General features: G+C 62.4%; 53 protein-coding genes and 5 pseudogenes (2 of these 58 only partly in view). 41 read left to right on the forward strand and 17 right to left on the reverse strand.

Features of this window, described 5'->3' with window-relative positions; translation table 11 throughout:
• The 9 genes from ubiB to ACQ4MM_RS17905 all read left to right on the forward strand — a co-directional run.
• Positions 1 to 427, forward strand: the 3' portion of a protein-coding gene (ubiB, locus tag ACQ4MM_RS17865) for a ubiquinone biosynthesis regulatory protein kinase UbiB (protein WP_431478597.1). It extends 1133 nt beyond the left edge of the window; only the last 427 of its 1560 coding nucleotides appear in the window; its start codon lies off the left edge, out of view; its stop codon occupies positions 425 to 427.
• Positions 411 to 1064 carry a methyltransferase gene (locus ACQ4MM_RS17870; protein WP_431478598.1) on the forward strand — a complete coding sequence of 218 codons (654 nt, stop codon included), beginning with the start codon at positions 411 to 413 and terminating at the stop codon, positions 1062 to 1064. Before ubiB ends, ACQ4MM_RS17870 begins: the two co-directional genes overlap by 17 nt.
• 33 nt (positions 1065 to 1097) lie before the next feature.
• Entirely contained in the window at positions 1098 to 1379 is a 282-nt protein-coding gene (locus ACQ4MM_RS17875; RefSeq protein WP_431478599.1) for an FmdB family zinc ribbon protein, read from the forward strand.
• Positions 1380 to 1401: 22 nt separating this feature from the next.
• Positions 1402 to 1989, forward strand: coding sequence for a DUF502 domain-containing protein (locus ACQ4MM_RS17880; protein ID WP_431478600.1), 588 nt, complete (start codon positions 1402 to 1404; stop codon positions 1987 to 1989).
• A gap of 26 nt (positions 1990 to 2015) precedes the next feature.
• A complete protein-coding gene (gene aspS, locus ACQ4MM_RS17885; RefSeq protein WP_431478601.1) occupies positions 2016 to 3821 on the forward strand; it encodes an aspartate--tRNA ligase in 1806 nt (601 codons plus the stop codon).
• Between the two features lie 40 nt (positions 3822 to 3861).
• Positions 3862 to 4308, forward strand: coding sequence for a dihydroneopterin triphosphate diphosphatase (nudB, locus tag ACQ4MM_RS17890; RefSeq protein ID WP_431478602.1), 447 nt, complete (start codon positions 3862 to 3864; stop codon positions 4306 to 4308).
• A 78-nt stretch (positions 4309 to 4386) separates the two neighbouring features.
• Positions 4387 to 5667: an HD-GYP domain-containing protein gene (locus ACQ4MM_RS17895; protein ID WP_431478603.1), complete on the forward strand. Its 1281-nt coding sequence runs from the start codon at positions 4387 to 4389 to the stop codon at positions 5665 to 5667.
• Positions 5664 to 7352 (forward strand): ATP-binding protein, encoded by a 1689-nt coding sequence (locus ACQ4MM_RS17900; protein ID WP_431478604.1) that lies wholly within the window; start codon positions 5664 to 5666, stop codon positions 7350 to 7352. Before ACQ4MM_RS17895 ends, ACQ4MM_RS17900 begins: the two co-directional genes overlap by 4 nt.
• 33 nt (positions 7353 to 7385) lie before the next feature.
• Entirely contained in the window at positions 7386 to 8288 is a 903-nt protein-coding gene (locus ACQ4MM_RS17905) for a DUF3667 domain-containing protein (RefSeq protein WP_431478605.1), read from the forward strand.
• Here ACQ4MM_RS17905 and ACQ4MM_RS17910 read toward each other — a convergent pair.
• Both ACQ4MM_RS17910 and ACQ4MM_RS17915 read right to left on the reverse strand, forming a co-directional pair.
• Positions 8285 to 8962 (reverse strand): penicillin-insensitive murein endopeptidase, encoded by a 678-nt coding sequence (locus ACQ4MM_RS17910; RefSeq protein WP_431478606.1) that lies wholly within the window; start codon positions 8960 to 8962, stop codon positions 8285 to 8287. The genes ACQ4MM_RS17905 and ACQ4MM_RS17910 overlap by 4 nt on opposite strands.
• On the reverse strand, positions 8959 to 9744 hold the full coding sequence (locus tag ACQ4MM_RS17915; RefSeq protein ID WP_431478607.1) for a CPBP family intramembrane glutamic endopeptidase: 786 nt from the start codon (positions 9742 to 9744) through the stop codon (positions 8959 to 8961). The genes ACQ4MM_RS17910 and ACQ4MM_RS17915 overlap by 4 nt, the downstream gene beginning before the upstream one ends.
• A gap of 74 nt (positions 9745 to 9818) precedes the next feature.
• Here ACQ4MM_RS17915 and ACQ4MM_RS17920 point away from each other — a divergent pair, with 74 nt between their 5' ends.
• From ACQ4MM_RS17920 to ACQ4MM_RS17965, 10 genes and pseudogenes are all read left to right on the forward strand, one after another.
• Positions 9819 to 10631 carry an endonuclease/exonuclease/phosphatase family protein gene (locus ACQ4MM_RS17920; RefSeq protein ID WP_431478608.1) on the forward strand — a complete coding sequence of 271 codons (813 nt, stop codon included), beginning with the start codon at positions 9819 to 9821 and terminating at the stop codon, positions 10629 to 10631.
• A 3-nt stretch (positions 10632 to 10634) separates the two neighbouring features.
• Positions 10635 to 11799, forward strand: a pseudogene (gene clsB / locus ACQ4MM_RS17925) (cardiolipin synthase ClsB).
• Positions 11796 to 12176: an RNA-binding S4 domain-containing protein gene (locus ACQ4MM_RS17930; protein WP_431478609.1), complete on the forward strand. Its 381-nt coding sequence runs from the start codon at positions 11796 to 11798 to the stop codon at positions 12174 to 12176. The pseudogene clsB and the gene ACQ4MM_RS17930 overlap by 4 nt, the downstream one beginning before the upstream one ends.
• A 276-nt stretch (positions 12177 to 12452) precedes the next feature.
• Positions 12453 to 13044: pseudogene (locus tag ACQ4MM_RS17935) on the forward strand (TetR/AcrR family transcriptional regulator).
• A 56-nt stretch (positions 13045 to 13100) separates the two neighbouring features.
• Positions 13101 to 14895 (forward strand): annotated as a pseudogene (locus ACQ4MM_RS17940) (acyl-CoA dehydrogenase C-terminal domain-containing protein).
• Between the two features lie 13 nt (positions 14896 to 14908).
• Positions 14909 to 17305, forward strand: a complete 2397-nt coding sequence (locus ACQ4MM_RS17945; protein ID WP_431478610.1) for a 3-hydroxyacyl-CoA dehydrogenase/enoyl-CoA hydratase family protein — start codon at positions 14909 to 14911, stop codon at positions 17303 to 17305.
• A 57-nt stretch (positions 17306 to 17362) separates the two neighbouring features.
• A complete protein-coding gene (locus ACQ4MM_RS17950; protein WP_431478611.1) occupies positions 17363 to 17809 on the forward strand; it encodes a YiiD C-terminal domain-containing protein in 447 nt (148 codons plus the stop codon).
• A gap of 27 nt (positions 17810 to 17836) precedes the next feature.
• Positions 17837 to 19035, forward strand: a pseudogene (locus ACQ4MM_RS17955) (acetyl-CoA C-acyltransferase).
• 132 nt (positions 19036 to 19167) lie between these two features.
• Positions 19168 to 19944 carry an enoyl-CoA hydratase gene (locus ACQ4MM_RS17960; RefSeq protein WP_431478612.1) on the forward strand — a complete coding sequence of 259 codons (777 nt, stop codon included), beginning with the start codon at positions 19168 to 19170 and terminating at the stop codon, positions 19942 to 19944.
• Between the two features lie 140 nt (positions 19945 to 20084).
• Positions 20085 to 20525, forward strand: a complete 441-nt coding sequence (locus ACQ4MM_RS17965; RefSeq protein ID WP_431478613.1) for a jacalin-like lectin — start codon at positions 20085 to 20087, stop codon at positions 20523 to 20525.
• 1096 nt (positions 20526 to 21621) lie between these two features.
• On the opposite strand, the gene ACQ4MM_RS17970 is transcribed toward ACQ4MM_RS17965, so the two are convergent.
• Together ACQ4MM_RS17970 and ACQ4MM_RS17975 are read right to left on the reverse strand one after the other, a co-directional pair.
• Positions 21622 to 22092, reverse strand: a complete 471-nt coding sequence (locus ACQ4MM_RS17970) for a metallophosphoesterase family protein (RefSeq protein WP_431478614.1) — start codon at positions 22090 to 22092, stop codon at positions 21622 to 21624.
• A gap of 147 nt (positions 22093 to 22239) precedes the next feature.
• Complete coding sequence (locus ACQ4MM_RS17975) at positions 22240 to 22380, reverse strand: hypothetical protein (RefSeq protein WP_431478615.1); 141 nt, start codon at positions 22378 to 22380, stop codon at positions 22240 to 22242.
• Between the two features lie 7 nt (positions 22381 to 22387).
• Between ACQ4MM_RS17975 and ACQ4MM_RS17980 the strand changes: the two genes are divergently transcribed.
• The 16 genes from ACQ4MM_RS17980 (at position 22388) to ACQ4MM_RS18055 (ending at position 34654) form a co-directional block, all read left to right on the forward strand.
• Positions 22388 to 22696, forward strand: a complete 309-nt coding sequence (locus tag ACQ4MM_RS17980) for a hypothetical protein (protein ID WP_431478616.1) — start codon at positions 22388 to 22390, stop codon at positions 22694 to 22696.
• Entirely contained in the window at positions 22696 to 23061 is a 366-nt protein-coding gene (locus ACQ4MM_RS17985; protein ID WP_431478703.1) for a CPBP family intramembrane glutamic endopeptidase, read from the forward strand. The genes ACQ4MM_RS17980 and ACQ4MM_RS17985 overlap by 1 nt, the downstream gene beginning before the upstream one ends.
• A gap of 64 nt (positions 23062 to 23125) precedes the next feature.
• Positions 23126 to 23551, forward strand: coding sequence for a hypothetical protein (locus ACQ4MM_RS17990; protein ID WP_431478617.1), 426 nt, complete (start codon positions 23126 to 23128; stop codon positions 23549 to 23551).
• A gap of 179 nt (positions 23552 to 23730) precedes the next feature.
• The gene (locus tag ACQ4MM_RS17995; protein ID WP_431478618.1) at positions 23731 to 24180 is read left to right on the forward strand and encodes a hypothetical protein; all 450 of its coding nucleotides are present in this window, start codon (positions 23731 to 23733) and stop codon (positions 24178 to 24180) included.
• A complete protein-coding gene (locus ACQ4MM_RS18000) occupies positions 24147 to 25058 on the forward strand; it encodes a DUF2145 domain-containing protein (protein ID WP_431478619.1) in 912 nt (303 codons plus the stop codon). Before ACQ4MM_RS17995 ends, ACQ4MM_RS18000 begins: the two co-directional genes overlap by 34 nt.
• Before the next feature lie 9 nt (positions 25059 to 25067).
• Positions 25068 to 27149, forward strand: a complete 2082-nt coding sequence (locus tag ACQ4MM_RS18005; protein ID WP_431478620.1) for a putative bifunctional diguanylate cyclase/phosphodiesterase — start codon at positions 25068 to 25070, stop codon at positions 27147 to 27149.
• Between the two features lie 176 nt (positions 27150 to 27325).
• Positions 27326 to 28423 carry a sigma-54 interaction domain-containing protein gene (locus ACQ4MM_RS18010; RefSeq protein ID WP_431478621.1) on the forward strand — a complete coding sequence of 366 codons (1098 nt, stop codon included), beginning with the start codon at positions 27326 to 27328 and terminating at the stop codon, positions 28421 to 28423.
• Positions 28420 to 29070 (forward strand): cytochrome c biogenesis heme-transporting ATPase CcmA, encoded by a 651-nt coding sequence (gene ccmA / locus ACQ4MM_RS18015; RefSeq protein ID WP_431478622.1) that lies wholly within the window; start codon positions 28420 to 28422, stop codon positions 29068 to 29070. Before ACQ4MM_RS18010 ends, ccmA begins: the two co-directional genes overlap by 4 nt.
• Complete coding sequence (gene ccmB / locus ACQ4MM_RS18020) at positions 29067 to 29735, forward strand: heme exporter protein CcmB (protein ID WP_431478623.1); 669 nt, start codon at positions 29067 to 29069, stop codon at positions 29733 to 29735. The genes ccmA and ccmB overlap by 4 nt, the downstream gene beginning before the upstream one ends.
• Positions 29736 to 29816: 81 nt before the next feature.
• Complete coding sequence (gene ccmC / locus ACQ4MM_RS18025) at positions 29817 to 30545, forward strand: heme ABC transporter permease CcmC (protein ID WP_431478624.1); 729 nt, start codon at positions 29817 to 29819, stop codon at positions 30543 to 30545.
• Complete coding sequence (gene ccmD / locus ACQ4MM_RS18030) at positions 30542 to 30715, forward strand: heme exporter protein CcmD (RefSeq protein ID WP_431478625.1); 174 nt, start codon at positions 30542 to 30544, stop codon at positions 30713 to 30715. The genes ccmC and ccmD overlap by 4 nt, the downstream gene beginning before the upstream one ends.
• On the forward strand, positions 30712 to 31143 hold the full coding sequence (ccmE, locus tag ACQ4MM_RS18035) for a cytochrome c maturation protein CcmE (RefSeq protein ID WP_431478626.1): 432 nt from the start codon (positions 30712 to 30714) through the stop codon (positions 31141 to 31143). The genes ccmD and ccmE overlap by 4 nt, the downstream gene beginning before the upstream one ends.
• Positions 31140 to 33116: a heme lyase CcmF/NrfE family subunit gene (locus ACQ4MM_RS18040; protein ID WP_431478627.1), complete on the forward strand. Its 1977-nt coding sequence runs from the start codon at positions 31140 to 31142 to the stop codon at positions 33114 to 33116. The genes ccmE and ACQ4MM_RS18040 overlap by 4 nt, the downstream gene beginning before the upstream one ends.
• On the forward strand, positions 33113 to 33637 hold the full coding sequence (locus tag ACQ4MM_RS18045) for a DsbE family thiol:disulfide interchange protein (protein WP_431478628.1): 525 nt from the start codon (positions 33113 to 33115) through the stop codon (positions 33635 to 33637). The genes ACQ4MM_RS18040 and ACQ4MM_RS18045 overlap by 4 nt, the downstream gene beginning before the upstream one ends.
• Positions 33638 to 33641: 4 nt before the next feature.
• Complete coding sequence (locus ACQ4MM_RS18050; RefSeq protein WP_431478629.1) at positions 33642 to 34016, forward strand: cytochrome c-type biogenesis protein; 375 nt, start codon at positions 33642 to 33644, stop codon at positions 34014 to 34016.
• Positions 34013 to 34654, forward strand: coding sequence for a tetratricopeptide repeat protein (locus tag ACQ4MM_RS18055; RefSeq protein ID WP_431478630.1), 642 nt, complete (start codon positions 34013 to 34015; stop codon positions 34652 to 34654). The genes ACQ4MM_RS18050 and ACQ4MM_RS18055 overlap by 4 nt, the downstream gene beginning before the upstream one ends.
• 52 nt (positions 34655 to 34706) lie before the next feature.
• Here the strand turns inward: ACQ4MM_RS18055 and ACQ4MM_RS18060 are convergent, their stop codons facing one another.
• From ACQ4MM_RS18060 to ACQ4MM_RS18115, 12 genes and pseudogenes are all read right to left on the reverse strand, one after another.
• Positions 34707 to 35390 (reverse strand): lectin, encoded by a 684-nt coding sequence (locus ACQ4MM_RS18060; RefSeq protein ID WP_431478631.1) that lies wholly within the window; start codon positions 35388 to 35390, stop codon positions 34707 to 34709.
• A gap of 6 nt (positions 35391 to 35396) precedes the next feature.
• Positions 35397 to 35876, reverse strand: coding sequence for a c-type cytochrome (locus ACQ4MM_RS18065; RefSeq protein ID WP_431478632.1), 480 nt, complete (start codon positions 35874 to 35876; stop codon positions 35397 to 35399).
• A 28-nt stretch (positions 35877 to 35904) separates the two neighbouring features.
• The gene (locus ACQ4MM_RS18070; RefSeq protein ID WP_431478633.1) at positions 35905 to 36882 is read right to left on the reverse strand and encodes an SMP-30/gluconolactonase/LRE family protein; all 978 of its coding nucleotides are present in this window, start codon (positions 36880 to 36882) and stop codon (positions 35905 to 35907) included.
• Positions 36883 to 36899: 17 nt separating this feature from the next.
• The gene (locus ACQ4MM_RS18075) at positions 36900 to 37484 is read right to left on the reverse strand and encodes a peroxiredoxin (protein WP_431478634.1); all 585 of its coding nucleotides are present in this window, start codon (positions 37482 to 37484) and stop codon (positions 36900 to 36902) included.
• A 19-nt stretch (positions 37485 to 37503) separates the two neighbouring features.
• Positions 37504 to 38121 (reverse strand): c-type cytochrome, encoded by a 618-nt coding sequence (locus tag ACQ4MM_RS18080; protein WP_431478635.1) that lies wholly within the window; start codon positions 38119 to 38121, stop codon positions 37504 to 37506.
• 3 nt (positions 38122 to 38124) lie between these two features.
• Positions 38125 to 38508 carry a hypothetical protein gene (locus ACQ4MM_RS18085; RefSeq protein WP_431478636.1) on the reverse strand — a complete coding sequence of 128 codons (384 nt, stop codon included), beginning with the start codon at positions 38506 to 38508 and terminating at the stop codon, positions 38125 to 38127.
• Positions 38509 to 38520: 12 nt separating this feature from the next.
• Positions 38521 to 38898: a DUF1501 domain-containing protein gene (locus tag ACQ4MM_RS18090; RefSeq protein WP_431478637.1), complete on the reverse strand. Its 378-nt coding sequence runs from the start codon at positions 38896 to 38898 to the stop codon at positions 38521 to 38523.
• Positions 38899 to 39034: 136 nt separating this feature from the next.
• Positions 39035 to 39967 (reverse strand): annotated as a pseudogene (locus ACQ4MM_RS18095) (DUF1501 domain-containing protein); the annotation flags it as partial.
• A 28-nt stretch (positions 39968 to 39995) separates the two neighbouring features.
• A complete protein-coding gene (locus ACQ4MM_RS18100; protein ID WP_431478638.1) occupies positions 39996 to 42299 on the reverse strand; it encodes a DUF1549 and DUF1553 domain-containing protein in 2304 nt (767 codons plus the stop codon).
• Positions 42300 to 42478: 179 nt separating this feature from the next.
• The gene (locus tag ACQ4MM_RS18105) at positions 42479 to 45202 is read right to left on the reverse strand and encodes a TonB-dependent receptor (RefSeq protein WP_431478639.1); all 2724 of its coding nucleotides are present in this window, start codon (positions 45200 to 45202) and stop codon (positions 42479 to 42481) included.
• Positions 45203 to 45379: 177 nt separating this feature from the next.
• The gene (locus ACQ4MM_RS18110) at positions 45380 to 48181 is read right to left on the reverse strand and encodes a TonB-dependent receptor domain-containing protein (protein WP_431478640.1); all 2802 of its coding nucleotides are present in this window, start codon (positions 48179 to 48181) and stop codon (positions 45380 to 45382) included.
• A gap of 102 nt (positions 48182 to 48283) precedes the next feature.
• Positions 48284 to 48556, reverse strand: a complete 273-nt coding sequence (locus ACQ4MM_RS18115) for a hypothetical protein (RefSeq protein ID WP_431478641.1) — start codon at positions 48554 to 48556, stop codon at positions 48284 to 48286.
• Between ACQ4MM_RS18115 and ACQ4MM_RS18120 the strand changes: the two genes are divergently transcribed.
• From ACQ4MM_RS18120 to ACQ4MM_RS18145, 6 genes are all read left to right on the forward strand, one after another.
• Positions 48555 to 49001, forward strand: a complete 447-nt coding sequence (locus tag ACQ4MM_RS18120; RefSeq protein ID WP_431478642.1) for a rhodanese-like domain-containing protein — start codon at positions 48555 to 48557, stop codon at positions 48999 to 49001. The genes ACQ4MM_RS18115 and ACQ4MM_RS18120 overlap by 2 nt on opposite strands.
• Positions 49002 to 49014: 13 nt before the next feature.
• On the forward strand, positions 49015 to 49674 hold the full coding sequence (locus ACQ4MM_RS18125; protein WP_431478643.1) for a cytochrome b/b6 domain-containing protein: 660 nt from the start codon (positions 49015 to 49017) through the stop codon (positions 49672 to 49674).
• 12 nt (positions 49675 to 49686) lie between these two features.
• Complete coding sequence (locus ACQ4MM_RS18130) at positions 49687 to 50472, forward strand: energy transducer TonB (RefSeq protein WP_431478644.1); 786 nt, start codon at positions 49687 to 49689, stop codon at positions 50470 to 50472.
• Between the two features lie 21 nt (positions 50473 to 50493).
• Positions 50494 to 51231 carry a MotA/TolQ/ExbB proton channel family protein gene (locus ACQ4MM_RS18135; RefSeq protein WP_431478645.1) on the forward strand — a complete coding sequence of 246 codons (738 nt, stop codon included), beginning with the start codon at positions 50494 to 50496 and terminating at the stop codon, positions 51229 to 51231.
• Positions 51231 to 51641, forward strand: coding sequence for an ExbD/TolR family protein (locus ACQ4MM_RS18140; protein WP_431478646.1), 411 nt, complete (start codon positions 51231 to 51233; stop codon positions 51639 to 51641). Before ACQ4MM_RS18135 ends, ACQ4MM_RS18140 begins: the two co-directional genes overlap by 1 nt.
• Positions 51642 to 51995: 354 nt before the next feature.
• The gene (locus ACQ4MM_RS18145) at positions 51996 to 53954 is read left to right on the forward strand and encodes a putative bifunctional diguanylate cyclase/phosphodiesterase (protein ID WP_431478647.1); all 1959 of its coding nucleotides are present in this window, start codon (positions 51996 to 51998) and stop codon (positions 53952 to 53954) included.
• Between the two features lie 28 nt (positions 53955 to 53982).
• On the opposite strand, the gene ACQ4MM_RS18150 is transcribed toward ACQ4MM_RS18145, so the two are convergent.
• Positions 53983 to 55720, reverse strand: the 3' portion of a protein-coding gene (locus tag ACQ4MM_RS18150) for a ricin-type beta-trefoil lectin domain protein (protein WP_431478648.1). It continues 392 nt past the right edge of the window; only the last 1738 of its 2130 coding nucleotides appear in the window; its start codon lies off the right edge, out of view; it ends in the stop codon at positions 53983 to 53985.

The following is a 55720-nucleotide window of genomic DNA, read 5'->3' on the forward strand; positions in this document are numbered from 1 at the left end:
GCTGCTGCGCCTGTTCCAGACTTCGCGCCGCTTCAACGTCGAAGTGCAGCCGCAGCTGGTGCTGCTGCAGAAAACGCTGCTGAATATCGAAGGCCTGGGACGCCAGCTCGATCCCGAGCTGGATTTGTGGAAGACGGCCAAGCCTTACCTGGAGCGCTGGATGGCGGAGCAGGTGGGCTGGCGCGGACTGGTGGAGCGTTTGAAGGCGGAAGCGCCGCGCTATTCGCATATCTTCCCGCAGCTGCCACGACTGGCGCACCAGGCACTCACGGTCGCCGCGGAGCGCGACGTGGAGACCAAACAGTTGCTGGCCTACCTGGTGAAGGAGCAGCGGCATACCAATCGCCTGCTGTCGTTCTTCGCGTTCTTTGTCGGGTCGTTTGTGATGGGCACCGTGGCGTACCTGGCTTATGCCCGACTTTACTAACCGCGATCCGCGCACGCCGGAATTCTGGGACCAGCGCTTCGACGGCGAATTTACCCCGTGGGATCGGGGTGGGGTGCCGGCACAGCTGGCTGCATGGCTACAAACCGGTAAACCAGTGTCTGACCCATTGGGTCTGACGGGTACGGCCCCCCGGCCGCCTTGCCGGTTTTCGGCGCTGATCCCCGGCTGCGGCAGCGGCTATGAACTGCAAGCGTTTTGCGAAGCCGGCTGGAACGCCACCGCGATCGACTTCTCCCCGTCCGCCGTTGTTGCGGCGCAACAAGCGGTCGGCCCGTGGCGCGAGCGCGTGGTCGAGGCCGACTTCTTCGCCTACACGCCATCCCAGCCGCTGGACCTGATCTATGAACGCGCCTTCCTGTGCGCCATGCCGCGCGAGATGTGGCCGCGCGTGGTGCAGCGCTGGGCGCAATTGCTGCCGCATGGCGCCCTCCTGCTAGGCTATTTTTTCTTCGACAATCAGCCGAAAGGTCCGCCGTTCGGCGCCGACAGGAAGCAGCTGGTGCAGTTAATGAGCGCTCACTTCGATCTCGAGCTCGAGGCACCGGTCGACGACTCCATCGCGGTATTCCAGGGCAAGGAGCGCTGGATGGCCTGGCGCCGGAAAAAAGCTTTATAATTCAGGGTTTTGATGTTTTTTGCGGAGTAATCGATGCCTATCTACGCTTACCGCTGCGAGGAATGTGGCTTTGCCAAGGACGTGCTGCAAAAGATCTCCGATCCGCAGCTCACCGATTGCCCTTCCTGCGGCAAATCCACCTTTAAGAAGCAGCTGACCGCAGCCGGATTCCAACTGAAGGGCACTGGCTGGTATGTGACCGATTTCCGTGGCGGCAGCGCCCCGGCAACCGGCGTTGCCGGCTCGGCCAAGACCGAAGCCCCGGCAGCCGCCACCCCGGCGCCTGCGCCGGCAAAGTCCACCAGCGAGGCTTGATTTCGCCCGCACAAGGAACCCGATGCGCAAATATTTCATTACCGGCTTGCTGATTTTGGTGCCCCTGGCGATTACCGCCTGGGTGCTCAACATCATCATCAGCACCATGGACCAGTCGCTCCTGATCGTGCCGGAGCGTTGGCAGCCGCGTACCCTGATCGGTTTCGATATCCCGGGCCTGGGCACTATCCTGACCGTGCTGATCGTGTTCATTACCGGCCTGCTGACCAATAACCTGGTCGGCAATTTCGTCGTCAGGCAGTGGGAAAAGCTGTTGCACCGCATTCCGGTGGTCAGCTCGCTGTACGGCAGCGTGAAGCAGGTATCGGATACGCTGTTTTCCGATTCCGGCAATGCCTTCCGCAAGGCCGTGCTGGTGCCTTATCCGCATGCGGGTTCACGCACCATCGCCTTCCTGACCGGCGCGCCGGCCACGGAAGTGCAGAAGCACCTGGACGACGAATACGTCAGCGTCTACGTGCCAACCACGCCGAATCCGACTTCCGGCTTCTTCCTGATGATGCCGAAAAAAGATGTAGTCGAGCTCGATATGAGCGTCGATGCCGCACTGAAGTACATCGTTTCGATGGGCGTTGTCGTCCCTGAATAAAACTTAACCTGAAACTGAGAATCAATATGTCCATGCGTACTGAATACTGCGGCCTCGTAACCGAAGCCCTCGTAGGCCAAACCGTCAGCCTGTGCGGCTGGGTGCACCGTCGCCGCGACCACGGCAAACTGATCTTCATCGACCTGCGCGACCGCGAAGGCCTGGTGCAAGTGGTCTGCGACCCGGACTTTGCCGACATGTTCAAAGTCGCCGAATCCGTGCGTAACGAGTACTGCCTGCAAATCACCGGCACCGTGAAAGAGCGTTCGGCCGAAACCATCAACGCCAAGCACAAGTCGGGCAAGATCGAAGTGATCGCCACCCAGGTGGTGGTGCTGAACGCTTCCGTGCCGGTGCCGTTCCAGCTGGACGACGACAACCTGTCCGAAACCACCCGCCTGACCCACCGCGTGCTGGACCTGCGCCGCGCCCAGATGCAGAACAACCTGCGCCTGCGCTACAAGGTGTCGATGGAAGTGCGCAAGTACCTGGACGACCTGGGCTTCATCGATATCGAGACCCCGGTGCTGACCAAGTCGACCCCGGAAGGCGCGCGCGACTACTTGGTGCCATCGCGCGTGAACGCGCACGAGTTCTTCGCACTGCCGCAATCGCCGCAACTGTTCAAGCAGCTGCTGATGGTCGCCAACTTCGACCGTTACTACCAGATCACCAAGTGCTTCCGCGACGAAGACCTGCGCGCTGACCGCCAGCCGGAATTCACCCAGATCGACTGCGAAACCTCGTTCCTGAGCGAGCAGGAGATCCGCGACCTGTTCGAAACCATGATCCGCAAAGTGTTCAAGAACACCATGGACGTGGAACTGCCAAACCCATTCCCGGTAATGGACTTCGCAGAAGCCATGGCCAAGTACGGTTCGGACAAGCCTGACATGCGCGTGAACATGGAGTTCACCGAACTGACCGACATCATGAAGAACGTCGAGTCCAAGATCTTCTCCAGCGCCGCCAACATGGCCAACGGCCGCGTGGTCGGCATGCGCGTACCGAAAGGCGGCTCCATGTCGCGTTCGGAAATCGACGCCTACACCCAGTTCGTCGCCATCTACGGCGCCAAGGGCCTGGCCTACATCAAGGTCAACGAGAAGGCCAAGGGCCGCGAAGGCCTGCAGTCGCCGCTGCTCAAGTCCCTGGACGACGCGGTACTGAACACCATCATGGAGCGCACCGGCGCACAAGACGGCGACCTGATCTTCTTCGGCGCCGACAAGGCGAAGGTGGTGAACGATGCGATCGGCGCGCTGCGCGTGAAGATCGGCCACTCCGAGTTCGGCAAGGCCAATGGCTTGTTCACCGACGTGTGGGCACCGCTGTGGGTGATCGACTTCCCGATGTTCGAGTACGACGAAGAAGAAGACCGTTGGACCGCAACCCACCACCCATTCACTTCGCCAAAAGACGGCCACGAAGACATGCTGGAAACCAATCCAGGTGCATGTATCGCCAAGGCCTACGACATGGTGCTGAACGGTTGGGAACTGGGCGGCGGCTCGATCCGTATCCACCGCGAAGAAGTGCAGTCGAAAGTGTTCCGCGCACTGAAGATCGGCGCTGAAGAAGCACGCGAGAAGTTCGGCTTCCTGCTGGACGCGCTGCAGTACGGCGCGCCACCGCACGGCGGCCTGGCCTTCGGCCTGGATCGCATCGTGACGCTGATGACCAAGTCCGATTCGATCCGCGACGTGATCGCCTTCCCGAAAACCCAGCGCGCCCAGTGCTTGCTGACCCAGGCGCCATCGCCGGTCGACGAGAAGCAGCTGCGCGAACTGCATATCCGCCTGCGTTCGGCCGAGCCGAAAGTAGCCGGTTAATACGGTGTAAAAGGCGGGCCGCTGGCCCGCCTTTTTTTTCATGGCCTACAAAATCCCCGAATCCGTCCTGGTGGTGATACACACCGCCGACCTGGACGTATTGCTGATTGAACGCGCCGGCAATCCCGGCTACTGGCAATCCGTCACCGGTTCCAAAGACGCCGTCGACGAACCGCTGCTCGTCACCGCCACCCGCGAACTGTTCGAGGAAACCGGCATCGTTGCCAACGGCAGGGACATCGTGCTGCGCGACTGGGGCCTGCAGAACATTTACGAAATCTATCCGGTCTGGCGCCATCGCTACGAGCCCGGCGTCACGCACAACCTGGAACATATCTTCAGCGTACAGGTGCCGCGCAACGTGCCAGTCATGCTGAGCCCGCGCGAGCATACCGCCCACGTCTGGCTGCCTTACCTGGAAGCTGCCGACCGCTGCTTTTCCCCCTCGAATGCCGAAGCAATCCTGCAACTTCCGCAGCACCTGTAACTAGCATTTTGCTCGTTAATTGCTTGTCGCGCGTTTGGCTATAATCGGACATCGACTGTCACGCTGGGGGCGCACGCCATGCCGGAGACTCAGGATATTCTTCTGGAGCAGTTGCAAGTCGGCTTATACGTCCACCTCGACCTGAAGTGGTTCGAGCATCCGTTTGCCTTCAGCCATTTCAAGATCAAGTCGCAAGAGCAGATACACCAGCTGCGCAGCCTCGGCTTGCACAAGATCCGTATCGACCCGGCCCTGAGCGACGTGCAGCCCACCGTGCTGTCGGTCGAAGCGCACGAAATTGCTGCCGCGGCAGCGCCGCCGGCGGCGGCCCCCGAATCCCCCGAGCTTGCCGCCAAGCGCGCCATGATGGAACGCATGCGCCAGCAGCGGGAGAACGCGGCCCGCATCGAGCACGCTTTCGTCGACACGGCGCGCGCAATGAAGGACATGGAGAAGAACATCTTCGCCCGCCCGGCCGAAAACCTGCAAAAGGCCAGCGAGATGATCGGCAAGATCGCCGACTCCATCCTCAGTGCGCCGGAGCTGGCGATCCACGTGATGGGCGACCGCACCGGCGGCGAGGAAATCTACCTGCACTCGCTGAACGTCACCATGCTGTCGATGATGATTGCACGCGACATCAAGTTGCCGCGCGAAGTGGCGGGAGCGATGGGCGTCGGTTCCATGTTCCATGACCTTGGCGTGCGCAATATCCCCGACAAGGTGCTGACCAAGCCCGAAGCGTGGACGCACTCCGAACAGAACATGTACGAGACGCATTGCGCGGTCGGCACGGAAATGGGCCAACAGCTCAAGTTTCCCGCCGCCGCCGTGGCCATCGTGCGCGACCACCACGAAATGTATGACGGCAGCGGATACCCGCGTCACCTGAAAGGCGAGGAGATCGGCGTGCTGGCGCGCATCGTGGCGATCGCCAACTACTACGACCGCCTGTGCAACCCGGTCAACGGCACGCCTGGCCTGACCCCGCACGAAGCGCTGTCGCTGATGTTTGCGAAGAACCGCGGCAAGTTCGATCCCAAGCTGCTGCAGGTGTTCATCCGCTGCCTGGGTGTGTACCCGCCGGGCACCATCGTGCAGCTTTCGAACGGCGCTACGGGGATGGTTGCCACCATCAATACCGAGAAGCCGAACAAGCCGGAACTGGTGGTGTACGAACCCGGCATGTCGCGCGAGGATGCCATCATGGTCGACATGGATCGCGAGACCGACCTGAATATCGTGCGCGCCATCAAGCCCTCGCAGGTGCCGAAGGAAATCTACGCCTACCTCAGCCCGCGCAAGCGTGTCAGCTATTACTTCGATGCCACCAAGCCGGGACAGGGAGCGGCCGGGTGATTTCCGAACTGCGCCAGCTGATGCTCGACCACAGCCCGCACATGATGCTGCTGGTCGATCCCGCCGACTTGCGCATCATCGTTGCCAACAAGGTGGCCGAGCAGGTGCTTGGCTACTCCGGTGCGCAGCTGGTGGAAATGCTGATCACCGACATCGAAAGCTCGCTGCAGGACGTGTTTTACTGGGAGGACGTGCGCGGCGGCCATTTCCAGGACATCGACGCGCAGGAAGGCGAATACCAGCGCGCCGACGGCACCCAGATCATGGTCATGAAATCGCTGCGCGTGATGCGCCATGAAGAGCGCTGGCTGATCCTGATCCTGGCCCGCGATGCGCGCCAGGAGCGCAAGGTGGAGGATGTACTCGAGCAGACCCTGTCGCAGCTGCGCACCACGCTGGAAGCGACCGGCAACGGCATCCTGGTGATCGACTGGCACAACAAGATCGCCAGCATGAATCGCCAGTTCAGCGAGATGTGGCATATCCCCGATGCTTTCCTCAAGAACGGCAACGATGACGCCATCCTTGAATTCCTGACCGCGAACGTGATCGAACAGGACTTGTGCCGCGAACGCTTGCAGCAAGTCAGCGACCCGCACGAGGCGCTCGACCAGTTGAACCTGCATGATGGCCGAGTATTCGAATGCCGCTCGCGTCCCCAATTCCTCGGCGAACGCATCATCGGCCGCGTGTATGGTTTCATCGACACCACCGAGCGGGTGCATGCCGAACAGGCGCTGCGCGAATCGCGCGACCAGCTGGAGGACCGCGTGCACGAACGCACGCTGGCACTGCAGATGGCGAATCTCACGCTGGAGAGCGAAAAAACGCGCCAGGCCGACCTGATCCGCAAGCTGGGGGAGGCGCAGAACCAGCTCCTGCAATCGGAGAAGATGGCGTCGATCGGCGTACTGGCCGCCGGCGTGGCGCACGAGATCAACAACCCCGTTGGCTTCGTCAATTCCAACCTGAGCAGCCTGCAGCGCTATATGCAATCGTTAATGCGCCTGCTCGATGCGTATGAGGCGCGCGAGGAGCACCTGCCGGAGAATGACCGCGGCGAGCTGAATGCCCTGCGCAAGGAGATCGACGCCGATTACCTGCGCGAAGACCTGGGCAGCCTGCTGTCCGAATCGATGGATGGGCTGGACCGCATCAAGCGCATCGTACAGGACATGAAAGACTTCTCCCATGCGGGCGGCGGCGACATACTGGTGGCCAACCTCGAGACGGGCCTGGACAGCACGCTGAACGTGGTCTGGAACGAATTGAAGTACAAGGCGGAAGTGGTGAAGGAATACGGCGGCGTACCGGAAATCGAATGCATCCCGTCGCAACTGAACCAGGTGTTCATGAACCTGCTGGTCAACGCCGCCCACGCCATCGAGAACCGCGGCCGCATCACGGTGCGCACCAGTTACGAAAACGAGATGGTGACTGTGTCGGTGAGCGATACCGGCAACGGCATCGCAGCGGAAAACCTGGGCCGCATTTTCGAGCCGTTCTTCACCACCAAGCCGGTTGGCAAAGGTACCGGGCTGGGCTTATCGCTGTCCTACAGCATCGTGCAAAAACACGGCGGCCGCATCGAAGTCGACAGCGAGATCGGGTGCGGCACGACCTTCCGTGTGATCCTGCCGCGACAAATGGCGCCCGCCGCGGAGGAAAATGATGTTGTAAATTGACTAAGCTGCCGTGCGGTGATTACTATCTTCCGCATGAAAAATCTGTTCTTCCATTTCGGCCTTAAAGCCGAATTGCAGCGCCCGGCGGCGGCCGGATCCTGCCATAACTGCCATGCTGAAGTCAGTACCACTTACTGCGGCGAATGCGGCCAGAAGGCCAAGGTGCATATCGCCAGTGCACATGAATTCCTGCATCACTTTGTGGGCCATTACATCGCCGCCGAAGGCAAATTGTGGCGTACATTGGGCTGGCTGATCGCCAAGCCGGGGCAGTTGACGGTTGAATTCATCCGCGGCCGGCGCGGGCAGTTCATCGACCCCTTGCGGCTGCTCCTGACGGTATCGCTGCTGGCGTTCCTGGTGATGAAGTGGGAGGTCTATCGCCTGCCGGCCGCACCGGTAGCGCCGGTATCGGCGCAAGCTGCAGTCGTTGCGACTGCAGCGACTGCAGCGACGGCGCGCAAGGTGCATCAAGCCGACGGTTGGCTGTTCGATATTTTTGCGCGGGCGAGCGATAAGTTTGCCGGCAATTACGGCAATTACGTGGCGCAGCCGGAACCGGTCCAGGCCGCCCAATTCTGGGAGGCCTGGCTACGCTTCGGTCCGACCGTCGTGCTGTGCCTGATCCCCCTGATGGCGGCCGTGCTGAAACTGCTGCACCTTGGCAGCGGCTGGCGCTATGGCGAACACTTGGTGTTTGCCATGCATTTTCAGACGGTCACCTTCCTGGCCTTGCTGCTTACCGTAGGCGGCATGCCGGGGGCCATCAAGCCGCTGCTGGGGAGCGCGTTGGGGCTGTACATCCTGCTGGCCATGCGCAAGGTGTATGGCGGCGGTTGGATCGTGCTGTTGCTGAGGACCGTGACGTTCGGTTATTGCCTCGTCATGAGCTTTGAGGTGCTGGTGCGCATTGCGTTCTTGCTGCGCATGGCTTAGCGGGTGCAGGGTACGGCGAAGTCGACGTGGTAATGCTCGTCATGCCGCACCCATGGCTTGCCCTTCATGAAGTTAAGCTTCTTCAGCGCCGCGCCGCGCGGCGCCGCGAACAGGCGCGGCAGGTAGGCGGTGTCGAAGATCACCAGCGCGATGCCATGCCCGCGCGCACGGGCTGCCTGGTCCAGCTGGTACAGGTGTTCTGCCATCGCGGTGAAGTCGATGCTGTAGGCGCCGTAGCGCGCATGCTTGTCGAACTCGATGTCGTAGCCAAAGCGCTGGGTGGCGGGTGTCGGCAAGCGCGCCGCGTGGCCGCCCTTGTCGCGCACCGGCACGAAGAAGTCGACCGACAGGCCATTCTGGTGCGTGCGGTGGGGCCGGAAGCGGCCGCCAAACTCGTTGCCTGATTCGCCGTACACGTATTGCGACCCCGGCGCGGCGCGTTCGAGTTTGGCATAGGCGTCCAGCATGATGGCCGACACTTCGCTATGCACGTGGTTGCGGCCCATGGCGATGGCCAAGCTGCTATAGGCTGCGTAATTGGCCCCTTCGGACGGCAACTGGACGCTGTCTTCGAGGCTGCCGTGACTGACGCTGCCGTGGCAGGTGCTGGCGGCGCCGGCCGAAGCGGCACAGGCGGCCAGCAGCGCTGCGGAAAAGATGCGGGCCGTCTTCATCGTGCAGGCGCGGCCAGGCAGCGGCGCAGCATGTAACAGGCGGGGAGGGCGGGCAATATCGTCAGCGCCAGGGTGGCGGCATCGGTTTCCGGCACCGCAGAACCGGCATTGGCCAACAGCATGACGCCGGCGTTGATGGCCGCGTGCATGGCAATCCCTGGCAGCAGCGAACGGCTACGTTCATACAGCCATCCGGCGAAGATGCCGAAAGTGATGCCGCCGACAAGCTGGTAAATATTCATGTGGGCGAAACCAAAGACCACGGCCGAACCCAGGATGGCATAGCTGCGCTCATATTGCAGCAGGAAGCTGCGCAGGATAATCCCCCTGAATAACATCTCCTCCAGGATGGGCGCCAATACGCAAACCATGATGATCTGGGGCAGATGCGGGGCGAGCATATCCTTGCACAGGCTCGAGGCGCTGGAGTCCGCCGGAAAAGCTGCTTGCAGCAATTCGTTTACCCCGCCCATGACCACGAACAGGCAAGGCGTGGCCAGGAGGACCAGGGGCACCACCGCGAGCATCGACCCACCCGATGCCGTCCGGGGCGGATGAAACAGGTCGCGGTAGCCCAGATTCTTCCAATGTAATAACGCAGTGAAGGTGACACCGCTGGCCAGGACCCTGCCGATGGTGGCCAAGCTGTAGGGATCGTCCATGCCGAGCAATCGGCGTGCGTCGTACATCGCGCAGATCACCAGGTATTCAACGCCCCAGGTACAGATCACCAGGAAAAAGGCTTCCAGTGCGGAAGGGAAGCTAGTGTGTCGTTCAGTCATGGGGCATGACTATAAAGCAATTCTGAGCACTTTTGACAGGGAGCAAGCCGGGCAGTTGGGGTTAGAATGGTTCCATGATGATTCGCGTTGCCACATACAACATCCACAAAGGCATGTCGTACCGTAGCCATCCACGGGTGCATGCCTTGCGCCATGCGATTGAGGCCTTCCATGCCGACCTCGTCTTCCTGCAGGAAGTACAGGGCCAGCACGATCGGATCGAGGCGCGTTATGGCGAGGAAAGCCAGGGTCACCGGCATTGGCCGAAAAAAGCCCAGCATGAATTTTTTGCCGGGGAATCGCACCAGTCCGTGTATGGCATGAACGCCCAATACGACCACGGCCACCACGGCAACGCGCTACTGAGCAAGTACCCGATTGCGCGCTGGACCAATACCGATATTTCCGACCATGCCTATGAATCGCGCGGCATCCTGCATTCGGTGGTGGAGACGGACGGCATGCTGGTGCACTGCTACGTGATCCATCTCGGGCTGTTCGAGCGCAGCCGCGTGCGGCAGGCCGAGATGCTGATTGAAGCCGTGCGCAGCTCGGCGCCGGACGGCGAGCCGGTCATCATCGCCGGCGACTTCAACGACTGGCGCAATACCCTGACCGACAAGCTGCAAAGCGCACTCGGCGTGCGCGAAGTATTCGACGAGATCAATCATGGCCATCGGGTCGGCGACCTGGTGCGTACTTTGGCGCGGCGCAAGGCCGCCCAGCGCCCGGCCCGTACCTTTCCGGCTGCCTTGCCGTTCTTCAGGTTGGACCGCATCTATGTGCGGGGCTTCAAGGTAGAATCCGCGGAAGTCCTGCATGGCCCGCTATGGGCCAAGCTGTCGGACCATGCGCCCATTGTGGCAAACCTGAAACTGGTTTCCTGACACATGCGTCACGTTGATTTTATAGCCGATAACGAAGTCAAACTCCTCCACTGCGGTACCGATTATTTTCCGGCACTGGTCGAGGCGATCGAGGCCGCACAGGTCGAAGTCTATTTCGAGACCTATATCTTCGCCGAGGACGAAACCGGCAAACGCGTCATGGCCGCGCTCAAAGCTGCTGCGCAGCGCGGCGTGACCGTACGCATGATTACCGACTGGTTTGGCACCGGGCACAAGCCCGCTTACCGCCTGCAGGCCGAAGTGACGGCGGCCGGTGTCGAGCACCGCATCTTCAACCCCTGGTTCCGGCGCGGCGTGACGCGCACCCACCGCAAGATCTGCGTGGTGGACGGCCAGGTGGCCTTTGTCGGCGGCATCAATATCAACGACGACATGTTCACCGACTACGACCACAACAAGGCGCTGGAGGCGCCGCGCTGGGATTTTGCGGTGGCGGTGCGCGGGCCGCTGGTCGAATCCATCCATAGCGAGGCGGAAACGCAGTGGACCCGCCTGGGCCATATGAACATCGTCAAGCGCCTGACCTTGTTCAACGAAGTGCGCAAGCTGAACAAGATCGCGCGCCAGAGCACGATGCAGGCCGGTTTCGTGGTTGCGCGACAACCTGCGCAACCGCCGCACCATCCAGCGCGCCTACCTGCAGGCCCTGGGACGGGCCAGGAAGAGCGTGCTGCTGGCCAATCCCTACTTCGCGCCGGGCCGCAAGTTCCGCCGTGCCCTGGCCGCAACCGCCCAGCGCGGGGTGGATGTGGTGCTGCTGATCGGCGTCGGCGAATTCTGGCTGCAGGACGCGGTGGCGCACTCCTTCTACCCCAAGCTGCTGGAAGCAGGGGTCAAGGTGGTGGAATACCGCAAGACGCAGCTGCACGCCAAGGTCGCGGTCATCGACGATGACTGGGCGACGGTGGGCTCCTCCAATGTGGACGGCTTGAGCCTGTTTCTCAACCAGGAAGCCAATGTGGTGATCAAGGACGCCGCCTTTGCGCGTTCCCTGCGGGCGAAGATCGAGGATGCCATTGCCGAAGGCGTGGTGATCCACCCGCAGGATTTCGAACATGTCGGGCGCTTCCGGCGGGTCGGGTATGAGGTGGCTTACTTCTTCTACCGTACGCTGATGCGCATTTTTGCGGTAGGAAAGTACACATGAGTGACGTCAGGATAGACAAATGGCTGTGGGCGGCGCGTTTCTTCAAGACGCGCCAACTGGCCATCGACGCCATCGACAAGGGCAAGGTCAAATTGTCGAGCGGCGAGCGCATCAAGCCTTCGCGCAATGCGAAATTGGGCGAGTGCCTGCATATCGATAACGGCGCGGACGAATGGGACGTGCTGGTGGTGGGCATATCGGGCAAGCGCGAAGGCGCACCGATCGCGCGCCTGCTGTATGAAGAGAGCGCAGAGTCGCTGGCCCGCCGCGCCGCCCTGATCGAGCGCAAAAAACTATTCCCCGAACCCTTCGCCGACAATAAAGGCCGCCCCACCAAGCGCGACCGCCGCCAATGGGAACGCGCCACCGACTCGTGAGCAAATGTCCACTTTGGGGTCAGGAACGAATGCGGACATTCCCTCGGGAATGTCCGCATTCGTTCCTGACCCCAAAGTGGACATTTGCTGCGGCGCAACAATAGAGGTGCACTTCTAGTAGTGCCGTTTGACTTTCGCCACACGCTGGATAATAGTACGAACGTTCGCAAAACTTTTCACCAGCGGCCGATCTGTTAGAGCGAGAATAAGGTTTTTCCTTCTTTCTGGATGGGTCCAAAAGTGAGTGGCATTCTTGTAAATACACCAACTAAATTCATGCGCAAAGGCGAAATGACCCGTGCGGCCATCCTGGATGTGGCCCTCGACCTGGCAAGCCGTGACGGTCTTGAAGGCCTCACCATTGGTTTGCTCGCCGATAAGATGAACATGAGTAAGTCCGGTGTGTTCGCGCACTTTGGTTCGCGAGAAGATTTGCAGATTGAAGTGTTGAAGCTGTACCACCATCGTTTCGAGCAGGAAGTGTTTTACCCGGCGATGAAGGAGGCCCGTGGCCTGCCTCGCCTGCGCGCCATGTTTGCCAACTGGATCAAACGTGTGAGCGTGGAAATCGCCTCGGGCTGCATCTATATCAGCGGCGCCGTCGAGTATGACGACCGTCCTGGCCCGATCCGCGAAGAGCTGCTGGCGATGGTCGGCGCGTGGGCAGGCAGCTTTGCTGCGTTGCGTGCGCCAGGCCGTCGACAATGGCGACCTGCGCGGCGATACCGATGCTTCCCAGTTGGTGTACGAGATGTATGGCCTGATCCTGGCCCTGCACCACGAGGCGCGTTTCATGCGCACTCCTGGCAGCGTGGACCGGGCAGGCGTGGGCTTCAACCGACTGATCGAAAACTATCAACCATCCTAAGGCTGCATTTCGCCGCAGCCGAACAAACATAACCTTTTAGCTATCTGGAGAATAAAATGGGTCAATACGTCGCGCCAATCCGTGATATGCAGTTCGTGCTGCATGAGCTGCTGAAGGTGGGAAGAGAAGCTGAAAGAGCTGCCTCCTCACGCCGAAACCGACGCGGACATCATCAACCAGGTGCTGGAAGAAGGCGCCAAGTTCACCTCGGAAGTGCTGTTCCCGCTGAACCACTCCGGCGACCGCGAAGGCTGCCACCACGATGCCGCGGCCAAGACCGTGACCACGCCAAAAGGCTTCAAGGAAGCCTACGCCCAGTACGTTGAAGGCGGCTGGGCTGCGCTGGCTTGCGATCCAGACTTCGGCGGCCAGGGCCTGCCTATCGTGCTGAACAACTCGTTCTACGAGATGCTGAACTCCGCCAACCAGGCATGGACCATGTACCCGGGCCTGTCGCACGGCGCCTACGAGTGCCTGAAAGAACACGGCACCGACGAACAGAAGAAGACCTACCTGCCGAAGCTGGTTTCCGGCGAGTGGACCGGCACCATGTGCCTGACCGAGCCACACTGCGGCACCGACCTCGGCATGCTGCGCTCGAAAGCCATCCCTAACGCCGACGGTTCGTGGGATATCACCGGCGCCAAGATCTTCATCTCGGCCGGCGAACACGATATGGCCGAAAAACATCCTGCACCTGGTGCTGGCACGCGTGCCGGACGCACCGGAAGGCTCGAAAGGCATCTCCCTGTTCCTGGTGCCTAAGTTCATCCCTAACGCGGACGGTTCGATCGGCGAACGCAACCCGATCTTCTGCGGCGCGATCGAAGAAAAGATGGGCATCCACGGCAACTCGACCTGCCAGATGAACCTGGACGGCGCCAAGGGCTGGATCATCGGGCCAGCCGAACAAGGGCCTGAACGCGATGTTCGTGTTCATGAACGCCGCCCGCCTGGGGCGTAGGCGTGCAGTCGCTGGGCCTGACCGAAGTGGCTTACCAGAACGCGCTGGTGTACGCCAAAGACCGCCTGCAGATGCGCTCCCTGTCCGGCGTGAAGAACCCGGAAGGCCCGGCCGACCCGATCATCGTGCACCCGGACGTGCGCCGCATGCTGCTGACCGGCAAAGCCTACGCTGAAGGCGCGCGTGCTTTCGCTTCCTACGTGGCGCTGCAGATCGACCGCGAACTGCACCACCCTGACGCCGATGTGCGCAAGGAAGCCGGCGACGAAGTAGCCCTGCTGACCCCGATCATCAAGGCCTTCATCACCGACAACGCATGGATCGCTACTTCCGACGCCATGCAGGTGTACGGCGGCCACGGCTACATCTCCGAGTGGGGCATGGAGCAGTACGTGCGCGACGCGCGTATCAACCTGATTTACGAAGGCACCAACACCGTGCAGTCGCTGGACCTGCTGGGTCGTAAGATCCTGATGGACAACGGCGCCAAGCTGCGCAAGTTCGGCGAGAAAGTGCGCGCCTTCGTGGAAGAAAACGGCACCGACGAAGCGATGTCCGAATTCGTCACTCCGCTGGGCGACCTGGGCGAGAAACTGACCAAGCTGACCATGGAAATCGGCATGAAGGCCTTCCAGAACCAGGACGAAGTGGGCGCCGCTGCCGTGCCTTACCTGCGCGTCGCCGGTCACCTGGTGTACTCGTACTTCTTCGCGCAGATGGCGAAGATCGCCCTGGAAAAAGAAGCGTCGGGCGACAAGTTCTACACCTCGAAGCTGGCAACCATCCGCTTCTACTTCGGCCGCCTGTACCCAGAAACCGCAACCCTGATCCGCCAGGCTCGTTCCGGCGCCGCCAACCTGATGGCCCTGGATGCTGACCTGTTCTAATTAAAGGAAAAACATGAGCAACTTCAACGTGAAAAAAGTAGCGGTACTGGGCGCCGGCGTGATGGGTGCGCAGATCGCTGCCCACTGCGTCAACGCTAAAGTACCAGTGGTACTGTTTGACCTGCCAGCCAAAGAAGGCAACAAGAACGGTATCGGCATCAAGGCCATCGAAGGCCTGAAGAAGCTGTCCCCAGCTCCGTTCGGCGACAAGGCCGACGCGGAACTGGTGCAGATCGCCAACTACGAAGACAACCTGGACCTGCTGGCCGGCTGCGACCTGATCATCGAAGCGATCGCCGAGCGCATGGACTGGAAGCATGACCTGTACAAGAAGGTCGCTCCGCACATCGCCCAGAACGCGATCTTCGCGTCGAACACCTCCGGCCTGTCGATCAACAAGCTGGCCGAAGGCTTCGACGCCGACCTGAAGGCGCGCTTCTGCGGCGTGCACTTCTTCAACCCACCGCGCTACATGCACCTGGTGGAACTGATCCCGACCACCGACACCAAGCCGGAAATCCTGGACCAGCTGGAAACCTTCATGACTTCCGTGCTGGGCAAGGGCGTGGTCCGTGCCAAGGACACCCCGAACTTCATCGCTAACCGCGTTGGCGTGTTCGGCATCCTGGCCATCATCCACGAAGCCGAGAAGTTCGGCCTGTCCGTCGACGTGGTCGACGACCTGACCGGCGCCAAGCTGGGCCGCGCCAAGTCCGGTACCTTCCGTACCGCCGACGTGGTTGGCCTGGACACCATGGGCCACGTGATCAAGACCATGGAAGACAACCTGCCGAACGATCCGTTCGCAGCGCTGTACAAGACTCCAGCCGTGCTGTCCGGCCTGGTCGCCAAGGGCGCCCTGGGCCAGAAATCCGGCGCCGGCTTCTACAAGAAGGTCGGCAAGGACATCATGCGCCTGGACGCAGCCACCGGTGAATACGTCGCCGGCGGCAAGAAGGCAGACGACATCATCGCCCGCATCCTGAAAGAAAAGGATCCGGTCAAGAAGATGAAGGCGCTGCGCGAATCGACCAACCCGCAAGGCCAGTTCCTGTGGGCGATCTTCCGCGACGCTTTCCACTACATCGCGATTCACCTGGAATCGATCGCCGACAACGCGCGCGACATCGACTTCGCCATGCGCTGGGGCTTCGGCTGGAACGTCGGTCCATTCGAAACCTGGCAAGCAGCAGGCTGGGGCCAGGTTGCGCAGTGGGTCAAGGAAGACATCGAAGCCGGCAAGGCGCTGTGCAATGCAGCGCTGCCAGCATGGGTGTTCGAAGGCAAAGTGGGCGAGCAGGGCGTGCATACCGCTGAAGGCTCGTTCTCGCCGGCGACCAAGTCCTACACCCCGCGTTCCGAACTGGCTGTGTACAAGCGCCAGGAATTCCGCGCTCCGGTAGTGGGCGGCGGCGGCGCCGATCCTAAGACTGCCGGCGTGACCGTGCACGAAGACGAATCCGTGCGCCTGTGGCACACCGGCGACGACGTCCTGATCCTGTCGCTGAAGACCAAGATGCACGTGATCGGCAAAGGCGTGATCAACGGTATCAAGCTGGGCCTGGCCGAAGCTGAAAAGAACTTCAAAGGCATGGTGATCTGGAACACCGACGCAGCCGAAGGCGGCGCCTTCTCGGCCGGCGCCGACCTGCAGGAAGCCCTGCCAGCCTTCATGGCCGGCGGCGCGAAAGCAGTCGACCCGATCATCAAGGAACTGCAAGACACCTTCATGTCGATGAAGTATTCCAACGTGCCAGTGGTGGCGGCTGTTGCCGGTATCGCTCTGGGCGGCGGCTGCGAAATGATGCTGCACGCATCGAAGCGCGTAGCGGCACTGGAATCGTACATCGGCCTGGTGGAAGTGGGCGTTGGCCTGATCCCGGGCGGCGGCGGCCTGAAAGAAGCGGCTGTTCGTGCAGCCCGCGAAGCCAAAGGCAACGACATCCTGCAATTCCTGAAGACCGGCTTCACCAACGCTGCTACCGCGAACGTCTCCAAGTCCGCGCTGGAAGCGAAGGCCATGGGCTACCTGAAGGAAGACGACATCATCGTGTTCAACGCCTACGAGCTGCTGCACGTGGCGAAAACCACGGCACGTTCGATGGCCGATTCGGGCTACCGCGCGCCGATCCAGCGTCCAGTGCCAGTAACCGGTCGTTACGGCTGGGGCACCATCCGCGGCCAGCTGGTCAATATGCGCGACGGCGGCTTCATCTCCGCCCACGACTACAAGCTGGGCGACATGATCGCCGAGATCGTGTCCGGTGGCGACATCGACCAGGGCAGCGTAGTGAGCGAGCAGTGGCTGCTGGATATGGAACGCAAGGCCTTCCTGGAATTGCTGAACCATCCTAAGTCGCAAGAGCGCATCATGGGCATGCTGCAAACCGGTAAGCCGGTACGCAACTAAGAGCAAATGTCCATCCTGTCGCTGGCCTTTAAACTTTTACTTCGAGTGAAACCTGGCATGGTCTATGAGCAAATCAAGAAGCACATGACGGAGTCGCTGCCGTTTGTGCGCCTGCTCGGCATCCGCATCGACAGCATCGGCCCGGGAACGGCCGAAGTGTCGATGCCGGACGACGGCAAGCTGCATAACCACCTCGGCACGCCGCATGCAGGTGCGATCTTCACGCTGGCCGAAACGGCATCCGGCGCGGCCATGGCAGGCGGCTTTGCCGACCTGATCATGGACATGCGCCCGGTCGCCAAGGAGTCGCGCATCCAGTACCAGAAAGTGGCCAAGGGCGCGACGCGCGCCTCCGGCCGGGTACCGGGCGACCTGGCCGCGATCCGCGCACAGCTGAAGGATGAAGGAAAAGTAGCGTTCCCGGTCAACGTCGACATCTTCGACGAACACGGCACGCTGGCAGCACAAGTACAGGTGGACTGGTACCTCTCCGCCAAACGCTAACGAACACAGATACTGGAAAGCTTAAAAATGAGCAAACAACTCCAAGACGCATACATCGTCGCCGCTACCCGCACCCCGATCGGTAAAGCACCGCGCGGTATGTTCAGCAAGACCCGCCCGGACGACCTGCTGGTCGCCGCTATCCGCGGCGCCATGGCTGCCGTGCCTAACCTGGACCCGGCCCTGATCGTTGACGCGATCATCGGCTGCTCCTTCCCTGAAGCAGAACAAGGCTTCAACATCGCCCGTAACTCCGTGGTGCTGGCAGGCCTGCCGAACACCGTGGGCGGCGTGACCATCAACCGTTACTGCGCTTCGGGCATCACCGCCTTGGCCATGGCTGCCGACCGCATCCGCGTTGGAGAAGCCGACGTGATGATCGCCGGCGGCGTCGAATCGATGTCGATGGTGCCGATGATGGGCCACCACCCATCGATCAACATGGACACCTTCAAGGACGAGAACGTGGGCCTGGCCTACGGCATGGGCCTGACCGCCGAGAAAGTGGCGCAGCAATGGAAGATCTCCCGCGAAGACCAGGACGCCTTCGGCCTGGAATCGCACCGCAAGGCGATCGCCGCCCAGCAAGCCGGCTTCTTCAAGGACGAGACCACCCCGGTCGAAATCATCACCCGCACCCCTGACCTGCGCACCGGCGAGATCAAGGTTGGCAAGCGCACCGTGGATACCGACGAAGGCGCGCGCGCTGACGCCTCCATGGAAGGCATGGCCAAGCTGAAGCCAGTGTTTGCCGCCAAGGGCACCGTGACCGCCGCGACCCTCCTCGCAGATGTCCGACGGCGCCGGCGCGCTGATCGTGGTGTCCGAGAAGATCCTGAAAGAACACAATCTGACCCCGCTGGCCAAGTTCTCTTCGTTCGCTGTACGCGGCGTACCACCGGAAATCATGGGCATCGGTCCTAAGGTCGCCATCCCAGCCGCTTGCGCAGCTGCCGGCATCACCCAGGACCAGCTGGACTGGATCGAACTGAACGAAGCGTTCGCCGCACAGGCCCTGGCCGTGATCCGCGACCTGAACCTGGACACCAGCAAAGTAAACCCGATGGGCGGCGCAATCGCCCTGGGCCACCCCGCTGGGCGCAACCGGCGCGATCCGCGCTGCGACCGTAGTGCACGCACTGCGCCGCAACCAGCTGAAATACGGCATGGTCACGATGTGCGTGGGCGCCGGCATGGGCGCAGCAGGCATCATCGAGCGCGTATAATCCGCGCGACGACGTACTAAGCAAGGCGGGTCAAAAGCCCGCCTTTTTTTATATCCTCGGCCGGCGAGCAGCAAGTGTCAGACCCTGTGGGTCTGACATTGGTTTACCGGTTTACTAGGGAGACAAAACGCAATGGCAATCCAGACCAGCAAGAACGCAGGCATCCTGACCATCGAATTCGACCGCCTGGAACGCAAGAACGCGATCACCTCCGCCATGTACCAGACCATGGCCGACACCATCAATGCCGCCGAATCGGACACCGAAGTGCGCGCCATCCTGTTCACCGGCAAGCCGGAGATTTTCACCGCCGGTAACGACCTGGTCGACTTCGCAATGACCACCACTGCCAACGACGGCGTGGCGTTCACCGACCGCCCTGTGATCCAGTTCATGAAGGCCCTGTTCAACAGCACCAAGCCAGTCGTGGCAGCCGTCAACGGTGCCGCCATCGGCATCGGCACCACCATGCTGATGCATTGCGACCTGGTGTACGCCGCCGACAACGCCAAGTTCTCCGTGCCTTTCGCGGCACTGGGCCTGTGCCCTGAATTCGGTTCAAGCATGCTGCTGCCTGCGAACGGCGGCCACGCCCGCGCAGCGGAGAAACTGATGCTGGGCGAGCCGTTCAGCGCGCAGGAAGCCTACGACATGGGTTTGATCTCGAAGCTGCTGCCCGCCGATCAAGTGCTGGCCCACGCGCAGGCGCAAGCGGTCAAACTGGTTGCACTGCCGGCCGAGTCGATCCGCCAGACCAAGCGTTTGATGAAGGCCGGCCGCGAAGCGCTGAAAGCCCACATCGACGTGGAAAGCGCGCAGTTCGGCTCCATGCTGACCGGCGCCGAAGCCAAGGAAGCGTTCACCGCGTTCTTCGAGAAGCGCAAGCCGGACTTCTCCAAGTTCGCCTAAGTCCACCGCCGTAGCAATAGCTCAACGGGCGCCTCCCCGGACTCGAATGCGTAGAAAATTTCGCTGGTACGATGCGGCATGTGAGAGCTGCGCTCTTCTGCCCACATGCCTGGCACTAATACGATTCTGAGGAGGTGTAAATGTTTAGTTATGACCTGTCCCCATTTTATGGCGGCAATGGAGGTGAGTTCTTCGAAGACGATTTGACGGGTGTGTCTCAACTCGTGGGTGTGAACATTTACGCTGGTAATTGGATCAACGCCCTGCAAGCCGTTTGGCTCATGGTGGATGGCTCGACCCGGGCGGGCGCCTGGCGCGGAAATCCTGGCGACGGCGAACAATCCGGTTTCGTCCTGCAACCGGGAGAATTCATCACCCAGGTGCGCTGCACTTGGGGTGACTTCGTCCACACACTTAGCGTTACGACCAGTCTGAACAAGGTATATGGACCTTTTGGTCAGGAGGAGGGACCGGAGTGGTCAACAATTACTGCGCCCGTCTACGGTTTCGCTGGCCGGTCCGGCAATTACCTTGACGCTGTAGCGTTTTATACTCTGGCTCCCTCTGGTGGTCAAAACTGATAATTCGCGAGCTATACCAGCTTAGCTGTAGCTCAAAATTGACCTGACAGGGACTGTCAGACGGGGGGCGGCTCACCCCAAAACAGACGCTCTGGTCAGCACTACCACGAATTACTTCTGCGCGTGCAGCAGTTTTTCACATCCATGACTGCCACCCTGGAAAGTTAATTGTGCTTACGTATCCACTGGCGTGGTCATATTGTGCGAAATAGCCCTGCTTACAAAAGCCTGCAATTGATTCGTTATCTAAGCTGACTCTTATCCATCCGGATGGAGTCAGGATGTCGTCGACCTGCTGAGTACGAATTCCAGATGCTGTAAGGTCAGAGGTTATTATCCATCTCTGTTTGCCCCCTAAACGTGTATTCGGACATACACCGTCCCCGTATAGCGCTTTGCAAAAGTCATCCATTGAACTAACGACGAACTGTTTCGCTTTTGGGCCTGTCCAATATGGTTTGGGAGACGGTTCACTCACAAAGAAATACAGATAGCCCCAAACTAAGCCAAGCGAAATTACAAAACCCGTCTTTACTTTGGAACTAATCAATTAACACTCCACTGAATCAATAAGTCGGCCGAGTCTCAGCGGCAGCTTCTGGCCGGAACGGGCTGTATTAATTCCGCTAACCTCCCGCTCCCTGGCCGGATACGGCCAACGCGACCTCTAACCTATCTGACAGCAAGTATCAGGTCAAGTCTGAGCCACTACACATGAATCCGTCGAAGCCTGTCACTCAATGCCGCAAGCGAAGCCCACCCTTGGCGGGCTTTAAACATTTTTCAGATTTCGACAATGCAGTCTGGGTTGAAGCCTTCATTCTCAGGGCTTCCGTTTTTCGACATATACCCAAACGGATTGCACACCACGCGGCACGCTCCAATCCGGTAGTCAAAGGATTCGTGCATGTGCCCATGCACCCATAGGTCTGCCTTTGCGGCTATCTCGTCCAGGTTCGAGGCATAGGCCGACGACGTCAGATCATTTGCATACTGGCTCGGAACCGAAAGCATGGACGGGGCCATGTGGGTTACGACGACGGTCTTGCCGTCATGGGGAGCAGCCAGCTTATTGCTAATCCATGACTTGTGCTGCTCATGGAAAAAGGCAGTGTCCTTCGTGCGCAACTTGCCATAGTTCTTGCTGGGCGAGTCTTATGCGGCGGTAGTCCGACATCACTTCTTCCGCCCTGGTCATCGCGAAGTATCGACGGTCATCGCCAAACAGCTTGAAGTCTGTCCATAACGCGGCTCCCAGGAAGCGCACGTTTCCGATGATGCACTCGTCGCAATTCAAGAACCTTACGTTTGCTGTTGCAGCACTGGCTGCACGAATCTTCTCGATCTCGCTATCCAGGTTGTGACCGTAACCCTCATGGTTGCCGTGCACGTAGATGACCGGGATCCCCTCAAAGGCAGTTTCGGCCCACTGCACAGAACGTACTCCGCTGGTATCGATGTCGCCAGCTAGAACGACGGCATCCGGTGATGAGGCGGCGAGGTCAAACGAGACCTGGTGCTTATCCCAGAATTCACGATGCAGGTCGGAGAGAATTAATAGACGCATTGGAGACTTGATGTTTGCGGTCGGGTTATGGATTTTCAGTTCAATCTTAGCAAAAAGAATATGATGCGGTTCTGCAAACTCTCCGGATAAGAAAAAATGCCCTTGAATTCCGTGCCAGCCTGGCTGCCATTCGGCTTGCTGGGCCTTTCAATTGCAAGCACCGGTCTGGCGGTCAAACACCATGAACGGCCGGCGTTCCTGCGTCACCTTTGGTTGATCCTGCTCGGACTCGCGGTCGGCGCCGGCCTGGCGGCAGGGGGTGCTGCGTCCCGTTGCACTGGCCAGCATCGCCACCTTGCTGGCTTTTGCATGGTTGGCGACCCGGCATGGCAAGGGCGTCGTGCGTGCGCTGTTTACGCTATTGACGCTGCTCCTGGCACTTGCGCTTGCAGTGCATGCCGTTCCTGGTTACGACAATCCCTTGTTGTTGAAGGATGTCCAGCTATCTGCCCATTCCGCGCCCTACACCTTGTATGCGAACTTCGACAAGGGAGTTGTCGGGCTTGTTTTGCTGGTGTTCTTCGGCCTCCGCGCCAGTTCCTGGCGGGATTTTGCCGCGGCAGCGAGATCCCAGGGCGCACTGTCCTGGCAGCGCTGTTGGTAGTGGTGTTTGGTGCTGGCTGGGCAATTGGATTCATCCGTCCTGATTTCAAACTGTCGCCCTTCTTGCCGCTGTTCGCCGTCGTTAACCTGATGTTTGTCTGCGTGGCTGAGGAGGCCTTCTTCCGTGGCGCCATCCAGGGGCAGCTCGCACGCTTCGGCGATACCCTGGCAATAGCGGTTTCAGGCTTGCTGTTCGGGGCTGCACACCTGGGTGGCGGCTGGCAGTTTGCTGTACTCGCCAGCCTGGCCGGCCTCGGTTACTCGCTGCTATATTCGAGGACGCGGCGCATCGAGATTCCGATCGCCGCCCACTTCCTGCTCAACCTGGCGCATTTTATTGCGTTCACATACCCGCGCGCTATTTGACGCATAATTTCGTGACGGATGCTCACGTATGAAACGGACAATTCCGCCAAGGTTGCATGTACTAATGGCGCGCGTGGCCGATACGGCGGTGGTTATCCGCCGTGGCCCCTCGCGCTGCACCGCATTCGTCGCCTGGAATCGCACGACCGACGAGTTTCGTGTCGGGCAATGGCTGAAAGGCCGAATCTACGAGCGCCGCTGCGATATTTCTCCGGACGGCAAGCACCTGATTTACTTCGCGATGAATGGCCGCTGGCGGGAGGAAGCGAAGGGCTCCTGGACTGCGATTTCGCGCGCACTTTACCTGACTGTGCTTACCTTGCTGGCCAAAGGCGATTGCTGGCATGGCGGCGGCCTGTTCGTCGGCAACGACGCCTACTGGCTCAATGATGGTTACGGACACGAGGTGAGTAGACGGAGCTCGCGTGGTATGGGCGTCCAATGGGTGCATTTACACTGGCCGGATGAACGCGGATGGCATGCAAGGTGAAAAGCTCTTGTTCGATTTTTCTGGCCTTCAGTTCGAACCTATCAAGGCGCCGTATTAAGCGTGCCGCCGTTGAGTTGCAAAAAATGCAAATCGGCCATTGTGGCAGCAAATCGCACGGTCGCGCCGTTCAAGAGTGGGCGTATAATCCACGCGAAGTTTTTCAACCGGAGAATCCAGTAATGTCCATGCAATTCCTGCGCCGCGCCGCCGCACTTTCCTTGCTGGCCGCAGCTATCGCCATCCCTGCCCAGGCCGGGAGTTCCGCTTCGTCCGCTTCGAGCGCCGGCTCCGAGTCTTCGGGCAGCGTGTCCGATTCCATCGGCGGCTCCAGCAAGAGCTCCAGTGGCGACGACAAGAAAGTGGCCGCAGGCCAGTACCGCGTGATCGACGTGGCGGAAGCTCCAGGCAAGCCGGGTGCCACCCGCCTCAAGCTGCAAGGCCAAGGCAATGAGTTCTTCCTCACCGTGCCGAAAGCCGCCCTGGCCGACCGCGCACTGCCAACCGGCGCGCTGGTGCAGGTGAGCGAGCGTCCATACGGCTACGAATTCGCTTACGCCGACACCCGCCAGGCCTTCTTCCTGGCACTCGACGACGCATGGCAACGCGAACTGCGCTCGCACGCCATCTGATCGCCGCTTGCCTGGCGCTCGGCTGGAATGCCGCAGCGCAGGCTGGTGGCATGATGTTCTGCGACCGTCCGGCGAAAATTACGGCGGCGGCGCAGGACCACGTGCTGCGTTTTGCAGCCGTGGTGAAGGATGAACTGGAACGCTCCGGCGCCGCGGCTGCCGTGGTGTCGCGCGCGGGCCTTGACCTGGCTCGCCTCGGCCTGCGTTATTCGCATGCCGGCCTGGCGCTGAAAGCCAATCCAAACAGTCCGTGGTCGGTGCGCCAGCTTTACTATGCTTGCGACGAAAAGCGCCCGCGCATTTTCGATCAGGGCATGGCCGGCTTCGTGCTCGGCGCGGAAGAGCCGGCACAAGGCCACCTGTCGATGGTGCTGCTGCCGGATGGGCAGGCCAGCGCACTGCAAGCGGCCGCGCTGGACACGCAAACCCCGCAGTCCCTGCTGTCCGGTGAATATAGCGCCAACGCCTACGCCTACGGCACGCGCTACCAGAACTGCAACCAGTGGCTGGTGGAGTTGATTGCCAGTGCCTGGGGCGCATCCGCGCCGCAGCGCGAGTTTGCGCAGCGCTGGCTGCGGGAGCGGGGCTACCAAGCGGAGCCGGTCAACGTTGGCCGCGCGCTGGTGATCGCGGCGCACTTCGTGCCCTTGGTGCACGTGATCGACCATCCCGATGAGGACTTGCGTGCGCAAACAATGCGCGTCAGCATGCCTTCGTCGATTGAGCATTTTGTTCGCCGCGAAGCGCCACAAGCGCACCGCATTGAGCTTTGCTATAACGCGAACCATATCGTGATCCGGCGTGGCTGGGAAGCGATGGGCGCGGGTTGCGAAGCGCAGGCTGGCGACGAGGTTATCGCCTTTGAAAACAGAGACTAACAAGGTCATATGGATACTCCCATTGCTTCGCTTTACCTGATCTCCGCAGGTGCGCTGGCAATGTCAGCATTCCAGTCGACGCTGGTGGCACGCAACAGCTCCTATGTGCGGGCGTGCTGGGCGTTTGCCGTGATCTGCCTGACATTTGCCTGCTTCCAGTACGCGAACGTACGGCAACAGCTGGCGCCTGGGCTGGCGGAAGCTATCGCGGCCCACAAGTGGGTCAATTTCTTCTCGCTCCTGCTGGCGCCGCAGTTCTGCTACCTGGTCGCCTCGCTTGACCCAAACCGCGCCGCTTTCCGTCTTAGCTACGGCATCGCCTTCATATCGGCCGTGCTAGCGGTGGACAATTTCATGGTCCCCTATGGCTATCGCTTTTCCTCATTGGCGAGCGAGGCCCCTACTGAACTGGCGTGGGGCGAGAACGCCTTCCTGCTTTTCGGTGAAACAACGGCCGCTTATTCGGTCAGCCGCCTGCTGTCGCTGGGCGCAGCGGTGTTTGCCGTCATCTACTTCGTTCGCGTGCAACGGCAGCGGGCGCGCTTTTCCAACCGGCTAGTGTGGAGTTCCGCCGCACTGGTAGTGGTTACTACGGCACTGGGCGGCGCGACAGATACCGGTGTGCTGCGGCTGCCTTACTTGAGCGGTTTCGGTTTCCTGTTCCTCGCGGCATCCTACCTGTTGCTGGTCAAGCGCGAAGCGACCCAGCGCCTGACGGAGAAGATCCGTATCAGCGCTGCGCTGGAGCGCGAACTGGAGAGCCACAAGCTGTCCAGCAGGCGCATCGAGCGTGCCCTGACCAACGATGAACTGACCCGTTTGCCCAACCGCGAAGGCGCGCTGGAGAAGTTGCGCACCATGTCGGCATGGAGCGAATCGAGCATGACCCGCATGGCGGTGCTGCTGCTGGACCTGGATCGCCTGGCGATCATCAACGGCACGCGTGGCTACGAGGCGGGCAACCAGGTGCTGATCGAGGTGGCGCAGCGCCTTCGCGAACATTGCGGCAAGCGCCGGCTGGTGGCGCGGCTTGGCAGTGCGCGCTTTGTGGTCGGCATTGCCGGCCACAAAACCCTGGGTGGCATTGAGCGCGAAATAGAGGGAGTGCTGGCCGCGATCAAGCCGCCTTTCGCAGTAGCGGGCAATATCCTCAACATGACTTTCAGCGCTGGCGTCGCCATCTATCCGGACCATGCTGAATCGGCGGAAGACCTGCTGGCGTCGGCGGGCCTGGCACTGCACGAGGCGCGCGACGCGGGGCCGGGCAGTCTCCGTACCTTCCATCCATCGCTGCAGCAGTCGCTGAGTGAGCGCATTGGCCTGGAAAATGAGCTGAAGGACGCGCTTGAGAACGGCGAGCTGTTCCTGCATTACCAGCCGCAGGTCTGTGCGGTCACGGAGCGCGTGCTGGGCATGGAGGCGCTGATCCGCTGGCAGCATCCCGAGCTGGGACTGGTGATGCCGGACAAGTTCATCCCGCTGGCCGAATCCACCGGCACTATAGCGTCAATCGGCGCGTGGGTGATCGAAAGCGCCTGCCGGCAGCTGCAGGATTGGCGTGCCCTAGGTTTCAGCGAGGTGCGCATGGCGGTCAACCTGTCGGCGCAGCAGCTTTTGCTGGATGACCTGGACGACAGCGTGAAATCGGCCTTGCGGCACGCAGGCCTGATGGGGGCCGACCTCGAGCTCGAAATCACCGAATCGGTGCTGATGCAGGATCCGCAACGCTCCATCGAAAGGCTGGAGACCTTGCGCGGCCTGGGCGTGCGGCTATCGATCGACGACTTCGGCACTGGCTATTCCTCGCTAGGCTACCTGAAGATGCTGCCGGTGCACTCCTTCAAGCTCGATCGCAGCTTTGTGCGCGATATCGGCACCAGCGAGAAAGATCTCGAAATCTGCGCCACCGCGGTTGGCCTGGCGCGCAAGCTCGGCCTCGAGATCGTGGCCGAAGGTGTGGAAGACACGGTGCAGGCGACGCAGTTGCGTCGTTTGGGCTGCAACCTGTTGCAGGGCTACTACTTTGCGCGCCCGCTTGCGGCGCATGCCGCCACCAACTTCCTGATGGAGCAAAGGGAGGCGGCCGCATAGGCCCGCACACCCCATATCCGGTTCGCGCATTAGAAAAATTGAAATGATTCGTGTGCTGAATTCTTTGGCACCGGTAGTCTGAAGCTATCACCATAACAGAGCGTCGCAAGCATAGTGGCGCCGAACCGGGGGGATTTGCTTTGGAAAAACTACTGACTTTTCCAGATAGTTACGGCATGGCGCTTTCGATTCGCGCCAAGGCACTGATGTTCCACGATCCGCGTTCCGCGGAATTGCTGGAACAGGTTGAACGCATCGCACCTACTGAAGCCACGACCCTGATCATCGGCGAAACCGGCACCGGCAAGGAACTGATTGCGCGCCATATCCATAAGATGAGCGGCCGCCGTGGCCCTTTCGTGGCAGTCAATTGCGGCGCTTTCAGCGAAACGCTGATCGATGCCGAATTGTTCGGCCACGAAGCCGGCGCTTTCACCGGCGCCACGCAGGCGCGTTCCGGCTGGTTCGAGGCGGCCAACGGCGGCACGCTGTTCCTGGATGAGATCGGGGACCTGTCGATGGGACTGCAGGTGAAGCTGCTGCGCCTTCTGCAGGAGCGCCAGGTGGTGCGCCTTGGCGCGCGCACGCCGATCGCGCTTAACGTGCGGCTGGTCGCTGCTACCAACGTGGACCTGCACAAGGCCGTGGAGGCGGACCGCTTCCGCTCGGACCTATACTATCGCCTCAGCGTGGCTACCGTGCATCTGGCGCCACTGCATGAGCGTCCCGGCGACATCATTCCGCTGGCGCGCCATTTCATCAACGTCTACAGCGACAAGATCAAGATTCAGGACGCGGTGCTGTCGCCCGCCGCGCGCCAGGCGCTGCTTGAATACGACTGGCCGGGCAATATCCGAGAGCTGGAGAACGTCATCCACTTCGCCCTGATCGTCTGCCGCAACGGGGTGATCCAGCCGGATGATTTAAAGCTGTCAGGCGTGTCGCGCCGCCGCTTGAATACGCGCGACGAACCTGCCCCACGGCACCCGACTGCAAATGCGCAGGCGTCGGAGGCGGTATCGGGCGAAGGATTCCGCCAGCGCCTGTCCGCCCTGGTCGGCAGCATGATCGAAGCCGACCAGGCAGATTTGTACGACACGGTCGAAGAGACGGTGGTACGCACCGCCTTCGATCACTGCTACCGCAACCAGGTGCAGACGGCGCGCGTACTGGGCATCAGCCGCAACATCTTGCGCACGCAGCTGAAGCGTTTCGGTCTGATCGGCTTTGAGGCAGGGACCACGTCCTTGCCGGGCGTCGAGCTGCAGCAATGAAGCCGCCGGTGTTGCAGGCTCGCGCGCTGGCTTGCGAGCGGGGCGGCCGACGGCTGTTCGAAGGGCTCGATTTTGCGCTGTCCGAAGGGCAGGCTCTATGGCTATCCGGCGGCAATGGCAGCGGCAAGACCAGTTTACTCCGTTTGCTGGCGGGCCTTGGCTTGCCGGCCGAGGGCGAAGTGCTTTGGCGCGGGCGACCGGTGCGCGAACTGCGCGAAGACTTCCATCGCCAGTTGCTGTACTGCGGCCATGCGGCGGGGATCAAGGACGACCTGGCGGCATGGGAGAACGTCGCTTGCAGCGCCGCGCTGGCAGGCCATCGCATCGGACGCGCCCACGCGGAAGCCGCGCTGGAGCGGGCGGGCCTCGATGGCGTATCTGAACTGCCGGCGCATGCGCTGTCGCAAGGACAGCGCCGCCGTGTCGCATTGGCCCGGCTGTACCTGGAGCCTTTGCCGCCGCTGTTGCTGCTTGACGAGCCGTATACCGCGCTTGATGCGCGCGCCGTGGCGACGCTGGCGGAGCGCATCGGCACCCACCTCGATAGCGGCGGGATGGCCATCTATACGACGCACCAGGCGCATGGCCTGCGCCCGCAATACCGGCAACGGCTGGACCTGGATGCGCTGGCTGGAGTGCCGGCATGATCGCCACGCTGGGATGGACCTTGAAGCGCGACCTGCTGCTGTCATACCGGCGCAGCGCCGATGCACTGGGACCGCTGGCCTTCTTTGTCATCGCCTGCTCGCTGTTTCCGCTGGGCGTCGGACCTGAACCGGCCGCGCTGCGGGCGATGGCGCCTGGCGTGCTGTGGGTGGCCGCGTTGCTGGCGGCCACACTGTCGCTGCCGCGGCTGTTCAGCGCCGACCATGCCGACGGCACGCTGGAACAGATGCTGCTCTCGTGCGAACCGCTGGTGCTGATCGTGGCGGGTAAGGCGGTGGCGCACTGGCTGGTTTCCGGTTTGCCGCTGGTGCTGCTGTCGCCCCTGCTGGCCTTGCAATTTGGGCTCGATGCGCAAGCGCTGCCCGTACTGGCCGCCAGCCTGCTGCTGGGCACCCCCATTCTCAGCCTAGTAGGAGCGGTGGCGGCGGCTTTGTCGTTGGGAACCCGCAGCAGCGGGGTGCTGGTGGCCTTGCTGGCACTGCCGCTTTATACCCCGGTGCTGGTGTTCGGCGCCGGGGCGGTCGATGCGATAGGCACAGGCGATGGGGCGGCGGCGCACTTGTCGCTGCTCGGTGCGGGCCTTGGATTCGCGTTGGCGCTGGCGCCCTGGGCTGCCGCCGCCGCGCTGCGCATAGCGCTGGAATGAACAAGTCATCTTAAGGAGTCATCATGTCTGGGCATCTCACATCTCCCGCCACCAGCCCGCAGGGGGCGCAGCCGGCGTTGGTTGCAATTCGCCTCGCCGCAAGCGTTCTACGGGCCAGCCGGAACTTTCGCTGCGCTGCTGCTGCCGTTGTCGCTGGTGCTGGCGCTGGCGGGCCTGTACATCGGATTCCTGGTGGCGCCTACCGATGCGCAGCAGGGAGACGCTTACCGCATCATCTTCGTGCATGTGCCGGCTGCCTGGCTGTCGATGGTGATCTATGCCGCAATGGCATTCTGGTCGGCCGTCGGCCTGGTGGCCAATACGCGCCTGTCGGCCATGATGGCTGGAGCGCTGGCGCCGAGCGGGGCGTTGTTCACCTTCCTGGCATTATGGACCGGGGCCTTGTGGGGCAAGCCGACCTGGGGTACCTGGTGGGTGTGGGACGCGCGCCTGACGTCGGAACTGCTGCTGCTGTTTCTTTACCTGGGCTTCATCGCCTTGCAAGCAGCGATTGACGATCCGCGCCGCGCCGACCGTGCCGGCGCCGTGCTGGCGCTGGTGGGGACCGTGAACCTGCCCATCATCTACTTCTCGGTCAAGTGGTGGAGCACCCTGCACCAGGGGGCGTCGGTATCGGTCGACTCGGCGCCGACCATCGCCACGCCGATGTTGCTCGGCATGCTGGTGATGACGCTGGCAATGTGGGCCTATGCCGCTGCGGTTGCGCTGTTGCGCCTGCGCTGCGTCATCCTTGAGCGCGAGGGGCAGTCGGCCTGGGTGGCACGCCTGGCACAGGGAGGCCGCGCATGATCTGGCAAAACGTTGATAGCTTCCTCGCAATGGGAGGGTACGGGGCTTATGTCTGGGGCTCGCTCTTGGTAACTGGCGCGGCCCTGTTGTTGGAACTCGTGCTGCTTTCGCGCCGCAAGCGGGCCGCTTTGCTTGCGGCTGCGCAGATTTCGCGTCGGAGACAGGCATGACGCGCCGGCAGAAACGCTTGCTGTTGCTGGCGGTATCGCTGCTGGCGCTGGGCGCCGCCGCCGCGCTGGTGCTGTCGGCGTTCCAGAAGAACATGGTGTTCTTCTACTCGCCGGCGCAGGTGGCGGCAGGGGACGCGCCGCAACACCGCAGCTTCCGTATTGGCGGGATGGTTCAGAAAGGGAGTGTGCGGCGCGAGGCGGATGGCCTGTCCGTGCAGTTCATCGTCACCGACCTGGCGCGCACGATCCCGGTGCGCTACAAAGGCATCCTGCCGGACCTGTTCCGCGAAGGAAAAGGCGTGGTGGCGCAGGGCCGTTTGGCGGGCGGCTTGTTTGTTGCCGATGAAGTGCTGGCAAAGCACGATGAGAACTATATGCCGCCGGAAGCCGCGAAGGCGCTGGCGGATGCACGGGGAGGCGCGCGATGATCGGCGAATTGGGTAACTTTTCCCTGATGCTGGCGCTGGGACTTGCGCTTGTGCTGGGAATCCTGCCGCTGGCCGGTGCCTGGCGCGGGTTGCAGGCGTGGATCGCGCTGGCGCGGCCGGCAGCCTGGGCCCTGGCCTTGTTCGTAACGCTGTCTTTCGGCCTGCTGCTGGCCGGCTTTGCGCAGAACGATTTTTCGATCCGCTATGTGGCAGCCCATTCGAACTCCATGCTGCCTTTGCACTATCGCCTGGCCGGCGCGTGGGGCGGTCACGAAGGTTCGTTGCTGCTCTGGATCCAGGTGCTGGCGTTATGGCTGGCGGCGGTGGCCTACGGCAGCAGGCGCTTGCCGGAAGATTTGGCGGCGCGCGTAATGGCGGTGATGGGGTTGATTACCGTAGGCTTCCTGGCCTTTATCCTGTTCACCTCCAATCCGTTCGAACGGCTGCTGCCGGCAGCGCGCGATGGCAGCGACCTCAATCCCTTGCTCCAGGATGTAGGCATGATCATCCATCCTCCGTTGCTGTATTTGGGCTATGTCGGCTTCTCGGTGGCATTTGCGTTTGCAGTGGCAGCCCTGCTGGGCGGGAGGCTCGATGCGTCCTGGGCCCGCTGGTCGCGGCCCTGGACGCTGGCCGCATGGGCTTTCCTCACGCTCGGCATCTTCATGGGCAGCTTCTGGGCCTACTATGAGCTGGGTTGGGGCGGCTGGTGGTTCTGGGACGCGGTGGAGAATGCCTCATTCATGCCCTGGCTGGCGGGGACAGCGCTGCTGCACTCGCTGGCGGTGACGGAGAAACGCGGCGCCTTCCGCGGCTGGACCGTGTTGCTGGCCATTCTAGTCTTTTCGCTGTCGCTGCTGGGTACCTTCCTGGTGCGCTCAGGCGTGCTGTCCTCGGTGCACGCCTTTGCCAGCGACCCGCAACGCGGACTGTTCATCCTGGGCTTCCTGGCGGTCGTGATTGGCGGCGCGCTGGTGCTGTACACATGGCGCGCACCGGCGTTGGGCGGCGGCGGAACATTCTCGCTGTGGTCGCGCGAAGCGCTGCTGTTGCTGAATAATGTGCTGCTGCTGGCTGCGACGGCGGCTGTCCTGCTGGGAACCCTGTATCCGCTGCTGCTCGATGCACTTGGCGCGGGCAAGATTTCCGTCGGCCCACCGTACTTCGATGCGGTGTTTGCGCCGCTGATGCTGCCGGTGCTGGCGCTGCTGGCGCTTGGGCCCTTTGTAGCGTGGAAGCGCGATACGTGGGCGGCGTTGCCGGTATCCCTGCGTTACGTGGCGCAGGCGGCGTTGTTGGCAGGGCTGGCCGCCGGCGCGGGTTTTGGACTTGGCTTGCTGGCATCCGCCGCACTGGCCCTGGCACTCTGGATCGCACTGGCCAGCGGCCTGCACCTGTGGCGGCGGCTCGGCGAGGGCGGCAACTGGCGGCATCGGCTGCTGCGCCAACCGGCCAGCTATTGGGGCATGCAGGCGGCCCACGTTGGGCTGGCGATATTTGTCGCCGGTGTGGCGCTGGTGAAGTCGGGTGAGAGCCATGTGGATGCCAGCCTGCGTGTCGGGGCCTCGCTCAGCGCCGGAGAGCTGGAATACCGCTTCGTGGCAATTGAGCGCCATGACGGCCCCAATTACGTTGCTGCGCGCGGCACTTTCGAAGTGTGGCAGGGCGCGCGCCGCGTTGCGACCTTGCAGCCGGAGAAGCGCTACTACCCGGTACAACAGTCGCCGATGACGGAGGCGGCCATCGACCGCGGTTGGACGCGCGACCTGTACCTGTCGCTGGGCGAACCGGCTGCCGACGGCGGTTGGCAGGTGCGCATCCAGCACAAGCCTTTCGTGGCATGGATATGGGGCGGCGTCCTGGCCATCGCGCTGGGCGGTTTCGTCGCCGCCTTCGACCGCCAGTACCGCGTGCGCCGCGCTGCGTCGCAAGCAATTCCTCAAATTACCCCGATTCAAGGAGCTTCGGCATGAAACGTTATCTCCCCGTGGCGGCCTTCGCCGCACTATTGCTCTTGCTTGGCGCTGGCCTGAGCCTCAAGCCGGGCGAGCGGCCAACCGCGCTGGAAGGCAAGCCGGCGCCTTCCTTCACCCTGCAACGCATCGGCGCGCCCGGCCAGCCCTTCCAGTCGCGGCAACTGGAAGGCAAGGTCTGGCTGCTGAACGTGTGGGCATCGTGGTGCGGTCCATGCCGCCAGGAACACCCGGTGCTGGTCGACCTGGCGCGGCAAAACGTCGCCCCTATCGTCGGCTTGAACTACACCGACAACTTCGACGACAGCGGCAAGTGGCTGGCCGAACATGGCAATCCTTACCTGGCCGCCGTGTTCGACGGCGATGGCCGGGTTGGCATGGATTGGGGTGTGGTGGGTGTGCCGGAGACATTCGTCATTGACCAGCAGGGGCATATTCGCCTGCGCCACGTTGGGCCGGTGACGCAGCAAGTCCTGCGCGACAAGCTGCTGCCGCTGCTGAAGGAGCTGCAAGGTGCGTGAGCGCATGGCCTGCCTGCTCCTGGCTGTCGCCACGGGAGCTTTTGGCGCAGCTCCGCCAACCGGCGTGGAGCTGGAGGCACGGCTCGACCGGCTGGCGGCGCAGCTGCGCTGCCAGGTCTGCGACAACCAGACGATCGCCGACTCGGATGCGAAGCTTGCGCGCGATATGAAGGCTGTGGTGCGTGAACAACTGGCGGCCGGGCGCAGCGAGGAACAGGTGATCGCCTTCCTTCGCCAGCGTTATGGGGACTACGTGCTGTACAAGCCGCCGCTGCGGCCCGGCACCTGGGCGTTGTGGTTCGGTCCCTTTGTGCTGTTGGGGGCCGGCCTGCTGCTGTTGTGGCGCGCCTTGAACAGGCAGAAGGGAGAGCACGCATGATCTGGTTCTTTGTGGCAGCCGGCTTGATGGCTACTTTTGCTTTCGGCGTCGTGCTGCTGCCGCTGGCCGGCCGGCAGCGCTGGCGTAGCGCACTGCCGGCCGCTGCGTCGGCTCCGCTGGTGGCGGTGGCCTTGTACGCGGCGCTGGGTACGCCGGCAGCGCTGCTGCCCGCGCAACAGGTGCTGGAAACGTCGGCACCGCCGCAGGTCGAAGCGATGGTGTCGCGCCTGGCAGCGCGGCTGAAAGAACAACCGCGCGATGCCGACGGCTGGCGCATGATGGCGCGGTCCTATGAAACGCTGCGCCGCTTCGACCAGGCGGCAGATGCCTACCGCCAGTTGCTGGCGCTGGAAGGCGAAAGCGCGGATTTGCTGGCCGATTACGCTGTGGTGCTGGGCATGGCGCACGGTGAACGCCTGTCCGGTGAGCCGGAAAAGCTGCTGCTGCGCGCGCTGGAGCTCAACCCGCAGCATATGCAGGTTCTGGCCCTGCTGGGAAGCGCCGCGCTAGAACGCAATGATCGCGCCTCCGCGCTCATCGCATGGAAGAAAGTCCTGGCGCTGGCGCCAGCCGGTAGCAACATGGCACGTTCGATCCAGGCCAGCATCGAGCGCGTGGAAGCCGAAGCCGCGCAATAAAAAAGGGGCATGCGCAATGCATGCCCCGAAGGCTGCTGGCTTATCCCCTTACTCAGTTCGCAGCAAAGCAGTACAGCAGGCCGGCGCCGCCGGTCGATACCAGGTTTTGCTGGCCGCAGCCACGGCTCGGGTGCGCCGAGTTCCATGACGTGTTGCCGCCGCCCGTGCGGTCAAAGTGCCCGAGTTGGGCGGAACCGTCTGGCGCGCTGCTTGTGTAGTTTTTGCATGTGCGGTCTGCCGCGTCCGCGAAGGCGCGGCCGTCGGGCGTGGAACCGGTCAGGATGTCGTGCTCGTTCGGCTTGTCGCCTGCGCCTTTGACCGGTTCGTTCTTCTCCGTCAACACGGTGTTGCGGCTCAGGTTATTGCCCAACTGCGCCGCTTCCAGCGAATCACCGTGCAGGTGCGCCACATCGCGCGCAACCAGCACGCCGCGGGCATTGAACCAAGGGCCTTTGCCGATACGGTCGCGCGCATTGACGGCGGGCTTGCCATCCGCTGCCTGTGTGCTCAGGTAGGCATGCCAGGTACGGCTGCCGGCGCCTGCAGCGCTGGCGAGCTTCTGGCAGTGCGCGTCGGCGCCGGCAAGGCCACCGAGGTCGGCGCCCTTGCCCACGCCTTCGCTGGTGACGAAGAAACCGAGCGGTTTGGAGGGATCGGGAGCTTGCTGCTGCGCCAGTGCGTGGCCGGCAAAGGTGGATGCCAGCAGCGCGGCGCCGGCCAACAAGGAAGTTTTCATCGTGGCTTACTCCTTCGCCTTGAAGTCGTCGTGGCAGCTCTTGCAAGTGCGCTGCAGTTTGCCGAACTGCGCCTTGATCGCGTTGACGTCGCCACCGGCGTTCAGCGTCGCCAGTTCCGTTGACTCCTTGGCGAAGCTGGCGTTCAGGTCGGCAAACTTCTTCTGATCCTTGAACAGTTCCGCCTTGGCGCTGGTGTCGTGCCAGCCCTTGCCTTGCTCCGTTCCCGGTGCGAACAGTGCTGCCAGGCCGCCGTTGGCGATGGCGGCGATGCTGTTGGCAGCGCGTTGCACGTCCTCCTTGTTGTAAGTGCCGTCCAGCGAAGCCTTGATGCGGCCGGTGTTCCAGGCCACCACCTGGAACGCGGATTGGCGCCACTTGATCAGGTTTTCCGGTTTCGGCCCTTGCTGGGCATTGGCAGGGGTGGTCGCTGCAAACGTGGCTGCCGCCAGCGCGGCGGCGCCGATGAGGGTTGCTGCTTTCTTCATGGGACTCCTCTGGTTGGTCGTGAATCGGTTATTTGGCGCGGCCGGTGAAGCCCTGGGTCAGCGTGGCGATCCTGTACGCTGCGCCGCGGCCTACCGCGTACAGGGTCTTCTTGCCCGGACCTGCGAAGGCGATGTTCTGCGGCGCCTTCGGCAAGGCGATGACGCCCAGCGCTTCGCCCTTGTTGCTGAAGACCTGGATGCCGGCAGTACTGGCGACGTACACGCGGCCCTCGGCATCGACCGCCAGCCCGTCGGCGCCGCTGGTGGCGCCGGTTTCGGTCTTGCGGAAGCCTTCCAGCTTGGCGAAGTTGCGGCGTGGGCCGACCTTGCCGTCACCCAGGATGTCGTAGGCAAGCACGTACTCGCCAAAGGTGTTGGCGACGTACAGGATCTTTTCATCGGGGCTCAACTGGATGCCGTTCGGGCGCTCGATGTCGGCAGCCAGGCGGGTCAGCGCGCCTTCGTTGGAGATGTGGTAGACCGCGGGCTTGGCCGGCTTCTCGGCTGGCTGCGGCGCTGAAGCGGTGCCAGGAGCCGGCGGGTTCACGCCGGAGTCGGTAAAGTAGACGCCGCCCTTGCGGTCAAGGACGATATCGTTCGGGCGGCCGAACGGTGCGCCTTCATAGCGCGCCGCCAGCACGCGTGCGCTGTGCGCAGGGTAGACGATGCCGACTTGCGGCTCTTTCACTTGCACGGCATACACCTCGCCCTCGGGGTTGATGGCCAGGCCGTTGGAGCCGTTGCTGTTCTCCAGCAAGGTGGAAATGCTGCCGTCAGGCGCGATGCGGGTAATGCGGTTGGCCTGGGTTTCGGTGAATGCGAAATTCCCGTCCGGCAGGGCGATTGGCCCTTCGGTGCCGCTGAATCCGTCCTTGATCAGTTCAATCGGGGTGCCGGCTGCGACCACGCCGTTGATGGCGGCGGTGGATTGCTGGGCGCAGGCGCCGCTGCCGAAAGCTGCCAGCAGCAGGGCCAGTACAGTGGAAAGGGCAAAGCTGTTTTTCATTGTTTTTAGTCCTTGGGTCAGGTGCGCTTGCGCGACAGTTGCTGGACGACTTCCAGCGCCTTTTCGACGTTGGCCGCCGGGGTCAGTCCGCCGACAGCAGCGGCGATGCGGCCGTCGGGCGTAACGATGAAGGTGGTGCGCTCGGTGGTGGCGTGGTCGATGTCGGCGCCGCGCGTGTCTTTCTTGCCGGCTGCCGCGGCGCGGATTGCCAGCTCGTAGGAACGGGCAATGCTGCCGTCTGCATCCGAAGCGACCGGGAACTTGCCGGCGCAGTATTCGGGGTCGGCCGAGAAGTCATTCAGGCGCTTGATGCTGTCGAGTGATACGCCGATCACGCTGGCGCCGGCTGCGGTGAACTTGTCATGGTTGACGGCAAAGGTGTGTGCCTGGACGTTGCAGCCGCCGGTGTAGGCCGACGGATAGAAATAAACGACGACCGGTCCTTTCCTTAAAGCTTCCTTCAGCGAGAACTCGAAGGCCTTTCCCGCTTGCGAGGCCTGCGTGGTGAAGGCAGGTGCCGCGTCGCCTGCGTTCAGCGCGGCGTGCGCGGGAAGCGTACCCAAAGCGGCCAGCGCGGCGGCCGTCATCAGTTTTTTCAGCATGGTTTCTCCATTGGTTTTCTTACATTTCCGATACGTAGTGCGCGAGGGCGTCGATCTCTGCATCTGTCAGCCGGGCGGCCGCTGCGCGCATGGCTGGGTGGTTGCTGCGTTCACCGCTGCGCCAGTTGTGCAATTGCTGCGCCAGGTAGCGCCGTCCCTGGCCGCCGATCACAGGACCGGCGCCGGCCAAGCCTTCGCCGGTGCCGCCGTGGCAAGCCGCGCAAGCCATGAGCTGCCGCGTCGCATCGCCTTGCCGGAACAACTGGGCAATGGCGCTGTACCGGGCCTCTTGCGGGGCGGCCTTTGCCGCCGCCATCGCCGGTTGCGCGGCAAAGTAGGCGGCAATGTCGGCCACGTCCTGGTCGCTGACGCTGGCAGCCATCATGGCCATGAAGTCGCCCTTGCGGCGGCCGGCGCGGAAGTCCTCGACCTGCTTGACGATGTAGGCGTGCTGCTGGCCGTCCAGGCGTGCAAACTTGCCGTCTTCGCCTGCGCTGTGGCCCTGCCCGACACCAGCTTGCCCGTGGCATTCGAGGCAACGCTCCGAATCGGCCTTAGTGCGGCCGGATTCGGCATCGCCCTGCGCCAGGGCGGCAGACAGCAGGCCGGCCAGCAGCGCGGCTTGGAACGTGGCCATCTGCTATTCCTTCTTGTAGAAGGTGTGGCAGGTGCGGCAGGTGCGCGACAAGGTGGTGGCCTTGTCGGTGGCGACTTCGAATTTGCCGGTGGCGACCAGCTGCACGATCTCGGCCGACAGTTCGCGGCTTTGCCGCGCCAGGTCGACCGCGTTGGTCGCATCGCCCTTATGTGTGAAGAAGGTTTCCACTTCCAGGAACATGCGGGCCAGCTCTTTCGCGTCGTCGCCGGCCGCCTGCTTGTTGGCCAGCGCAATATTGGATGACAGGCTTTTGTTGGCGTCCTCAATGTTTTGCATCAAGTCCATGCCCATTTCCGGTTCGGCGCAAACCGCATTCAGGGCGATGGCGACAGACAGCAGGGTCAGTAGGATTGGTACTTTTCGCATGCGTCTCCAGGGTCAGGCCAGCAGTTCCTTGATCACCTTGCCGTACACGACGGTCGGGCGCTCGGAACGTCCGTTGTTCAGGAACGTGGTCTTCAGGTGGTCAAGACCCAGCAACTGCAGCACGGTTGCGTGCAAGTCGTAGGTGTCGACCGCCTGGTCCTTGTTTGCTACCTGCAGGCCGATTTCATCGGTCGCGCCGTGGGTGTAGCCGGCCTTGACGCCGCCGCCCGCCACCCACTGCGTGTAGCCCCAAGGATTATGGTCGCGGCCATTTCCGCTCTGCCCATACGAGGTGCGGCCGAACTCGGAGGTCCACACCACCAGCGTCGACTCCAGCAGGCCGCGCGATTCCAGGTCCGCCAGCAGGCCGGCGATCGGCTTGTCGATCATGCGCGCGTTGATGCTGTGATTCTTTTCCAGGTCGTTGTGGGCGTCCCCAGCTCGTGACTTCGGTCTGGCCATCCGGCGCCCCCGACACCACCTGGATGAAGCGCACGCCGCGCTCCACCAGGCGGCGCGCACGCAGCAGCGTGGTGCCGTAGCTGGACGACGTTTCGTCGTTGATGCCATACAGTTCCTTGGTCGCGTCGCTTTCCTTCGACAGGTCCACCGCGGCCGGCGCGGAGACCTGCATGCGGTCGGCCAGGTCGTAAGAGCGCAGGCGCGCTTTCAGTTCGGTGTCGGACGGATAGCGGTCGGCGTTCTTCTGGTTCAGTTTGCGCAGCAGGTCGAGCGAAGCATGCTGCTGGCCGTCAGTGCGCAGTTCCGGGCGTTCCAGGTAGAAGATCGGCGAAGCACCGGGACGGAAAGCGGTGCCCTGGTACACCGCCGGCAGGAAGCCCGAGTTCCAGTTGACCGAGCCGGCGCTTGGCTCGTTCTTGCCGTTGTATAGCACCACGTAAGGCGGCAGGTCGGGATTGGCGGAACCCAGCGCGTAGCTGACCCACGCGCCCAGCGAAGGGCGGCCCGGGCTCAGGTCGCCGGTGTTGAGCTTCAGGATCGAGATGTCGTGCGTGGCGCCCACGGTGACGCTGGATTTGATGAAGGCGATTTTGTCCGATTGCGTGGCCAGGTTCGGCACCAGGTCGGAGAACCAGTGGCCGCTCTGGCCGTGCTGCTTCCATTCGCGCTTGGAGGCATACAGCTTGCCGACGCCGCCCTGGGTGCTGGTCTTGATTCCTTTCAGGAAGGAGGCCGGCACGTCCTGGCCCGCCAGCTTGATCAGGTCAGGCTTGTAGTCGAACAGGTCGAGCGTGCTGGGAGCGCCGTTCATGTGCAGCCAGATGACGGATTTGACCTTGGCCGGAAAGTGCGGCGCTTTCGAGGCCAGCGGGTCGACCAGGTCGGCGGCCATGGCGCCCTGCAGCAGGCCGCCGCCGGGCAGCAGGCCGGTGACAGCGGCGGCGCCCATGCCAAGGCCGGATTTCAACAGGAAGTCGCGACGAGAATTGAAGCACATATCAGTTTTCCTTTAGGTGGTATCGGGTTCAGAAGCGGTAGATGAAATCGTTCGAGTTGGCGACGGTGTGCACCAGGTCCACCAGCGCTGCGGCGCGCAGTGGATTGATCTTCTGCTTGCCGTCCAGGCCAGTCGGGATGGCCACCTCGAACTTGCCTTCGTCCTTGCCGCTGGTATTGCGGGCCTCAATGATCTTTTGCTGCTTGTCCAGGAAGTCCTTGAGCGTGGCGCGTTCTGCCTTGCTCGGGGTACGGGCAAACAGGATTTCGTACAGGCGGTTCAGCTGCGCCGTTTCATCGTTGCCAGCCTCGCGGATCACGCGGCCTGCCAGCGCCTGCGACCAGCCCAGCACCACGTCGCTGTTGAACAGGGCAAGAGCCTGCAGCGGCGTGGTGGTCACATTGCGCTTATGGTGGGCTTGGGACGGATCGGCAGGATCGAAGTTCTGCGTCAACGGGTAGGGAACGCTACGGCGCACGAAGGTATAGATGCTGCGGCGGTACTGGTCGTGCGGATCCTTGGATTCGGTCCACAGGTTGCCGGCGCTGAAGTTCGACGGCACTTTCGGGAACACGGCAGGGCCGCCCAGCTTGTCTTCCAGGCGTCCGGACGCGGCCAGCAGCGAGTCGCGGACCTGCTCCGCTTCCAGCCGCTTGCGCGGGTACACGCCCAGCAGCTTGTTGTCCGGATCCGCCGCCGCGATGTCGGCGCGCTCGGTGGAGGACTGGCGGTACACCGACGACAGCAGGATCTGGCGGTGCAACTGTTTCACGTTCCAGCCGTTCTTCACGAAGTCGGCGGCCAGGTAGTCCAGCAATTCAGGGTGGGTAGGCTTCTGGCCGGCACGGCCGAAATCCGCCACCGTGGCGACGATGCCGTTGGCGAAGTACTGGCTCCAGACACGGTTGGCAAAGACGCGGGCGGTCAGCGGGTTTTCCGGACTGGCCAGCCAGTTCGCCAGTGCGGTGCGGCGGCCGGACGAAGTTGCGGTAGGATTGATCTGCACCTTCGCGCCATTGGCCCACAGCGCCGGTATGCCCGGTTCCACCGCATCGAGCGGCGCCTCGTGCACGCCGCCGAAACGTACATGGGTAGGCGGCGCATCTGAATGACCAAGTTCCGTGGCGGCAGTCAGGAACAGCGAACCGCGTTCAGGGCGCTGCTTGTCGAACTTGCGCAGGTCGGCGGTCAGCTTCTGGTACTGCTTCCACTTCTCGACGTTCTCCGCGTTGTAATCCGCGCTGTCCTTGTCTTCCGCGGTCAGGCGCAGGTATTGCACCACATCGTTCTCCGTGCTGACAGTCTTCAGGCGGAAGTTGACCCAGCGGTCCAGGGCCGTCCATTGCGCTTCCGGCTTGAAGATCGATTCGCGGCTGTCGGTCAGGTAGCGTTCCTTGTGGTATTTCACGCCCGCTTCACGAACGGTGTCGAGGATGGCCTTCTGCTTGTCGCGGATATCCTTGGTGGCGGCGCGGTAAGCGGCCTGCTTCTTCTCATACTCCAGTTCTTCCTCGCCTTTCTGCGCTGGCACTTTCTCGTCGAAGCTGGTGTTGGCGAAGAAGGCCTGGAGTTGGAAGTATTCCTTCTGGCTTACGCGGTCCGCCTTGTGGTTGTGGCAGCGCGCGCAACCGATGGTGGAAGCGAGGAAGGTTTCGCCGACGGTGTCGGTCATGTCGGTGGCGATCTGGTATTTGCGCTGCACCAGGTCGCGCGAGTTGGAGTTGTCCGGATAGCCGGCCAGGAAGCCGGTGGCGATTTTCGCCTCCTGGCTGTCCGGGAACAGTTCATCGCCCGCGACCTGTTCCTTTATAAAGCGATCGAACGGCTTACCGCTGTTGAAGGCCTTGATCACATAGTCGCGGTAGCGATAGTTGTTGGGGCGGGTGTTATCGTTCTGGAAGCCTGCGCTGTCGGCGTAGCGTGCCAGGTCCAGCCAGCGGCGCGCCTGGCGCTCGCCGAAGTGCGGTGACGAGAGCAGGCGGTCGGCCAGCTTTTCGTAGGCGTCCGGCGACTTGTCCTTGACGAAGGCGTCGACTTCCTCCGGCGTTGGCAGCAGTCCCCAGCTATCGAGAGTGGCACGGCGGATGTAAGTGGCGCGGTCGGCGTCGCTGGAAGGCTTGAGCTTTTTCTGTTCCAGTTTGGCCAGCACGAAGGCGTCGATCGGGGTGCGAACCCATGCTTTCTGCTTGACTGCCGGGACTTCCGGCGCCTGGACGGTAGAGTACTGCCACGCCTTGGCTGGTGCTGCGGCTGGCGCCTTCTCGTCAGCCGCGATCGAGGCTGCGGTGGAAGAAGCCAGAAGGATGGCGAGGGTGGTGGTTCTGAGTTTCATCTGCAGGTGCTCCTGTGGATTGGTTTTATGCCTGAAGCTCTATTAGCAACCGCCATGCCGGGGCGGCCGGTTCATTCAAGTACTTGATTCGCAAGGCCTTTACGGGCCGCCGCCGGCAGCGGGGTGGTGCACCGCATGCAGCGCGGCAGCACCGTTGTTGTCGGATCATCAGCCGCGCATCACAGCGATCCGCTGACCACCAGCCCCGCCCAGCGCGGCACGGCCGGGGTGTAGGAGTTCCAGGTCCTGGTGAGAGGGGAGTCGTTGCCGAAAGCGTTCTTCACCACCACGCTGACGTCAAAAGATCCGCCGCGGGTACCAAGGCCGATTGCCAGGTCGGTGATCGAGGAGGCTCCAATCCAGCCATAGCTGGAAAGCGTGTTGTCGGCGTTGTAGCGCGAATTGAAGGCCGTGTTGAAGCTGGCGTGGAACTCTTTGTTGCTCCACACCGGCTTGCGGAAATCGGCACCGAGATTGAAGGTGAACTTCGAGGCGCCCGGCAAGGCTTCCCCTGTCACGTCGCGGTAAGGCGCGGCGCCGGGGTAGCCGTTTTCCGCCGGTTGCGCGGACTGTTTGAAGTCCTTGTAGCGGGCGTCGGTGTAGGCGCCGGAGAATCGCAGCGTGGTGTACGGGATGCCCGAGTAGGCACCGTCGAACTCGATGCCCTTGGCCTGCACTTTGGGTGCGTTGCCGGTGGCGGTGGTGTAGTACAACTGGCCGTCGCTGTTCAGGTTCGTGGTGTATACGTCGAGAACGCGCACCGCCTGCTGGTAGTCCTTGATGTTCATCAGGAACAGGTTGGCGTTGACCAGCAGCCTGCGGTCCAGTAGCGCGGACTTGAAGCCCGTTTCAAAGCCGCTGGTCTTTTCCTTGCGAACCAGGTTCGAGACACCATTGGTCAACTGCGAAATGCCGGCCTTTTCACCGTATTGCCACGAGGCGTAGGCGGTCAGGTCCTTATTGAATTTGTACGATGGGCTCAGCACGAAGGCCGGCAGGGTGTCCTTGAACGGCGCCGCTTCCGTGGATGGGAAGATCACGCCGATCTGGGATGCGCGGATGGCTTTCGCATCGGCCACCTGCTGTTGCTGGGCGGTGCTCAGCGCGCTGTACGAAGCTGCGTTGAAGTATTTGGCCGCCAGGCTGTTGGCGAGCGCGAGCTGGGCCGGGTTATTGCTCGCCAGGAGCGAGCCGTTGGCCGCAGTGGAAAAGCCGCCGAAGGCCACGCCATTGATTGCCACAGGGTTCAGCTCCGGCGCGTTGCCGTAATTGTTGACCAGGGTGCTGCCGGTGTTGCGGCGGTCTTCGCGCGTGAAGCGCAGGCCGGTGGTGACGGTCAGCGGTTCGGACAGATGCCAGTTTGCCTGCGCAAAGATGGCGGCGCTCTTGTTGCGGATATCCTGCGTGCCAGCCGGGGAGTTGAACGACATCTGCAGGCGGTCCAGCGAGTTTTGCAGCAGGTAGCGCCCGGCCGCATTGGCATCCAGGCGGTTGTATTGCGCGGCATTGGCATACCAGGCGCCGGCGTCGTTGCCCCATTCGCGGCGGTAATCGGCCTGGTTGTTCACCTTCATCAGGAAGATGCCGGCCTGGTAATCGACCAAGCCGCCCGGCTGTGAGCTCAAACGCAGTTCCTGCGTGGCCTGGCGGTAGTCGTTCCAGAAGCCGCCCGAGTTGCGGTGCACGTCGAACGGGGTGCCCTCGTCGTTGGTGGCGTTGAAGTGGTAGTCCTTGTATGCCGTGATGGAGGTGATGTTGAACTTGTCCAGGTACCAGTTCAGTTCTGCGGCGGCGCCGTTGCTGCCAGTGACCAGCGGGCGCTGGTTGTCGTTGTTGACTTGCCCGTTCTTCTCGTTCAGGAAGTTGTCCTGGTAGCTGTAACCGGTTTGCTGGGTGAACCAGCGCCGCGCCAGGCGCGTGGCGGTATCGGTCGACAGCGGGTTGACGGCGCCGTTTGAATACAGCTTCGGCGTCGGCAGGTTGATGGTGCGGCCATTGGTGGTTTCGCCGGCGCGCGGCTGGGCGTCGAGCGCGATGCGGGCGCTGAACGAAGCGTCGGGAGTCAGCAGGAATTGCAGGCGGCCGGAGACGCGGTCCTTGTTGGTGTAGGTGATGTCCCTGTTGTAGGCATTCTTGATATCGCCTTCGCCTTTGCTGACCGACAGGTTGGCGCGGTAGGCCAGCACACCGTCCACGATCGGGCCGCCGGCGGCGAAGCGGCCCTGTACGGTGTCCTGCTGGCCCAGCGTCAGCGACCACGACGCATCCGGGGTGAACGATGGGCGGCGCGTGGTGACGTTGACCACGCCCACGCTGGTGTTCTTGCCCAACAGCGTGCCTTGCGGGCCGCGCGTTACTTCCACCGCATCGACGTCGGTGAAGTCGAAGCTGGAGGACAAGGCGTTGTAGGCGTAGTTGACGCCATCGACGATCAGGCCAACGCTCGGATCCTGCGCCTCGGTCTGGCCTTGCTTGCCGACGCCGCGAATGGCCAGGCTGGCGGTGCGCTGGTTACCCTGGTTCCAAGAGACATTGGCGGCGCGCTGGGTCAGGGACTTGATGTCGGTGGCCTGCAGGCGATCCAGTTCCTTGCCCGTGACGACGGAGACCGACAGCGGCACGTCCTGCAGGCGCTCCAGCCGGTTGCGGCTGCGCACCGTTACCTCGCCCAGCGTCTGTGATTCCTCAGCGGCCGGCGCCGGTTCGACGGCGGCAACAGCTGCTGCAGGTGTGCCGGAGGCGGGCGCCGGCGCCGCGCCCTGGTTTTGCGTTGCGATGATTTGCTTGAGACGTGCGATTTCCGCCTGCAGCTCGGCCACCGTGGGGTCGGCGGCGTACAGCGGGGCGGAGGTCAGCAGGGCAGCGAGGGGGAGGGCGGCGCGGTATTTTTTATGGGTCTTCATGTATGAGGCTTTCGTTCGACAAGGGAATAGCCTCTTTTTTGCAAATGGCGTGCCAAGGTGGAAAGCCCGTCAATAAAGGCCTCCCTGTCCGGGCCCTGTTGGCGGTGCAACAGCGCCCGGGCTCCTTTGCACGGAACCGTTCATGGCCAAAACAATATATGCATATGGCACCGCAGCTTAGAGCTTGCCGCTGAACGTCACGCCGTACCAGCGCGGATAAGGATTGGGCGAGTAGCTAAGCCATGCCGGTTCATGCTTGCGGTTGTCGAAGGCATTCTTGACGACCAGGCTGACATCGAATCCGCCCTTGAAGGCGACGCCGAGCGACAGGTCGGTGGTGGCGCCGCCGCTGACCCACCCGTAGGAAGACAGCGTATCGGTATTGTTATAGCGGCTGGTCAGGGCGGTATTGAAGCTGGCGTGGTATTCGTGGCCCTCATGGGGCTTGCGGTATTCAGCGCCGATATTGCCGGTCCATTTGGCGGCGCCGGGCAGGGTCAGGCCGCCCTGGTCGATATAAGCGCCTGGCAGGTAAGCCAATTCGTCCGGCTTGGCCGCCTGTGGGAAGCTGATGTAGCGGGCATCGTTCCAGGCGCCGGAGAAGCGGATCGACAGGTTCTGGATGCCGCTGTAGACGCCGTCGAACTCGAAGCCCTTGGCACGGGCTCGCGGCACGTTGCCCTGCGCGGTGACGTAGGCGATCGGGTTGGCCTGGCCGTTGGCGATATTGGTGGCAGTGGTGAATTCATCGACCACGCGAACTGCCGACTGATAGTCTTTGATCTTCATCAGGAACAGGTCCGCATTCAGCACCAGGCCATATTGCGGCAGGCTGGATTTCAGGCCGATTTCGAAGGCATGGGTTTTCTCCGGCCGCACATTGGCATTGACGCCGTTGACGTTCAAGGCGGATCCGGATTTCTCGCCGTACTGCCAGGAGGTGTAGGCGCTGTATTGGTCGTTGAAACGGTAGGACGGCGCCAGTGCAGCGGTGTAGAGCATGTCCTTGTACTGGCTCTCGATGCCGGAAATCATCTGGCCGATCTGGCCCGCGCGCAGCGACTTGGCGGCTGCCACTTGAGCCAGTTGCGCCGTCGTCAGGCTGCTGTAAGTGGCGATGCCGAAGTACTTGTTGGCGATGCTATCGGCCAAGGCCAGCTGTTCGGCGCTGTTGCCGGCGGCCAGTGCGCCATTGGCGGCGCTGTTAAAGCCGCCCAGCGCAACCCCGCGCACCTCGACTGGATTGAGGGCGGCGCCGGCCCCGTTTGCGGCCAGCACGCGGGTGTCGGTGGTGGTGCGGTCTTCGCGCGTGAAACGCAAACCGCCGCCAAGACTGAAAGCGTCGGTCGCATGCCAGGTCGCATTGCCGAAGATGGCGGTGCTATTGGTGTGAACCACGGTATCGCCCTTGACGATCAGGTCTTCCAGCGAATCTTTCAGCAGGGCGCGGCCGGCGCCGCGATTGGTGCCGGCATTGCGTTCCAGCGTGTTGTATTGCGCATTGGTGGCGAACCAGGCGCCGGCGTCCGAGCCCCAGCCGGATTTGGAGGCGATATCATCGTCGGTGCGGACGTGGAACAGGCCTGTCACGAAATCGAATGCGCCACCCGGTTTCGATTTCAGCTTGAACTCCTGCGTGAACTGCTTGTAGTCGACGCCGCCGCCGCCATTGCGGCTGATATCGAATGGCGTGCCCTCGTCATTGTGCGCATCGAAGGAATAGGTGCGTACGGCCGACTGCGAGCTGAAAGTATGCGCCGGCAAGTCCCACACCAGCTCCGCGGAGCCACCTTTGCTGTGCACTGTCTGGCCCTGGTTTTCATTGAAGTTGATGCGGTTTTCGCCGATATAGTTTCCGTCATAGGTGTAGGGCGTGCCGTTGAAGGAGCGCCCGACGAACCAGTCGCGCGCACCGGTGAACACGCCGGCGGCGTTACGGAATCCGGCAAGTTTGGCGCGTGTGGTGGTGCCGCTAGGATCGGCCAGGCTACCGTCGGCAAAGGTGTCAGGGATGCTCTTGTAGAAAGTGAGGCCATTCTGGACCTGCGGTGCGTGCGGCTCCACGTCCAGGCTGATGCGCGCGTTGAAGGTGCCGGTCGGAGTGAACAGGAACTGGGTGCGGCCGCTGACACGGTTCTTGTTATACAGGCTGTAGTTGTGGTCGAAGTTGTTGTCGTAGTAGCCGCGTGCGCGGTGCACGATGAAGGAGCCGCGCCATGCCAGAAGTTCATCGATGACGGGGCCACCCAGGTTGGCCTTGGCGATCACCGTTTCATTCCTGCCGTAGGTGAGCGAGTAGTCGGCCGTAGGGTAGAACGAAGGCTTGCGCGTGTTGATGCTGACCACGCCGGAGCTGGCGCCCTTGCCTCCCAGGGTGCCTTGGGGGCCGCGCGTGACTTCGACCGACTCCACGTCATAGAAATCGAAGTTGGCAAGCTGCGACAGGCCGTAACTGACGCCATCCACCACCACGCCGACGCTGGGGTCTTGCGTTTCGGTGAAGGACCGCTTGCCCAGGCCGCGCACGGAAAGCGATGCGCCGCGCGTGTTGTTCTGGTTGAACTGCACATTGGCCCCGCGTTTGGTAATGGCCGAAAGGTCTTGTGCCAGCTCGCGGTCCAGTTCCTGGCCGCTGACGACGGAGATGGAGATCGGGACTTCCTTCAAGGTCTCGATCTTCTTGCGGCCACGGACGGTTACCGCGCCAAGAGCCTGGGCCTCCTCCTCGGGCGCAGTCTGTGCGGTCGGCGCCGCGGCCGGAACGAGGGCGGGCGCAGGCGCCGTGGCGCCGCTTTGCACGGCGAGTGCTTCGCGCAGGCGTGCGTTTTCAGCCTGGATGCGGGCGAGTTCCGCGCGCAGTTCGGCGACGGCGGGATCGGCGGGCTGGCCGGCCGCATGGGCATGGATGCCGGCGCTGGCCAGCAGGGCAACGATGGGCAGCAGGCGAGCGATATGACGGCGTTGAATTTGCTTATGCATGGATGGTGGCTTATGGCGTGGTGAAAATGCCTTACACGTCGCAAGGACCATGCCATTCGAAGGAAGCCCGCCATTAAAGGAGGTCTGCGCTTTTCGCTGATGTCATGGCAGCACTTTGCCAGCGCGAGTGCTGTTGCTGCAACAAAGATGCGCGGCTGTTGCAAATGCAGCAGTGCAGCATGGCGCATGCTGGCCAAACAGCAATTGCGGCGGTGGCCAGGCCGCTACAGCGGACAAGGTAGTTCGGCTGGAGGCCAGCAACGGCGGGCCTTGCGGCGGGATGTGCTGCGTTGCAGCGGCAACTGGCATGGTAGTTGCGATCACTGCCTGCGACAGCGGTGCGATTCGCGCACTGCGCTTCTTGAGGAATGCCATGAAAGCAATCAAATCCCTGATGACACTGAGCCTGGTCTTGGCTGCCGCATCGTCCTTCGCACAGCAAGCGCCGCAAGAGTGGAAGTACAAGACCAAGCAACTGGAACGCGCCGAAGTGGATAAATTGCTGGCGAAGCCGGAAAAGCTGTTGGTGGTCGACGTGCGCCGCCCTGACGAACTGACGGCGAAAGGCAGCTTCCCGGTCTACCTGAATGTGCAAGCCAAGGAAGTTGAACAGAACCTGGCCTTCATTCCGAAAGACCGCGTGATCCTGACCGTGTCGAACCATGCCCACCGTGCGGGCGCGATCGGCGACCTGCTGACCAGCAAGGGCTATAAGGTCGCCGGCGCCACCGGCTCGGAAGACTATGAAGCACAGGGCGGCAAGATCACCCGAGTGGGCCCGCCGCCGGCACGTCCTGTAGCCCAGGCAGCGCCCCAGTAAGGAAGGCTGGCGTATGAGTTCCCGCATTTACGTTTGGGACTTGCCGACACGGCTGTTCCACTGGTCGTTGGTGCTATCGGTAACGGTGGCCATCGCCAGCGGGCTGGTGGGCGGCGACTGGATGACCGTGCATGGCTATGCGGGCATTGCCATTATTGGCCTGGTGGCGTTCCGGCTGGTGTGGGGCATCGCCGGCGCAGCGGCTGCCCGTTTTGTGAATTTCGCGCCGACACCGGGCCGCTTGCGCGCTTACCTGGCGGGCGAATGGCAAGGCCACGGCCACAATCCCCTGGGTGCGCTGTCCGTATTCGCCTTGCTGGCCTTGCTCGGACTGCAGGCGGGAACCGGCCTGTTCGGCAATGACGAGATCTCCTTCCAGGGCCCGTTGGCAGAGTTGGTCGACGAAGGCCGCTCACTGCAGTTGACCGGCCTGCACCAACAATTGGCCTACCTGCTGTTTGGATTGATTGCGTTGCATGTGCTGGCCATTGCAGCCCACCTGCTGCTGCGCAGGAATAACCTCGTCAAGCCGATGCTCACCGGCTGGAAGAGCGATACCACGACCGCCACACATGCTGCAGCAACCTGGCATTGGAGTGCGCTGGCTGGCGCCGTCGGCGCCGGCGTGCTGGCGATGAGCCTTGCAAGCGGAGCCGGCCTGGTGAAATTTTAGGAAAGGAATCCCATGACATCCCTGACATTCGACAGTTTCCATTCGGCGTCTTATGCGCCGCGCCGCGCCCGCGTCCGAAGTGCGCCGCGCCAGCAGGCGCATGCCGCACAGTCGCAACCGACGGCCGCCGCCGTGCGGCCGGATTTGCTGAAACAGGGCTTGCACAGCAAGACCGGCCTGGCGCTGCTGGCCGGTGCAGCGGTGCTTGTGCATGCGGCCATCATCATCGGTTTGCGGAACCTGCCTGCGGACGCCAAGCTGGCGCCGCCGAAGGCCGAACCGCTGGCATTGGAGTTCGCACCGCCGCCCCCTCCACCGCCGCCCCCGGAGCCGCCGAAGCCGCAGCCGCAAGTGGCGAAGCAGGCGCCTGTGCCGGTGCGCCAGCCTTTGCCGGTGGTGCGCGAGGTGGTCGATTCCGGGCCGCCAAGTGCGGACACCGTGGCGGTTGCCACCACACCGCAGCCTCCGACGCCGGCCCCGGTTGCGGCGCCTCCCGCACCGCGGGCGCCGGAACCGGTCACCGAACCACGCGGCTTCGCGGATTACCGCAACAACCCCGCACCGGACTATCCGGCACTGGCGCAGGATCGCGGCCTGCAAGGACAAGTCGTCCTCAAGGTGCAAGTGCTGGCCACCGGCAAGCCCGCCACCATCAACGTCGAAAAATCCAGCGGCCACAAGATCCTGGACGACGCTGCCGTGAAGGCCGTGCAGGGCTGGGCTTTCGAGCCGGCGCGTCGCGGCCAGACGCCGATCGACGGCTGGGTCAAAGTCCCTCTGAATTTCAAACTCTCGTGAATCTGCTGAAAGGAATCTTCAATGCAATCCCATTACCTCGAACTGATCGTACAAGGCTCGTTGTACGCGCTGGTGCTGTTCTCCGTGGTGACCTGGGTGCTGATCGCCGCCAAGGGCGTGCAGCACTACCGCGTCAGCAAGCGCGACAAGGCTTTCGGCAAGGCTTTCTGGAGCGCCAGCTCGCTTGACGCCGCAGCCGCGCTGCCGAATGGCGCCAGCCCAAAATCGCGCTTGGCCGAAGTGGGCTTTGAAGCGTTGTACGTAAGCGATGCCGATGCCGGTGCTGACCTGGAACACGATTGGGGCCGCAGGGAACTGCTGGAGCGCTACCTGCGCCAGCAGATCCACAAGGAATACCAGTCGCTGGAAAGCGGCTTGGCGATCCTGGCATCGATCGGGTCGACCGCGCCTTTCGTCGGCCTGTTCGGTACCGTGTTCGGTATCATCCACGCCCTGGGTGCGATCGGCGCCAGCGGCTCTGCCAGCATCGATGTAGTGGCCGGCCCGATCGGCGAAGCGCTGATTGCCACCGGTGTGGGCATTGCGGTAGCGGTTCCTGCGGTACTGGCCTTTAACTTCTACGTACGCCGCCTGAAGGTTACCGCGGCGGAACTGGATAACTACGCGACCGACTTCGTCAACCTCGCGCAGCGCAACAACTTCCGCGTAGCGAACCCGCCGGCAGCCAGGGCGCCGCAGCGCAGCGCCGCCGTGACAGTCGAACTGACGGCCGGCTTGCCGGCAGGGGCGGCTGCATAATGGCATTCACTACTGGCAGGGATAGCGGCGACGTGGTTAGCGAAATCAACATCACGCCGCTGGTGGACGTGATGCTGGTGCTGATGGTGGTGTTCATCCTCACCGCGCCGCTGCTGAACAACGCGGTGCGGATCAACCTTCCCAAGACGGCTACCACCACGCCGGCCACGCAGGCCAAGAGCGTTACGGTCAGCGTGGATGGGGAAAACCGAATCTACATCGACAAGCGCGAAGTCTCGCTCGGTGCGCTGGAAGGCGAGTTGCGCACCCTGGTCGGCAGCGACCCTGACCTGGCGCTCAGCCTGCAAGCTGACCAGGGCGTACCGTATCGGTCGGTGGCGCAGGTGATTGCGCACATCCAGCGTTCGGGCGTCAGCAAACTATCGGTGCTGACCGAACCGGCCGGCTGAACGCCGCCAAGCGTCAAACTGCGCGGCCACGCTTCCGTGGCCGCTGCCAGCATCCCCTCCGTTGCGCGCAGATTCCATCGACACCCTCCCATAGACACCGGTGACACTTTTCATAAAGAACTCCGGGGTTGGTCTTGATATAACTACCAAGTCAGTATGTTCTGAAGAAAAATGGTCGGTTCCCGTGTTTGTAATAAAATAACGCGAATTGCCAAGAAGAAAACTGAGGACGGTATGGATACTCCCATTGCTTCGCTCTACCTAATCTCCGTGGGAGCGCTAGCAATGTGTGCATTCCAGGCGGCTTTGCTGGCGCGCAGCAGCTCGTACGTACGGGCTTGCTGGACCTTTTCAGTGCTCTGCCTGACATTTGCCTTGTTCCAGTTATCCAATGTCCGGCAACTGGTGGCGCCCGGCTTGGCGGCCGCCATCGCTGCACATAAATGGGTGAACTTTTTCTCGTTGCTGCTGGTGCCGCAGGTCTGGTACCTGCTCGCTTCGCTCGATGCGCGCAAGTGGGCGTTCCGCCTGACCTATGCGGTAGCCCTGGTGACGTTCACGCTGGCGGCAATCAACTTTGCTGCACCATTTGGCTACCGATTTTCCGCACTTTCGACCGTAGCCCCTGGTGAATTGATGTGGGGCGACCCTGGCTTCCTGCTTGCGGGGGAGACTACAGCGGCGTACGCCGTCAACCGCCTGCTGTCGATTGGCGCGGCGGTGTATGCAGCCATGTTCTGCATTCGGGTACGGCGCGAGCGTGCGCGCTTTTCGAACCGCCTGGTGTGGGCCTCGGTGGTGCTGATTATCGTTACCACTGCGCTCGGCGGCGCCACCGATGCGGGCTTGCTGCAACTGCCGTACCTGAGCGGCTTTGGTTTCCTGTTCCTCGCCGCTTCCTACCTGCTGCTGGTGCGGCGCGAAGCCACCCAGCGCATGACCGAGAAAATCCGCATCAGTGCCGCGCTGGAGCTGGAGGTGGAGAGCCACAAGCGCGCCAGCCTGCGCTTCGAACATGCATTGACCAACGATGCGTTGACGCGCCTGCCCAATCGCGCCGGGGCGCTGGAAAAGCTGCACGCGATGTTCGTCCAGAGCGAATCGAACCTGACCAGGATGGGGGTTCTGCTGCTCGACCTCGACCGGCTGGCAATCATCAATGGCACGCGCGGCTACGAGGCCGGCAACCAGTTGCTGGTCGAAGCGGCGCAGCGCCTGCGGCAGCATTGCGGCAGGCGCATGCTGGTGGCGCGACTTGGCAGTGCGCGCTTTGTTGTTGGCATTGTGGGACACAAGACCTGGGCTGGCATCGAAAGCGATGTGGAGGGCATACTGGCCGCGATCAAGCCGCCGTTCTCGATTCCGGGCACCGTCTTGAACATGACCTTCAGCGCCGGCGTGGCGGTCTATCCGGATCATGCGTCGTCGGCGGAAGACCTGCTGGCATCGGCGGCTCTCGCGCTGCACCAGGCGCGCGACGCCGGCCCCGGCAACCTGCGCGTGTTCCACCCTGCGCTGCAGCAGTCGCTCAACGAACGCATCGGCCTCGAAGCCGAGTTGAAGGATGCGCTCGAAAAAGAGCAGTTCGTCCTGCACTACCAGCCGCAGGTCTGTGCTGCCTCCGATCGCGTGGTGTGCATGGAAGCGCTGATTCGCTGGCATCATCCGACTTTGGGGCTGGTGATGCCGGATAAGTTCATTCCGTTGGCTGAAGCGACGGGCGTTATCGCCGCTATCGGTTCGTGGGTGATCGATGCCGCCTGCAGGCAATTGGCAAGCTGGCGTGAAAACGGTTTCACTGAAGTGCGCGTGGCGGTCAACCTGTCGGCGCAGCAGTTGCTGGTGTCGGACCTTGGCGATACCGTGCAGTCGGCCTTGCAACGCGCCGGCCTGCGGGGCGCCGACCTCGAACTCGAAATTACGGAGTCCGTGCTGATGCAGGACCCGCAACGATCCATCGAAAGACTGGAAGCTTTGCGCAGGCTGGGTGTGCGGCTATCGATCGACGATTTCGGCACTGGCTATTCCTCGCTTGGCTACCTGAAGCTGCTGCCGGTGCATGCCTTCAAGCTCGATCGCAGCTTTGTGCGCGATATCGGGAAGTCCGCCAAAGACCTGGAGATTTGCGCTACCGCGGTTGGCCTGGCGCGTAATCTCGGCCTCGAACTCGTGGCGGAAGGCGTGGAAGATGCGCTGCAGGCTGCGCAGCTGCGCAAGCTGGGATGTCACCTGCTGCAAGGCTATTACTTCGCCCGTCCGTTGGCTGCGTACGCCGCGAAGGACTTCCTGGCAAATGGGAGGAAAGTGGCATGAGGCTCAACCTGCGAGGCTCACTTCCTGTTCACTCCCAGTGCCAGCTCTGGCCCCAGCTTTCCTGATAATCCCACAGGTGCAGGTCCTGGCCGTCGAATGAGCCCCACCAGGCGTCCTTGACGTCGATCGCCTTGCCCGGTGCATGCGCCGGGCGCAGGGTCTGGCCGGACCAGGAGAAGCGCTGGTTGGCCTTGTCGTTGCAGTCCCAGACCACCAGCTTGGAGCCGTTGCCGGTACCGAAGGCGTAGACGTCGACACATTTGTCCGGATTGTTCTTGCTGCGCAATAGGCCATCCGGGTCGTGGTACCACAATTGCGTGACCTGGCCCTGGCAGCTCCAATGATGGACCGGCGTGCCATTGGCCATATTGTTGCCTTCGATGTCGATGCACTTGCCGCGGCCATCGACCAGTTTGCGGAAGGCATAAGCGCTGCCTGGCTTGACGCTGGCGGTTACGCCCGCGCCGGTGATTGATCCGTCCGACACCACCCGGATGCGCGCGCTGTCGCCGCTCACCATGAAGCTGGTAGCAATGGCGCCGGACAACGATTTCACCAGCGTGCCGTTGCGGTCGTACACGTGGATGAAGTCCCGGTTCGCATCGGTGCTGCCATTGACGTAGACCTTCAGGGCGGCAGCACCCGGAATGGCCAGCCATTGCGAACGGTCTTCGTTATTGCCGTAGGCGCCGCTGTTCCAGGCGGTGGCAAGTGCTTCGATACTGACGCTGGCGCCGCTGGAGGTGCTGGCACCATCGGATACCAGTTGCGCGATGACGGCGTTGTCGGCCACGACCAGGGAATGGGCCAGCGCTCCGCTGAAGCTTTGCAACAGGCGGCGGTTGCTGTCGTAGACGCGCAGCACGTCGCCGGCGCCAAGCGAGCCGCTGATATTGATGCGTACCGCGCCGGCGCCAGGCAGGCGCAAGGTCTGTGCACGGTCCTCGTTGTTGCCGTAGGCGCCAGTATCCCAGCGCGTTGGCGCGTCGTCATACTTCTCCCATTTTCCTTCTTCCGCCTGGTCGGAATAATTGAGCCAGACAGGGTTCGCCCCTGCCGCCAGGCGCAGGCGTTCATTCATGTACGCGTTGGCGGGAACGGAAAACGCAAAGCCGCTGCCGAAGGCTGCAATACAAGCCTGCTTGCCGCCTTGCCAGGCGCCAGCGGCTGGTGTGACACGCCAGTCGTCAGGCTGCCCCTTGTTCTGGCAGGCGAAGCGCAACGCGGTGGTGCAAGCGCCATCGTTCCAGCGCCCATCGCCGCGCATTTGCGCGCAGTCTTCGTTGTTGTAGTCGTTTGGCTCGCCATCGGCCCAGGACCAGATGGCGGAAGCGATCATGCCTTCGTCCCATCGATCCGCATCGATGTTGTCCACGCCGCAGCGCAGCAGGGCAGGGATATTGGAAGCGTCGATGGTGCCGGTTTCGTCGATCCAGGAATCGGGCAGCACGTCCTTGCCCAGCTTGGAGTCGGAAACGGCATAGATCTTTTCCTGGTCGATTGGCGCGCCGTCCACCGTGCAGTTGGCGGTGTTGACGAATTTGACCTGCCGGCTGTTCCAGCCGCCCGCAGCGCCGGTCGCGAACAACGGGCCTTGCCAGACCACGGCGCCGTCGTAGGTGTTGTTGGCTGACTTCACGATCACGCGTTTTCCGCGGGCGATCATCTCGCGCGGCGATTCCCAGCGGCTGGCGGGTTTGTCGGATGGCTTGTACAGCAGTGAACCGAAGACCGCCGTCAATGGACCAACCACGCCGGCCTGATTG

Origin of the sequence: Massilia eburnea (assembly GCF_050709955.1) — a bacterium.
Classification (GTDB): domain Bacteria; phylum Pseudomonadota; class Gammaproteobacteria; order Burkholderiales; family Burkholderiaceae_D; genus Rugamonas; species Rugamonas eburnea_A.

Excerpts from the sequence above, each read along its gene's own strand:
- ACQ4MM_RS18050 (WP_431478629.1), top strand. The coding sequence starts at position 33,642 with ATGGCCTGCCTGCTCCTGGCTGTCGCCACGGGAGCTTTTGGCGCAGCT.
- ACQ4MM_RS18125 (WP_431478643.1), top strand. The coding sequence starts at position 49,015 with ATGAGTTCCCGCATTTACGTTTGGGACTTGCCGACACGGCTGTTCCAC.
- aspS (WP_431478601.1), top strand. The coding sequence starts at position 2,016 with ATGTCCATGCGTACTGAATACTGCGGCCTCGTAACCGAAGCCCTCGTA.
- ccmD (WP_431478625.1), top strand. The coding sequence starts at position 30,542 with ATGATCTGGCAAAACGTTGATAGCTTCCTCGCAATGGGAGGGTACGGG.
- ACQ4MM_RS18105 (WP_431478639.1), bottom strand. The coding sequence starts at position 45,202 with ATGAAGACCCATAAAAAATACCGCGCCGCCCTCCCCCTCGCTGCCCTG.
- ACQ4MM_RS18100 (WP_431478638.1), bottom strand. The coding sequence starts at position 42,299 with ATGAAACTCAGAACCACCACCCTCGCCATCCTTCTGGCTTCTTCCACC.
- ACQ4MM_RS18055 (WP_431478630.1), top strand. The coding sequence starts at position 34,013 with ATGATCTGGTTCTTTGTGGCAGCCGGCTTGATGGCTACTTTTGCTTTC.
- ACQ4MM_RS18080 (WP_431478635.1), bottom strand. The coding sequence starts at position 38,121 with ATGGCCACGTTCCAAGCCGCGCTGCTGGCCGGCCTGCTGTCTGCCGCC.
- ACQ4MM_RS17895 (WP_431478603.1), top strand. The coding sequence starts at position 4,387 with ATGCCGGAGACTCAGGATATTCTTCTGGAGCAGTTGCAAGTCGGCTTA.
- ACQ4MM_RS17950 (WP_431478611.1), top strand. The coding sequence starts at position 17,363 with ATGGTCTATGAGCAAATCAAGAAGCACATGACGGAGTCGCTGCCGTTT.
- ACQ4MM_RS18110 (WP_431478640.1), bottom strand. The coding sequence starts at position 48,181 with ATGCATAAGCAAATTCAACGCCGTCATATCGCTCGCCTGCTGCCCATC.
- nudB (WP_431478602.1), top strand. The coding sequence starts at position 3,862 with ATGGCCTACAAAATCCCCGAATCCGTCCTGGTGGTGATACACACCGCC.
- ACQ4MM_RS17875 (WP_431478599.1), top strand. The coding sequence starts at position 1,098 with ATGCCTATCTACGCTTACCGCTGCGAGGAATGTGGCTTTGCCAAGGAC.
- ACQ4MM_RS18005 (WP_431478620.1), top strand. The coding sequence starts at position 25,068 with ATGGATACTCCCATTGCTTCGCTTTACCTGATCTCCGCAGGTGCGCTG.
- ACQ4MM_RS18135 (WP_431478645.1), top strand. The coding sequence starts at position 50,494 with ATGCAATCCCATTACCTCGAACTGATCGTACAAGGCTCGTTGTACGCG.
- ACQ4MM_RS18085 (WP_431478636.1), bottom strand. The coding sequence starts at position 38,508 with ATGCGAAAAGTACCAATCCTACTGACCCTGCTGTCTGTCGCCATCGCC.
- ACQ4MM_RS18040 (WP_431478627.1), top strand. The coding sequence starts at position 31,140 with ATGATCGGCGAATTGGGTAACTTTTCCCTGATGCTGGCGCTGGGACTT.
- ACQ4MM_RS17975 (WP_431478615.1), bottom strand. The coding sequence starts at position 22,380 with ATGCTGGCCAGTGCAACGGGACGCAGCACCCCCTGCCGCCAGGCCGGC.
- ACQ4MM_RS17965 (WP_431478613.1), top strand. The coding sequence starts at position 20,085 with ATGTTTAGTTATGACCTGTCCCCATTTTATGGCGGCAATGGAGGTGAG.
- ACQ4MM_RS17905 (WP_431478605.1), top strand. The coding sequence starts at position 7,386 with ATGAAAAATCTGTTCTTCCATTTCGGCCTTAAAGCCGAATTGCAGCGC.
- ACQ4MM_RS17870 (WP_431478598.1), top strand. The coding sequence starts at position 411 with ATGCCCGACTTTACTAACCGCGATCCGCGCACGCCGGAATTCTGGGAC.
- ACQ4MM_RS18090 (WP_431478637.1), bottom strand. The coding sequence starts at position 38,898 with ATGATCGACAAGCCGATCGCCGGCCTGCTGGCGGACCTGGAATCGCGC.
- ACQ4MM_RS17930 (WP_431478609.1), top strand. The coding sequence starts at position 11,796 with ATGAGTGACGTCAGGATAGACAAATGGCTGTGGGCGGCGCGTTTCTTC.
- ACQ4MM_RS17995 (WP_431478618.1), top strand. The coding sequence starts at position 23,731 with ATGTCCATGCAATTCCTGCGCCGCGCCGCCGCACTTTCCTTGCTGGCC.
- ACQ4MM_RS17945 (WP_431478610.1), top strand. The coding sequence starts at position 14,909 with ATGAGCAACTTCAACGTGAAAAAAGTAGCGGTACTGGGCGCCGGCGTG.
- ACQ4MM_RS18010 (WP_431478621.1), top strand. The coding sequence starts at position 27,326 with ATGGCGCTTTCGATTCGCGCCAAGGCACTGATGTTCCACGATCCGCGT.
- ACQ4MM_RS17960 (WP_431478612.1), top strand. The coding sequence starts at position 19,168 with ATGGCAATCCAGACCAGCAAGAACGCAGGCATCCTGACCATCGAATTC.
- ccmE (WP_431478626.1), top strand. The coding sequence starts at position 30,712 with ATGACGCGCCGGCAGAAACGCTTGCTGTTGCTGGCGGTATCGCTGCTG.
- ACQ4MM_RS18075 (WP_431478634.1), bottom strand. The coding sequence starts at position 37,484 with ATGCTGAAAAAACTGATGACGGCCGCCGCGCTGGCCGCTTTGGGTACG.
- ACQ4MM_RS17915 (WP_431478607.1), bottom strand. The coding sequence starts at position 9,744 with ATGACTGAACGACACACTAGCTTCCCTTCCGCACTGGAAGCCTTTTTC.
- ACQ4MM_RS18130 (WP_431478644.1), top strand. The coding sequence starts at position 49,687 with ATGACATCCCTGACATTCGACAGTTTCCATTCGGCGTCTTATGCGCCG.
- ACQ4MM_RS17970 (WP_431478614.1), bottom strand. The coding sequence starts at position 22,092 with ATGCGTCTATTAATTCTCTCCGACCTGCATCGTGAATTCTGGGATAAG.
- ccmB (WP_431478623.1), top strand. The coding sequence starts at position 29,067 with ATGATCGCCACGCTGGGATGGACCTTGAAGCGCGACCTGCTGCTGTCA.
- ACQ4MM_RS18070 (WP_431478633.1), bottom strand. The coding sequence starts at position 36,882 with ATGAAAAACAGCTTTGCCCTTTCCACTGTACTGGCCCTGCTGCTGGCA.
- ACQ4MM_RS18120 (WP_431478642.1), top strand. The coding sequence starts at position 48,555 with ATGAAAGCAATCAAATCCCTGATGACACTGAGCCTGGTCTTGGCTGCC.
- ACQ4MM_RS17990 (WP_431478617.1), top strand. The coding sequence starts at position 23,126 with ATGGCGCGCGTGGCCGATACGGCGGTGGTTATCCGCCGTGGCCCCTCG.
- ACQ4MM_RS18000 (WP_431478619.1), top strand. The coding sequence starts at position 24,147 with ATGGCAACGCGAACTGCGCTCGCACGCCATCTGATCGCCGCTTGCCTG.
- ACQ4MM_RS17880 (WP_431478600.1), top strand. The coding sequence starts at position 1,402 with ATGCGCAAATATTTCATTACCGGCTTGCTGATTTTGGTGCCCCTGGCG.
- ACQ4MM_RS17910 (WP_431478606.1), bottom strand. The coding sequence starts at position 8,962 with ATGAAGACGGCCCGCATCTTTTCCGCAGCGCTGCTGGCCGCCTGTGCC.
- ACQ4MM_RS17920 (WP_431478608.1), top strand. The coding sequence starts at position 9,819 with ATGATGATTCGCGTTGCCACATACAACATCCACAAAGGCATGTCGTAC.
- ACQ4MM_RS18115 (WP_431478641.1), bottom strand. The coding sequence starts at position 48,556 with ATGGCATTCCTCAAGAAGCGCAGTGCGCGAATCGCACCGCTGTCGCAG.
- ACQ4MM_RS18065 (WP_431478632.1), bottom strand. The coding sequence starts at position 35,876 with ATGAAGAAAGCAGCAACCCTCATCGGCGCCGCCGCGCTGGCGGCAGCC.
- ccmA (WP_431478622.1), top strand. The coding sequence starts at position 28,420 with ATGAAGCCGCCGGTGTTGCAGGCTCGCGCGCTGGCTTGCGAGCGGGGC.
- ACQ4MM_RS18045 (WP_431478628.1), top strand. The coding sequence starts at position 33,113 with ATGAAACGTTATCTCCCCGTGGCGGCCTTCGCCGCACTATTGCTCTTG.
- ACQ4MM_RS18060 (WP_431478631.1), bottom strand. The coding sequence starts at position 35,390 with ATGAAAACTTCCTTGTTGGCCGGCGCCGCGCTGCTGGCATCCACCTTT.
- ACQ4MM_RS18140 (WP_431478646.1), top strand. The coding sequence starts at position 51,231 with ATGGCATTCACTACTGGCAGGGATAGCGGCGACGTGGTTAGCGAAATC.